Annotated in this window: 52 protein-coding genes and 1 tRNA gene (2 of these 53 running past the window's edge); 24 read left to right on the forward strand and 29 right to left on the reverse strand. The window is 67.8% G+C overall.

Translation table 11 applies throughout. The features are described 5' to 3' along the window. Positions 1-914, reverse strand: the 5' portion of a protein-coding gene (locus tag LZ686_RS03335; RefSeq protein WP_127898899.1) for an inorganic phosphate transporter. Its footprint begins 571 nt before the window's first position; only the first 914 of its 1,485 coding nucleotides appear in the window; the start codon lies at positions 912-914; the stop codon falls past the left edge of the window. A 187-nt stretch (positions 915-1,101) separates the two neighbouring features. On the opposite strand from LZ686_RS03335, the gene LZ686_RS03340 reads away from it, so the two are divergent. After that, positions 1,102-1,953 carry a sugar phosphate isomerase/epimerase family protein gene (locus tag LZ686_RS03340; protein WP_349546976.1) on the forward strand — a complete coding sequence of 284 codons (852 nt, stop codon included), beginning with the start codon at positions 1,102-1,104 and terminating at the stop codon, positions 1,951-1,953. A 115-nt stretch (positions 1,954-2,068) separates the two neighbouring features. On the opposite strand, the gene LZ686_RS03345 is transcribed toward LZ686_RS03340, so the two are convergent. From LZ686_RS03345 to LZ686_RS03385, 9 genes are all read right to left on the reverse strand, one after another. Beyond that, positions 2,069-2,827 carry a 3-keto-disaccharide hydrolase gene (locus LZ686_RS03345; RefSeq protein ID WP_045998790.1) on the reverse strand — a complete coding sequence of 253 codons (759 nt, stop codon included), beginning with the start codon at positions 2,825-2,827 and terminating at the stop codon, positions 2,069-2,071. Between the two features lie 56 nt (positions 2,828-2,883). Further along, the gene (locus tag LZ686_RS03350; RefSeq protein WP_304614876.1) at positions 2,884-3,528 is read right to left on the reverse strand and encodes a gluconate 2-dehydrogenase subunit 3 family protein; all 645 of its coding nucleotides are present in this window, start codon (positions 3,526-3,528) and stop codon (positions 2,884-2,886) included. Further along, positions 3,528-5,216, reverse strand: coding sequence for a GMC oxidoreductase (locus tag LZ686_RS03355; RefSeq protein WP_045983176.1), 1,689 nt, complete (start codon positions 5,214-5,216; stop codon positions 3,528-3,530). The genes LZ686_RS03350 and LZ686_RS03355 overlap by 1 nt, the downstream gene beginning before the upstream one ends. Before the next feature lie 33 nt (positions 5,217-5,249). Further along, positions 5,250-6,152: a hydroxypyruvate isomerase family protein gene (locus tag LZ686_RS03360; RefSeq protein ID WP_349546977.1), complete on the reverse strand. Its 903-nt coding sequence runs from the start codon at positions 6,150-6,152 to the stop codon at positions 5,250-5,252. A 134-nt stretch (positions 6,153-6,286) separates the two neighbouring features. Further along, positions 6,287-7,222, reverse strand: coding sequence for an ABC transporter substrate-binding protein (locus tag LZ686_RS03365; RefSeq protein ID WP_139598464.1), 936 nt, complete (start codon positions 7,220-7,222; stop codon positions 6,287-6,289). A 27-nt stretch (positions 7,223-7,249) separates the two neighbouring features. Next, positions 7,250-8,245 (reverse strand): ABC transporter permease, encoded by a 996-nt coding sequence (locus LZ686_RS03370; RefSeq protein WP_045983178.1) that lies wholly within the window; start codon positions 8,243-8,245, stop codon positions 7,250-7,252. Then, complete coding sequence (locus tag LZ686_RS03375) at positions 8,242-9,759, reverse strand: sugar ABC transporter ATP-binding protein (protein WP_349546978.1); 1,518 nt, start codon at positions 9,757-9,759, stop codon at positions 8,242-8,244. Before LZ686_RS03375 ends, LZ686_RS03370 begins: the two co-directional genes overlap by 4 nt. Then, positions 9,756-10,862: a Gfo/Idh/MocA family protein gene (locus LZ686_RS03380; RefSeq protein WP_349546979.1), complete on the reverse strand. Its 1,107-nt coding sequence runs from the start codon at positions 10,860-10,862 to the stop codon at positions 9,756-9,758. The genes LZ686_RS03375 and LZ686_RS03380 overlap by 4 nt, the downstream gene beginning before the upstream one ends. Then, positions 10,859-11,911, reverse strand: coding sequence for a sugar phosphate isomerase/epimerase family protein (locus tag LZ686_RS03385; RefSeq protein ID WP_349546980.1), 1,053 nt, complete (start codon positions 11,909-11,911; stop codon positions 10,859-10,861). The genes LZ686_RS03380 and LZ686_RS03385 overlap by 4 nt, the downstream gene beginning before the upstream one ends. Positions 11,912-12,058: 147 nt before the next feature. Between LZ686_RS03385 and LZ686_RS03390 the strand changes: the two genes are divergently transcribed. From LZ686_RS03390 to LZ686_RS03400, 3 genes are all read left to right on the forward strand, one after another. Then, complete coding sequence (locus tag LZ686_RS03390) at positions 12,059-13,084, forward strand: LacI family DNA-binding transcriptional regulator (protein WP_349546981.1); 1,026 nt, start codon at positions 12,059-12,061, stop codon at positions 13,082-13,084. Between the two features lie 73 nt (positions 13,085-13,157). Beyond that, the gene (locus tag LZ686_RS03395; RefSeq protein WP_349546982.1) at positions 13,158-13,697 is read left to right on the forward strand and encodes a PAS domain-containing protein; all 540 of its coding nucleotides are present in this window, start codon (positions 13,158-13,160) and stop codon (positions 13,695-13,697) included. After that, positions 13,690-17,091, forward strand: coding sequence for a chemotaxis protein CheB (locus tag LZ686_RS03400; RefSeq protein ID WP_349546983.1), 3,402 nt, complete (start codon positions 13,690-13,692; stop codon positions 17,089-17,091). The genes LZ686_RS03395 and LZ686_RS03400 overlap by 8 nt, the downstream gene beginning before the upstream one ends. Here LZ686_RS03400 and LZ686_RS03405 read toward each other — a convergent pair. Then, positions 17,088-17,669, reverse strand: a complete 582-nt coding sequence (locus LZ686_RS03405; protein ID WP_349546984.1) for a TetR/AcrR family transcriptional regulator — start codon at positions 17,667-17,669, stop codon at positions 17,088-17,090. The genes LZ686_RS03400 and LZ686_RS03405 overlap by 4 nt on opposite strands. A 108-nt stretch (positions 17,670-17,777) precedes the next feature. On the opposite strand from LZ686_RS03405, the gene LZ686_RS03410 reads away from it, so the two are divergent. The 3 genes from LZ686_RS03410 to LZ686_RS03420 are packed head-to-tail and all read left to right on the forward strand — an operon-like array spanning position 17,778 to position 23,584. Beyond that, positions 17,778-19,079, forward strand: coding sequence for an efflux RND transporter periplasmic adaptor subunit (locus LZ686_RS03410; RefSeq protein ID WP_349546985.1), 1,302 nt, complete (start codon positions 17,778-17,780; stop codon positions 19,077-19,079). Positions 19,080-19,085: 6 nt separating this feature from the next. After that, positions 19,086-22,202: an efflux RND transporter permease subunit gene (locus LZ686_RS03415; protein ID WP_349546986.1), complete on the forward strand. Its 3,117-nt coding sequence runs from the start codon at positions 19,086-19,088 to the stop codon at positions 22,200-22,202. After that, positions 22,199-23,584, forward strand: coding sequence for an efflux transporter outer membrane subunit (locus tag LZ686_RS03420; RefSeq protein WP_273743531.1), 1,386 nt, complete (start codon positions 22,199-22,201; stop codon positions 23,582-23,584). Before LZ686_RS03415 ends, LZ686_RS03420 begins: the two co-directional genes overlap by 4 nt. Here LZ686_RS03420 and eutC read toward each other — a convergent pair. The 3 genes from eutC to LZ686_RS03435 all read right to left on the reverse strand — a co-directional run bounded on the left by eutC (position 23,581) and on the right by LZ686_RS03435 (position 25,839). Next, the gene (gene eutC / locus LZ686_RS03425) at positions 23,581-24,309 is read right to left on the reverse strand and encodes an ethanolamine ammonia-lyase subunit EutC (protein WP_349546987.1); all 729 of its coding nucleotides are present in this window, start codon (positions 24,307-24,309) and stop codon (positions 23,581-23,583) included. The genes LZ686_RS03420 and eutC overlap by 4 nt on opposite strands. Beyond that, positions 24,306-25,679, reverse strand: a complete 1,374-nt coding sequence (locus LZ686_RS03430) for an ethanolamine ammonia-lyase subunit EutB (protein WP_349546988.1) — start codon at positions 25,677-25,679, stop codon at positions 24,306-24,308. Before LZ686_RS03430 ends, eutC begins: the two co-directional genes overlap by 4 nt. Before the next feature lie 73 nt (positions 25,680-25,752). Then, positions 25,753-25,839 (reverse strand) — tRNA-Leu (locus LZ686_RS03435). A gap of 107 nt (positions 25,840-25,946) precedes the next feature. Between LZ686_RS03435 and lipB the strand changes: the two genes are divergently transcribed. The 4 genes from lipB to LZ686_RS03455 all read left to right on the forward strand — a co-directional run bounded on the left by lipB (position 25,947) and on the right by LZ686_RS03455 (position 29,509). Continuing rightward, complete coding sequence (gene lipB / locus LZ686_RS03440; RefSeq protein ID WP_046000972.1) at positions 25,947-26,591, forward strand: lipoyl(octanoyl) transferase LipB; 645 nt, start codon at positions 25,947-25,949, stop codon at positions 26,589-26,591. Between the two features lie 116 nt (positions 26,592-26,707). Continuing rightward, positions 26,708-27,148, forward strand: coding sequence for a c-type cytochrome (locus LZ686_RS03445; RefSeq protein WP_045981595.1), 441 nt, complete (start codon positions 26,708-26,710; stop codon positions 27,146-27,148). A gap of 176 nt (positions 27,149-27,324) precedes the next feature. Continuing rightward, positions 27,325-29,001 (forward strand): cytochrome c oxidase subunit I, encoded by a 1,677-nt coding sequence (locus tag LZ686_RS03450; protein WP_045981596.1) that lies wholly within the window; start codon positions 27,325-27,327, stop codon positions 28,999-29,001. A 112-nt stretch (positions 29,002-29,113) separates the two neighbouring features. After that, entirely contained in the window at positions 29,114-29,509 is a 396-nt protein-coding gene (locus LZ686_RS03455; RefSeq protein WP_347917135.1) for a DUF2244 domain-containing protein, read from the forward strand. Here LZ686_RS03455 and LZ686_RS03460 read toward each other — a convergent pair. Then, positions 29,506-29,694 carry a DUF3008 family protein gene (locus LZ686_RS03460; RefSeq protein WP_347917136.1) on the reverse strand — a complete coding sequence of 63 codons (189 nt, stop codon included), beginning with the start codon at positions 29,692-29,694 and terminating at the stop codon, positions 29,506-29,508. The genes LZ686_RS03455 and LZ686_RS03460 overlap by 4 nt on opposite strands. A gap of 45 nt (positions 29,695-29,739) precedes the next feature. After that, positions 29,740-30,201 (reverse strand): GatB/YqeY domain-containing protein, encoded by a 462-nt coding sequence (locus tag LZ686_RS03465; RefSeq protein WP_046001160.1) that lies wholly within the window; start codon positions 30,199-30,201, stop codon positions 29,740-29,742. A 154-nt stretch (positions 30,202-30,355) separates the two neighbouring features. Here LZ686_RS03465 and carA point away from each other — a divergent pair, with 154 nt between their 5' ends. Then, positions 30,356-31,504 (forward strand): glutamine-hydrolyzing carbamoyl-phosphate synthase small subunit, encoded by a 1,149-nt coding sequence (gene carA, locus LZ686_RS03470; protein WP_349546990.1) that lies wholly within the window; start codon positions 30,356-30,358, stop codon positions 31,502-31,504. A 107-nt stretch (positions 31,505-31,611) separates the two neighbouring features. Next, entirely contained in the window at positions 31,612-33,762 is a 2,151-nt protein-coding gene (locus LZ686_RS03475; RefSeq protein WP_349546991.1) for a glycosyltransferase, read from the forward strand. Here LZ686_RS03475 and LZ686_RS03480 read toward each other — a convergent pair. After that, positions 33,759-36,560 (reverse strand): bifunctional [glutamine synthetase] adenylyltransferase/[glutamine synthetase]-adenylyl-L-tyrosine phosphorylase, encoded by a 2,802-nt coding sequence (locus LZ686_RS03480; protein WP_349546993.1) that lies wholly within the window; start codon positions 36,558-36,560, stop codon positions 33,759-33,761. The two genes, LZ686_RS03475 and LZ686_RS03480, sit on opposite strands and share 4 nt — an antisense overlap. Before the next feature lie 207 nt (positions 36,561-36,767). Between LZ686_RS03480 and LZ686_RS03485 the strand changes: the two genes are divergently transcribed. The 3 genes from LZ686_RS03485 to ilvN all read left to right on the forward strand — a co-directional run bounded on the left by LZ686_RS03485 (position 36,768) and on the right by ilvN (position 40,108). Further along, positions 36,768-37,607, forward strand: coding sequence for an arginyltransferase (locus LZ686_RS03485; protein WP_045981651.1), 840 nt, complete (start codon positions 36,768-36,770; stop codon positions 37,605-37,607). 160 nt (positions 37,608-37,767) lie between these two features. After that, the gene (locus LZ686_RS03490) at positions 37,768-39,522 is read left to right on the forward strand and encodes an acetolactate synthase 3 large subunit (RefSeq protein WP_349546994.1); all 1,755 of its coding nucleotides are present in this window, start codon (positions 37,768-37,770) and stop codon (positions 39,520-39,522) included. A gap of 25 nt (positions 39,523-39,547) precedes the next feature. Next, entirely contained in the window at positions 39,548-40,108 is a 561-nt protein-coding gene (gene ilvN / locus LZ686_RS03495) for an acetolactate synthase small subunit (RefSeq protein ID WP_045981603.1), read from the forward strand. 8 nt (positions 40,109-40,116) lie between these two features. Here ilvN and LZ686_RS03500 read toward each other — a convergent pair whose 3' ends face one another. After that, positions 40,117-40,494, reverse strand: coding sequence for a hypothetical protein (locus LZ686_RS03500; protein WP_205963149.1), 378 nt, complete (start codon positions 40,492-40,494; stop codon positions 40,117-40,119). 186 nt (positions 40,495-40,680) lie between these two features. Continuing rightward, a complete protein-coding gene (locus LZ686_RS03505) occupies positions 40,681-41,451 on the reverse strand; it encodes a M48 family metalloprotease (RefSeq protein ID WP_349546995.1) in 771 nt (256 codons plus the stop codon). Positions 41,452-41,592: 141 nt separating this feature from the next. Between LZ686_RS03505 and LZ686_RS03510 the strand changes: the two genes are divergently transcribed. The 3 genes from LZ686_RS03510 to LZ686_RS03520 are packed head-to-tail and all read left to right on the forward strand — an operon-like array spanning position 41,593 to position 43,180. Then, a complete protein-coding gene (locus LZ686_RS03510) occupies positions 41,593-41,838 on the forward strand; it encodes a DUF8831 family protein (RefSeq protein ID WP_042246064.1) in 246 nt (81 codons plus the stop codon). A gap of 56 nt (positions 41,839-41,894) precedes the next feature. Next, positions 41,895-42,467: a nitroreductase family protein gene (locus tag LZ686_RS03515; RefSeq protein WP_349546996.1), complete on the forward strand. Its 573-nt coding sequence runs from the start codon at positions 41,895-41,897 to the stop codon at positions 42,465-42,467. Next, the gene (locus LZ686_RS03520; RefSeq protein ID WP_232303353.1) at positions 42,464-43,180 is read left to right on the forward strand and encodes an EI24 domain-containing protein; all 717 of its coding nucleotides are present in this window, start codon (positions 42,464-42,466) and stop codon (positions 43,178-43,180) included. The genes LZ686_RS03515 and LZ686_RS03520 overlap by 4 nt, the downstream gene beginning before the upstream one ends. Here LZ686_RS03520 and LZ686_RS03525 read toward each other — a convergent pair. Together LZ686_RS03525 and mce are read right to left on the reverse strand one after the other, a co-directional pair. Continuing rightward, a complete protein-coding gene (locus LZ686_RS03525) occupies positions 43,137-43,406 on the reverse strand; it encodes a DUF1467 family protein (protein WP_045981605.1) in 270 nt (89 codons plus the stop codon). The genes LZ686_RS03520 and LZ686_RS03525 overlap by 44 nt on opposite strands. Next, positions 43,406-43,810, reverse strand: coding sequence for a methylmalonyl-CoA epimerase (gene mce / locus LZ686_RS03530; RefSeq protein WP_042246072.1), 405 nt, complete (start codon positions 43,808-43,810; stop codon positions 43,406-43,408). Before mce ends, LZ686_RS03525 begins: the two co-directional genes overlap by 1 nt. Before the next feature lie 129 nt (positions 43,811-43,939). Between mce and LZ686_RS03535 the strand changes: the two genes are divergently transcribed. Continuing rightward, positions 43,940-44,674 carry a response regulator gene (locus LZ686_RS03535; protein ID WP_081994695.1) on the forward strand — a complete coding sequence of 245 codons (735 nt, stop codon included), beginning with the start codon at positions 43,940-43,942 and terminating at the stop codon, positions 44,672-44,674. Positions 44,675-44,676: 2 nt separating this feature from the next. Here the strand turns inward: LZ686_RS03535 and LZ686_RS03540 are convergent, their stop codons facing one another. The 6 genes from LZ686_RS03540 to LZ686_RS03565 form a co-directional block, all read right to left on the reverse strand. After that, positions 44,677-45,852: a DUF1501 domain-containing protein gene (locus LZ686_RS03540; RefSeq protein ID WP_349546997.1), complete on the reverse strand. Its 1,176-nt coding sequence runs from the start codon at positions 45,850-45,852 to the stop codon at positions 44,677-44,679. A gap of 4 nt (positions 45,853-45,856) precedes the next feature. Beyond that, positions 45,857-47,224 carry a DUF1800 domain-containing protein gene (locus LZ686_RS03545; RefSeq protein ID WP_349546998.1) on the reverse strand — a complete coding sequence of 456 codons (1,368 nt, stop codon included), beginning with the start codon at positions 47,222-47,224 and terminating at the stop codon, positions 45,857-45,859. Positions 47,225-47,289: 65 nt separating this feature from the next. Further along, positions 47,290-49,065 carry an aspartate--tRNA ligase gene (gene aspS, locus LZ686_RS03550; protein WP_127898926.1) on the reverse strand — a complete coding sequence of 592 codons (1,776 nt, stop codon included), beginning with the start codon at positions 49,063-49,065 and terminating at the stop codon, positions 47,290-47,292. Between the two features lie 75 nt (positions 49,066-49,140). Beyond that, positions 49,141-49,803: a CPBP family intramembrane glutamic endopeptidase gene (locus LZ686_RS03555; RefSeq protein WP_349546999.1), complete on the reverse strand. Its 663-nt coding sequence runs from the start codon at positions 49,801-49,803 to the stop codon at positions 49,141-49,143. Beyond that, a complete protein-coding gene (locus tag LZ686_RS03560) occupies positions 49,776-50,582 on the reverse strand; it encodes a glycoside hydrolase family 25 protein (protein ID WP_139598450.1) in 807 nt (268 codons plus the stop codon). Before LZ686_RS03560 ends, LZ686_RS03555 begins: the two co-directional genes overlap by 28 nt. Positions 50,583-50,757: 175 nt before the next feature. Beyond that, complete coding sequence (locus tag LZ686_RS03565) at positions 50,758-51,066, reverse strand: tripartite tricarboxylate transporter TctB family protein (RefSeq protein WP_148912037.1); 309 nt, start codon at positions 51,064-51,066, stop codon at positions 50,758-50,760. A 127-nt stretch (positions 51,067-51,193) separates the two neighbouring features. On the opposite strand from LZ686_RS03565, the gene LZ686_RS03570 reads away from it, so the two are divergent. Together LZ686_RS03570 and LZ686_RS03575 are read left to right on the forward strand one after the other, a co-directional pair. Next, a complete protein-coding gene (locus LZ686_RS03570; RefSeq protein WP_295170953.1) occupies positions 51,194-52,042 on the forward strand; it encodes a glycosyl transferase in 849 nt (282 codons plus the stop codon). Then, positions 52,042-52,854: an NAD-dependent epimerase/dehydratase family protein gene (locus LZ686_RS03575; protein ID WP_349547000.1), complete on the forward strand. Its 813-nt coding sequence runs from the start codon at positions 52,042-52,044 to the stop codon at positions 52,852-52,854. The genes LZ686_RS03570 and LZ686_RS03575 overlap by 1 nt, the downstream gene beginning before the upstream one ends. A gap of 65 nt (positions 52,855-52,919) precedes the next feature. Here the strand turns inward: LZ686_RS03575 and cobT are convergent, their stop codons facing one another. After that, entirely contained in the window at positions 52,920-54,788 is a 1,869-nt protein-coding gene (gene cobT / locus LZ686_RS03580) for a cobaltochelatase subunit CobT (RefSeq protein WP_148912034.1), read from the reverse strand. Between the two features lie 30 nt (positions 54,789-54,818). Further along, entirely contained in the window at positions 54,819-55,790 is a 972-nt protein-coding gene (gene cobS / locus LZ686_RS03585; RefSeq protein WP_349547001.1) for a cobaltochelatase subunit CobS, read from the reverse strand. A gap of 154 nt (positions 55,791-55,944) precedes the next feature. Here cobS and LZ686_RS03590 point away from each other — a divergent pair, with 154 nt between their 5' ends. After that, entirely contained in the window at positions 55,945-56,499 is a 555-nt protein-coding gene (locus tag LZ686_RS03590) for a sigma-70 family RNA polymerase sigma factor (protein WP_045981615.1), read from the forward strand. Next, positions 56,496-56,555, forward strand: partial view of an anti-sigma factor gene (locus tag LZ686_RS03595; RefSeq protein ID WP_349547002.1) — the beginning only. It continues 645 nt past the right edge of the window; the window shows 60 of its 705 coding nt (coding positions 1-60); the start codon lies at positions 56,496-56,498; its stop codon lies off the right edge, out of view. Before LZ686_RS03590 ends, LZ686_RS03595 begins: the two co-directional genes overlap by 4 nt.

The raw sequence follows: 56,555 nt of genomic DNA on the forward strand, positions 1-56,555 counted from the left end.
AACAGCACCTTGAGCGACTTGTTGCGGTTCTCCAGCCCGCGCGACTGGCGGCGGATCACCGGGATCATGACGACCCAGCAGACCAGGCCCAGCACCGCGCCGATCATCAGCGCCCCGGAGAAGGTCACGTCGACGATGCGGCTTAGACCCTTCAGCGCCAGATAGGCCGCGAACGCACCCGCCATGATGCCGATCAGGACCGGCACCCAGACGCGCGCGGCCGCGATCTTGTCGTCGCGATAGATGATGCGCGCCTTGATGAACCACAGGAAGGCCGCGGCGATCAGCCCGCCCAGCACCGGAGAGATCACCCAGCTGGCCGCAATGGTCGCCATCGTGGGCCAGTTGACCGCGCCGAACCCGGCCGCGGCGATGCCCGCGCCCATCACGCCGCCGACGATAGAATGGGTGGTGGAGACCGGCGCGCCGATCCAGGTCGCCAGGTTCACCCACAGCGCCGATGACAGCAGCGCCGCCATCATCGCCCAGACGAAGATGCCGTCGGTCCCGATCGTCTGCGGATCGATGATCCCGCGAGAGATGGTGCTGACCACGTCGCCGCCCGCGATCAGGGCGCCCGCGGTCTCGAACACGGCGGCGATGGCGATGGCGCCCCCCATGGTCAGCGCATTCGCGCCGACCGCCGGGCCCATGTTGTTGGCCACGTCGTTGGCGCCGATGTTCAGCGCCATGTAGGCGCCGAAGATCGCCGCGACCACGACGATCAGCGTGTTGTCGGTCTGTCCGAAGGCGACCATCGCCCCCAGCCCGGCCAGCAGCACGAAGGCCAGCGCGACGCCCGGCGCGACCAGCGGGCGCGCGACATAGGCGGTGGCGTTTTCCAGCGCCGAGAACCGCCCCAGGTCGCGGTCCAGCGTATCGAGATGTCGGGCTTCCAGGTCGTTTTGGGCCATGATGTCCTCTGGTTGGCGCAGCGGGGGCCTAGGGCGAAACGGCGCTCAGCGCAAGCATTGCGGCGGCAGGGTGCCGATCCGGGCAGCAAAAAGCCGGGCCTGTGTGAATGTAATCCTTTTCAGACGGAATGAAATCCATTACATCTGTGGACAACCCCCGGAGGAGCGGGGACCAGAGGAGAAGATCATGACATTTGCAAGAACCGCCTTGATCGGTGGACTGGCCACGCTGGTGGCACCGATGGCGATGGCCCAGGATGCGGCCACGTCCGACCTGCCCATCGCGGTCCAGATGTATACGCTGCGCGACCACGGCACGCTGGATGAACAGCTGGCCGCCGTCCAGGCGGCGGGCGTGACCGCGGTGGAGACCGTCGGCATGCAGGACAGCACCGCCGAGGACCTGTCGGCCAAGCTGCAGGAGTACGGGATCGAGGCGATCTCGACCCATGCCCAGCTGGCCGATCTGCGCGCCGACGCGCAGGCGGTGATCGATTTCAACAAGGCGATCGGCAACGACGTCATCACCGTCCCCTATCTGGCCGAGGAGGACCGCCCTGCGGATGCCGCCGGCTGGACCGCCCTGGGCGAGGAGCTGGCCGCGCTCAGCGAGACGCTGGAGGCGGCGGACATGACGCTGGCCTATCACAACCACGATTTCGAGATGGTCGAGTTCGACGGCCGCACCGCGCTGGAGATCATGATGGAGGCCGCGGGCGAGGACGTCATGGCCGAGCTGGACCTGGCATGGGTCGCGCGCGGCGGGTTGGACCCGGTCGAGTATCTGGGCCGTTTCGACGACCGCGTCTTTGCGATCCACGCCAAGGACAACGCCCCCGAGGGCGAGGCCGAGGACGAGCGGGGCTTCAAGGCGCTTGGCGAAGGCACGCTGGACTGGGCTGCGATCCTGCCCGCCGCCGAGGAGGCCGGCGCGCAGTGGTACATCATCGAGCATGACCAGCCCTTGGACGCCGCCGAGGTCGTGATAACCGGTGCCACCTTCCTGACGGAAAACCTGCCGGACAGCGCCACGCGCTGAACCCTCCCTGCCGGACAGGTTGACTGGGGCCGCGACATCGTCGCGGCCCCTTTTTCCGTGTCGCGATGCCGGGTGGCGATGCCGGGGCCCGCCGCAGGGGGCGGACCCGGCCGGATCACATCGGGCGGACCCAGATGTTGCGGAAGCTGACATCCGCGTCATGGTCCTGCAGCTGGATCGGCGCGCAGTCATGCGCCTCGTAGGCCGGATAGCCGATCCATTCGGTCACACCCTGGATCTGGGCGTGGTTCTGCACCACAACGCCGTTGTGCAGGACGGTGATATGGGCCGGACGGCGCAGCGCGCCTTCGTCCGAAAAGATCGGCGCCTGGAAGATGATGTCGTAGGTCTGCCATTCTTCGGGTGCGCGCGAGGCGTTCACCAGCGGCAGATGCTGCTTGTAGATCGACCCCGCCTGCCCGTTCGCATAGGTCGGGTTCTCGAAGCTGTCCAGGACCTGCACCTCGTAACGGCTCTGCAGGAAGATGCCGCTGTTGCCGCGGTCCTGGCTGTCATGCCCCTCGTTGTTCGGCGGAGAGCGCCATTCGACATGCAGCTGAACGTCGCAGAAGCTCTCCGTGGTGCGGATGTCGCCCGATCCGCGCGCGACGCGCATCGCGCCATCCTCGACAACCCACTCGGCGGCGCCGCCGTTCACGGATTCCCACCCGTCCAGGTTCGTCCCGTCGAACAGCACGACGGCGTCCGACGGCGGCTCGCCCTCGGGGGTCTGGACCAGCCGCGGCTCGGGGCCCGCGATCTCGGTCACGCGGGACTGGGCCTGGCGTTCCTCGCGCGTCGGCTCGGGGGCGTCCTGGGCCAAGGTGGGGGCGGCCAACGCCAGCAGCGCGGCCATCGATGTCATCAGTTTCATGGCAATGTCCTTTGCAAAAGAATGCGGCCCCGGACATGCCGGGGCCGTTGGCGGGATCAGGTGGCCCAGGCCGGGCCGCCGTCGTATTCCAGATCGCCGATGTACTCGCCCGGCACCGGCTCATAGCGCAGCACCTGCGTCGCACCGACTTCGGAGGTGAAGAATCCGAACAGCGTCAGCTGCTGGATCGGCGTGAACCAGTGCAGCGCCGGCAGGTCCGCCTCGGTCTGGGCCTGCGCGGTGGCGGCGGTGTCGGCGGACTGCTGCTGGTCGCGGGCCTGGATGCGCATCTCCTCCTTGGCCTGGGCCACGACGGCGGCCTGGGCGCTGGCGGCGACCATGGCCTCCTGCAGCATCTGCTGGCGCTCCTCGGCGGTCAGGTCCTCGAACGGCTTGCCGAACTGTGCCTGGGCCTCGGATTTCAGCGTGTCGATACTGTCGCGGAACGCCGCCTGCTCCTCGGCGTCATAGCAGTCGCTGACGAACTGGGTCATGAAGGCGCCGACGCCCGCGTCCTTGGCGCCCGGCGTGTCGGTGGCGGGAATGATCGTCTCGGCCACCTCGTCCAGGAAGGCCGCATCCTGGGGGGTGAAGAGGTTCTCTCCGGTCTCGGTCGGGACATAGGCCATTACCCGGCCCGCACCCAGCATGGCCGTCCCGGTGACGGCGGCGATCATCGTCAGAAGGTCGCGACGGTTCATCACAGATCTCCGTTCTTGAGGGCTTTGACGGCGTGATCCGCCGCACGCGCGGTCAGCGCCATGTAGGTCAGCGAAGGGTTCACGCAGCTGGCCGAGGTCATGCAGGCCCCGTCCGTCACATAGACGTTCGGCGCATCCCACACCTGGTTGTTGCCGTTCAGGACCGAGGTCTTCGGATCGCGGCCCATGCGTGCCGTGCCCATTTCGTGGATGCCCATGCCGGGGGCATAGTCGCGGTCGACCGGCTTGACGTCCTTGACCCCGGCGGCCTCCAGGATGTCGACGGCGTCCTGCTTCATGTCCTCACGCATGCGCATCTCGTTCTCGCGCAGGTCGACGCTGACGGACAGGACCGGCAGGCCCCACTTGTCCGTCGTGCCCCGGTCAAGCGAGATGGCGTTGTCGTGATAGGGCAGCATCTCGCCAAACCCGGTCATGCCGATGGTCCAGTTGCCCGGCGTCGACAGGGCCTGCTTCAGGTCCGCACCGATGTTCAGTTCGGCGATGTCGCGCTGCCATCCCTGGCGGCTGGCCGATCCCTGATAGCCGAAACCGCGGGTATAGGGCCGCTCCTCTCCGTCGATATTGCGGAAACGCGGGATGTAGAAGCCCGCCGGACGGCGCCCGAAGTAGTACTTGTCGTCGAACCCCTCGACCCGGCCCTCGGCGCCGACGCGGAAATGGTGGTCCATGACGTTGTGGCCCAGCTCGCCCGACGACGACCCCAGACCGCCTTCCCAGACATCGGTGGCCGAGTTCATCAGCACCCAGGTCGAATTGAAGCTGGAGGCGTTCAGGAACACCACGTCTGCGGTGTATTCATAGGTCATGTTCGTCTCGGCATCGATGATCTCGACCCCGGTCGCGCGCTTGCGGTCCTTGTCGTACAGGACCTCCTTGACGATCGAGAACGGCCGCAGCGTCAGGTTGCCCGTGGCCATCGCGGCGGGCAGCGTCGCGGACTGGGTGCTGAAATAGGCGCCATAGGGGCAGCCCAGCCAGCACTTGTTGCGATACTGACAGGCGACGCGGTTCTGGTCGGGCAGTGCCTCGGTGATGTTGGCCACGCGGCTGTTGATCAGGTACCGCTTGCCGCCAAAGGCGTTGCGCAGGCGTGCGGCCACGTCCTTTTCGACGATGTTCAGCGGGATGGGCGGCAGGAACTGCCCGTCGGGCAGGATGTCCAGCCCCTCGTTCGTCCCCGAGATGCCGGCAAAGCGTTCGGCATGGTCGTACCAAGGCGCGATGTCCGCATAGCGGATCGGCCAGTCGGTCGCGATCCCCTCGCGTTCGTTGGCGGTGAAGTCGGTGTCCGAGAAGCGATAGGACTGGCGACCCCACATCAGGCTGCGCCCGCCGACGTGATAGCCCCGGAACCAGTCAAAGCGCTTGGCCTCGACATAGGGGTTTTCCTGCTCGTTGGCCCACATGCCGAAGGTCTGCTCGTTCAGGGGATAGTCGCGCGACAGGACGGGATAGTTGTCCTTCATCTCCATGGTCGCGGTGCCGCGGTGGGGATAGTCCCAGGCCTCCTTGTCGGCGTTCACATAGTCGGTCAGATGCTCGATGTTACGGCCACGCTCCAGCATCAGGACCTTCAGGCCCTTCTCCGTCAGCTCCTTGGCGGCCCACCCGCCGCTGATGCCCGATCCGACGACGATCGCGTCGTAATGCATGTTGTCTGCCATCTGGCGTTCCTTTCTAGAAATTGCTTGAGGCGTTCAGACGTCGCAGGTCAGCACCGCGTCGCGCAGCGATGCGGCGGCGGCCTGCGGGGAGGGGTCGCGCGGGATGAACTCCTGCGCCACCCAACCCTGATAGCCCGTGTCCCGGATCGCCCTGCAGATCGCGGGATAGTTCAGTTCCTGACTGTCGTCGGGGTCGTTGCGGCCGGGATTGCCGGCGGTGTGGTAATGCCCGAACCAGCGATGGTCGCGCATGATTGTGCGGATCACGTCGCCCTCCATGATCTGCATGTGGTAGATGTCATAGAGCAGCTTGAACTGCGGGCTTTGCAGCCGTTCGCACAGCGCCACGCCCCATGCGCTGCGGTCGCACATGTAATCGGGATGATTGACGCGGCTGTTCAGCAGCTCCATCTGCAGCACGACCCCGGCATCGCGAGCGGCGGGCAGGATGCGCGACAGGCCCTCGGCGCAATGGCGCAGGCCGTCTTCGTCGGACATGCCCCGGCGGTTGCCGCTGAAGCAGATCAGGTTCACATGCCCCGCCTCCGCGACCAGCGGGATGTGACGCAGATAACGTTCGGTCAGTTCGTCGTGGTTGGCGGGGTCCGCCCAGCCATCCTCCAAGCTGATCTCGGCGCCGTTGCACATCGAACTGGCCAGCCCGTGTTCGGCCAGCACCGGCCAGTCGTCCGGACCGCACAGGTCGATCGCGCCCAGGCCGGTCTGGCGGGCCAGCTGGCACAGGTCGGCCAGCGGCAGGTCGCCAAAGGTCCAGCGCGCCACGGAATGGTTGATGTTGCCCTGCAGCCCCGCAGGCTGCGCATCCTGGGCCATCAGGGGCACGGCCCCCAGCCCCGCCCCAAGCGCCGCAAGGCCGCTGGCGCCGTGAAACAGTCCGCGCCGGGTCATAGTCGCGCGGTCCGACAGATCGGTCATGGTTATCCTCCCTTTGATGCAGGCCCCGGTCACGCCCTCGGGCGAAATATGAAACCGTTTACATTTCGGGGCGGAACGACCCCCTCCTCCGGGGTCGGAATGCGGCGCGGGTCACATCCCGCGCCGCGTCGTCGTCAGTACGGGCTGTCTTCGAAATAGAAGCTCTCGGCGTTCTCCGGGGTGATCAGCTCGGAGGCGATGATGAATTCGCCCGACATGGGCGCACCGGAGGTCAGACCCAAGGCGGTCATCTCGATCGCGGTCGAGATCATCGCCGGCGGATAGGTCACGTTCACCGGAACCGTCGGATCGCCGTCCTGGATGCGCTGGACCATTTCCTTCATCCCGGCGCCGCCGACGACGAACATCTCCTCGGTGCGGCCGGCCTGGTCGATGGCCGCCAGCGCGCCAACGGCCATGTCGTCATCCGCCGCCCAGACCGCATCGATCTCGGGGAAGCGCGACAGCCAGTCCTGCATCAGGTTGAAGGCCGTGTCGCGGTTCCAATTGCCGTGATCCATCGCCAGCACCTCGATGCCCGACCCTTCCAGCGCAGCCTCGAAACCCGCCACGCGCTCGTTGTCGACGGTGGAGGCGATGCCGCGCATCACGACGACCTTGGCGCCCTCGTCCAGGGTATCGGCGAAATAGGTTCCTGCGGTGCGGCCGAAGCTGTCGTTGTCGCCTGCGACATACAGGTTCTCGATGCCCTCCTGGGCCAGGCCGCGGTCGACGACGGTGACCCAGACGCCGCTGTCGGCGATGCGCTGGATCGGGCCGGTCAGGGGCTCGGATTCGAAAGGCAGGACGACCAGTGCGTCGATGCCGCGGGTGGCCACCATGTCCTCGAGGTCCGACACCTGCTGCCCGGGATCGGAGGTCGTGGTCAGCACGAATTCCAGATCGGGGTTCGCCTCGGACAGCCGCGCGACGGTGCGTTCGGCGTGAAAGTTCAGCGCCCCCGCCCAGCCATGCGTCGCCGCCGGGATCGAGATGCCGATGGTTTCCGACAGCGCCGGGACAGCGGTCAGGCCCATCAGGGCGGTCGTGGCAATCAGGGTCTTTCTCATGGTGGTTACTCCTCCCACAGGTGAAAATCAGCGTGCGGCGCCGGTGTTTCGCTGCAGCACGACGGCAAGGATGATGACGACGCCCTGGATGGCACCGTTCAGATAGGGGCTGACGAAGTCGGTCAGGTTCAGCAGGTTGCCGATCAGCGACAGGATCAGGACCCCCACGACCGTGCCCCAGACCCGGCCGAAGCCGCCCTTCAGCAGGGTGCCGCCGATGATCACCGCGGCGATCGCCTCCAGCTCCCACAGCAGGCCCGTGGTGGCGGATGCCGATCCAAGGCGCGGCACGTACATCACGACCGCGATGCCGACCAGCGTGCCCAGCAGGACATAGGTCATCAACCGCACCCGCAGCACCGCGACCGAGGAGTAGCGCGCGACCTTCTCGTTCGAACCGATGGCGGCGCAGTGGCGACCGAAGGCGGTGTGGCGCATGGTGATCTCTCCCAGGATCGCCAGCACGGCAAAGACGATGATGGGCCAGCTGATCCCCAGGATGCCGTCGTAATAGACGGGGCGGTACAGCTCGCGCATCTCATAGCCCAGCGAAAGCGTGCCGCCGTCGGCCAGCCAGGTCACCAGGCTGCGATAGATGCCCATCGTGCCCAGGGTCAGGATGAACGCCTCGATGCCGGCGCGGGTGATCAGGATGCCGTTGATGAAGCCCGCGGCCAGTCCCGTGAACAGCGCCAGCGCAATGCCGATCAGGATGACGGGCAGCCCGCCGCCCATGCTTTCGGTCAGCATGTTCATCACCAGGATCATCAGCCCGGCGACGAACGCCGCCATCGACCCGACGGACAGGTCCAGCCCGCCCGCGGTGATGACGAAGGTCATGCCGATGGCGATGATGCCGATGAAGGCGGACCGCGCCAGGACGTTCGTGATGTTGGCAAAGCTGAGGAAGTTCGGGTTCAGCGCCATGCCGATCAGGACCAGCACGATCAGCGCCACGATGGGCGCGACGACGGCCAGATTGACCCTGGGACGCCGGGTCGGGGCGGTGGTTGCCATGCTCATGCGGCGCTGTCCTTTTCATGTCCGCCCTGGGAATGGTCCATCCCCATGGCCAGACGCACGATATTGCCCTCGGTCACGGCCGCGTCGGCCAGTTCGCCCACGATGCGACCAGCGTGCATGACAACCACGCGGCTGGCCAGACCGATCAGTTCGGGCATTTCCGAGGAGATGACGATGATGCTGCGGCCTTCGGCGGCCAACCGCGCGATCAGGGTATAGATCTGCTGCTTGGTGCCGATGTCGATGCCGCGGGTGGGTTCGTCGATGATGATCACCTGGGGGTCCGACAGCAGGGTCTTGGCCAACAGCAGCTTCTGCTGGTTGCCGCCTGACAGATCGCCCACCGCCATGCCGCGTTCGGGCGCGCGGATCGCGAAGTCGCCGATGGCCGTGTCCAGCGCGGCCTCCTCGCGCTTGCGGTCGATCAGGGGGCTGCCGAACCGGTCCAGCTGGCCCAGGGTCAGGTTCTCGCGAAGCGTCTTGTCCAGCAACAGACCCGCGCCCTTGCGGTCCTCGGTCAGATAGACCAGCCCGGCCCGCATCGCCTGCGCGACGTGGTTGACGGGCAGGTCCTGCCCCTTCAGGCGCACGGTGCCGCTGCGCGGGCGCAGGCCCGCGATGGCCTCGGCCAGTTCGGTGCGCCCCGATCCGACCAGGCCGCCGATGCCCAGCACCTCGCCCCGGTGCAGCACCAGGGACGCGTCATGGACCACACCGGGGACGCTGACGCCCTGCGCCTCCAGGATCGGCTCGGCCCCGTGGGCGGCCTTGGGCGGGAACAGGTCCGACAGCTCGCGCCCGACCATGGCGGTGGCCATGTCGTCTTCGGTGACGTCGGCGGTCAGGTCCGACCGCACCATCGTGCCGTCGCGCAGGACGGTCACGCGGTCGGCGATGCGCTTGACCTCGCCAAGCTTGTGCGAGGTGTACAGGATCGCCACCCCTTCCGCCCGCAGGCGGTCGATCTGGGCGAACAGCACCTCGGTCTCGCGCTCGGTCAGCACGGCGGTCGGTTCGTCCATGATCAAGACGCGCGCCTTGCGCGACAGGGCCTTGGCGATCTCGACCATCTGCTTATCGGGGACCGAGATGCGGTTGACCGGCGTGCCCGGATCGACCCGGCATTGCAGCTGACCCAGCAGATCGGCCGTCTGCGCCCGCATCGCCTTGTGATCCAGCAGCAGCCCGCGCCGCAGTTCGCGGCCCAGAAAGACGTTCTGATCGACCGACAGGTGTTCGGCCAGGTTGAACTCCTGATGGATCATGATGATGCCCAGATCCTCGGCCTCGTCCGACCCGGCAAAGGTGATGGGCTTGCCCTGCCACGTCACCTGCCCGCCCGTGGGGTCCAGGTATCCGGCCAATATCTTCATCGTCGTGGACTTGCCTGCGCCGTTCTCGCCGATCAGGGCGTGGACCTCTCCGGGATGCAGGGCGAAATCGACGCCGTGCAGGATCTCGATGGGACCAAAGGACTTGGTGACGCCGTTCAGCGCCAGGATGGGATCGGTCATGGCGTCACCTGGACCCAGGCCGCATCCGCCGCGTTCGACCGGATGCAGGCGTCAATGAACTGCAACCCCTCCAGCCCGTCGCGGATGCCGGGAAGGGTGTCGGGCATGGTGCCGCTGCGGATCGCCTGCGCGGCCTCGGCATAAAGGTTCGCGAACCCCTCCAGGTATCCTTCCGGATGACCGGGGGGCACGCGGCTGCCGTCCTGGGTGCTGCCCGGCCCGGCGCGGCGCAAGATCTGCGCCGGCTTGCCGAAGGGGGTGTATCTGAGCGTCTCGGGCGTGTCGTGCTGCCATTCCAGGCCGCCCTTGTCGCCATAGACCCGCAGCCGCAGGCCGTTCTCCGTTCCCGGCGCCACCTGCGAGGCCCACAGCATCCCCTTGGCCCCCGACGCATAGCGCAGTAGGATATGCGCGTTGTCGTCCAGCCTGCGGCCGGGGACAAAGCTGGTCAGGTCTGCGGCCAGCCGGTTGGGCAATTCGCCAGTAACGAACCGCGCCAACTGGAACGCGTGCGTGCCGATGTCGCCGATCGCGCCGCCGGCACCCGCGCGTTCCGGGTCACCGCGCCATGCGGCCTGCTTGCTGTCCGTGTCCTGGGTCAGCCAATCCTGGGCGTATTCGACCTGGACCAGCCGCAGCGTGCCCAGATCGCCGCGCGCGATCATTGCCCGGGCCTGCCGGATCTGGGGATAGGCGGAATAGTTGTGCGTCAGGATGAACAGCGCATCGGACCGCCCGGCCAGGTCGGCCAAGGCCTGCGCCTGGTCCAGCGTCGCGGTCATCGGCTTGTCGCAGATGACATGGATGCCCTGTTCCAGAAAGGCGCGCGACACGGGTTCATGCAGGTGGTTCGGGGTGCAGACCGACACGGCCTCGATCCCGTCGGGACGGGCAGCCTCGTCACGTGCCATCTGGCGGAAATCGCCATAGCTGCGGGTGATGCCCAAGGCACGCGCACTCTCGGCCGCGCGCGTCTCGTCCGAGGACAGGGCGCCGGCGATCAGGTCGAACCGGCCGTCCAGCCGCGCGGCGATGCGATGGACGTTGCCGATCATCGCCCCCTCGCCGCCCCCGACCATGCCCAGACGGATCGGGCGGTTCATCGGGACAGCCCCAGCATGCGGCGGTTGGCTTCCATGTCGGCACCCCCATCGGCGAAATCGTCAAAAGCGCGGTCGGTGACGCGGATGATGTGGTCGCGCACGAAGGCCGCCCCTTCTCGGGCGCCGTCCTCGGGGTGCTTGATCGCGCATTCCCATTCGACCACGGCCCAGCCGTCGAACCCCATCACCGCCAGCTTGGAAAAGATCGCGTCGAAATCGACCTGACCGTCGCCCAGGCTGCGGAAGCGGCCGGCGCGCTGCGCCCAAGGCTGAAATCCGCCATAGACGCCCTGCCGACCAGTCGGGTTGAATTCGGCGTCCTTGACATGGACCATGCCGATCCTGTCGGCATAGATGTCCAGGTTCTCAAGATAATCAAGCTGCTGCAGCAGGTAGTGCGACGGATCATACAGCATCTTGGCCCGCGGATGCTGGTCCAGACGGTCCAGGAACATCTCGAAGGTGACGCCGTCGTGCAGGTCTTCTCCGGGATGGATCTCGAAGCAGATGTCGACACCGCGGCTGTCGGCATGGTCCAGGATCGGACGCCAGCGGGCGGCCAGTTCATCGAATGCCGCCTCGACCAGGCCCGCGGGGCGCTGCGGCCAAGGATAGAAGTATGGCCAGGCCAGCGCGCCCGAGAACGCCGCCATCCGGTCAAGGCCAAGGTTGGCCGACGCATCGATGGTCTTGCGCATCTGGTCCACCGCCCACGCTTGACGGGCCGTCGGATTGCCCCGCAGCGTGGCCGGCGCGAACCCGTCGAACGCCTCGTCAAAGGCCGGATGGACGGCGACCAGCTGACCCTGGATATGGGCCGACAGTTCGGTGATGGCCAAACCGTTGGCCTGCCCCTTCAGATCGTCGCAATACGTGGTCGAGATCGCGGCCAGATCCAGGTCGATCAGTGCCTCCGCCCCCGACGGCACCTGCACGCCCAGATAGCCGCAATCGGCAGCCCATGCCGTGATCGCGCCAAAGCTGTCGAACGGTGCCTGCGGGCCCACGAATTGGGCCAGGAAAAGGCCGGGGCCCTTGATCGTCTTCATACATCCTCCCGGAACTTCCCCTCCGAAGTTCCCCTTGCCCGATTCCGCGTCATGTAATCGGTTTCATCTGACGTTCTCACAGGATGAAAAGGTTTACAACATCAATTTTTCCGCTAAGCCTGATGCTGTCCCGAACAAAGGTTTCTTGTGTCAGATCAATCGCGTCCACCCCGAATCCATGATGTCGCCAAGCTGGCGGGGGTGTCCGTGGCGACGGTCAGCCGGGCCATCTCGAACCCGTCGATCGTGTCGGAAACCACGCGCAAGGCGGTCGAGGCGGCGATCGCGCAGACCGGCTACACGCTGAACTTCACTGCCCGGAACCTGCGTCAGCAGCAGGTGGGCGGCGTGCTGGCGCTGGTGCCGAACCTGGCCAATCCGTTCTTCTCGCAGATCCTGTCGGGCATCTCCGAGGTGCTGCGCCGCCACAACCTCAGCCTTTTGGTGATGGACACGACCGCGGTGCCTGACCAGCCGGCGATGAAGGTGCTGGGCCCCTATCTGACGCGGTCGCGCTCGGACGGGGTGATCGTGCTGGACGGGCAGATGGAGCCGGGCCTGTTCGCCCGTCCCGGCTGTCCGCCCCTGGTGCAGGCCTGCGAATGGATCGACGGCCTGTCCGCCCCCCGCGTGCTGGCCGACAATGTCGAAGGGGGCCGCCTGGCCGCCCGGCATCTGACCGACCTGGGGCACCGCCGCATCCTGCACCTGACCGGGCCGCAGGGCAGTTCGCTGACCCTGTCGCGCCGCCAGGGCTTCCTGCAGGGTCTGGCGCAGGCGGGGCTGCCCGATCCCGACCCCGGGGACAGCATCACCGGTGATTTCACCGCCCGGTTCGGCCAGCAGATGGCCGCGCAGGTGCTGGCCATGCCCGACCGTCCCACCGCGGTCTTCTGCGACAACGACGAAATGGCGATCGGCCTGATGCACGGGCTGATCGTGGCCGGGCTGCGGGTGCCGCAGGACATCTCGGTCATGGGGTTCGACAACATCGAGATGGCGGCCTACAGCAGCCCCGGCCTGACCACGATCCGCCAGCACCGCGCCCGCCTTGGCCGGCGCGCCGCCGAAGTCCTGCTGGCCCGCATGCAGGGCCAGCAGGTCACCGACAGCATCACCCTCGGCGTCGATCTGGTGGTCCGTGCCAGCACCGGACAGGCGGCAAAAACGTGACTTGTTCCAGGGGGCGGGGATTAATATTGTAGGGTTGAACGTCGGGGACATGGCCCGCCGCAACAGGATGACGATGCCCGACCCCACGCTGCCCGAAGCCCTGCGCGCCCAGATCGCGCGGTCGCGGATCGCCATTTCCCTGGCGGCGGCGATGCCCGACATGCCGCTGTGCATGGTCAACGACGCCTTCTGCCGGCTGACCGGCTTTGACGCCGATGACAGCCTGGGCCGCAACTGCCGCTTTCTGCAATCCTCCGCAACGCCGCGGGACCAGATCGGCGCGATGTCGCGGTTCCTGGCCGACGATGCACAGGACGACGGGCGGTTCCCGGTTATGAACCGCACCCGCGACGGGCGGTCGTTCACGAACCTGGTGTTCATGTCCAAGCTGCGCGGCGGCGACGGCACGCTGCGTTTCGTGATCGGGTCGCAGTTCGACGTGACCGCATCCGATGCGGCAGGAACGATCGCGCGCGATGATGTGGCACTTAGCCGCAACATGGCGGACTTGCGCCGGGCCGCGGGACAGTTCGGACTGATCATGTCGGATTCCACGGGGCTGATCGCCCGTTCGATCAGCACGCTTGCAAGGATCACGTTGCGCGATGAATGACGCCTCGCCCGCACGCGCCACCACGCGTCCGCCCTTCGCCGTCGTCGGCATCGGCGCCTCGGCCGGGGGGCTCGAGGCGCTGCACGACCTGCTGCGTGACGTCCGGCGCGAGGATCCGGCTGCCTATGTCGTCATCCAGCACCTGGACCCGACGCATGACAGCGTTCTGGCCGAACTGCTGGATCGGCGCACCGCGCTCAGCGTGCAGCAGGCGACCGACGGCACGGTGCTGCAGCCGGGTCATGTCTATACCATTCCCCCCGGTGCGCGGATGCTGATCAGCGACGGACGCCTGCATCTGACCGATTTCGACCAGCCGCGCGGGCTGCGCCGCCCGATCGACGACTTTTTCGAAAGCCTGGCGCATGACCGCGGCCCGGCCGCTGCCTGCGTGATCCTGTCGGGCACGGGGGCGGACGGCACGTTGGGGCTGCGCGCGGTCAAGGAACATGGCGGCATCTGCGTCATCCAGGAACCGCGTACCGCCCGGTATGACGGAATGCCCCTCTCAGCGCAGTCGACCGGGCTGGTGGACTATGTTCTGCCGCCGGAACGGATCGTGCCCGCCATCCTGCAGTTCTTCGACTCCAGCGAAACGCAGCAGGCCGACGACGCGATGCTGGCCGATGCGCGGCTGATCTGCCAACACCTGCTGGACCGGTGCGGGCACGATTTCTCGGGCTACAAGATGACGACGCTGGTGCGGCGCATCCGCCGCCGGCTGCAGGTCCTCAACATTGCCGGCACGCGCGACTATCTGCGCCACCTGCAGCGCCATCCCGACGAATGCGAGGCGCTGCTGAACGAGTTCCTGATCAACGTGACACGGTTCTTCCGCGACCCCGAGATGTTCCAGGCCCTGCGCGAACAGGCGATCCGCCCGATGGTCACGGCCGCCGACGGAGAGGAGCTGCGCGTCTGGGTCGCCGGCTGCTCATCCGGCGAGGAGGCCTACTCCGTCGCGATGCTGATCGATACGGAAATGCGCGCCGCCGGATTGCGGCCCCGCTTCACCGTGTTCGCCAGCGACATCGACAAGAAGATGATCGAGATCGCCCGCGCCGGCACCTATCCGATCAGCGCCCTGGCCGACATCCCCGAGGAGATGCGCGCGGCCTATACCACGCATCGCGACGCGCTGATGCAGATCACGCCGCAGCTGCGCGACCGGGTGCGTTTCTCGCTGCATTCGGTGCTGCGCGATCCGCCCTTTGCGCGGGTCGACCTGATCTCCTGCCGCAACCTGCTGATCTATCTGGACGAAGATCTGCAGTCGCAGGTGCTGCCGCTGTTCCACTATGCCCTGCGCCCCGGCGGCTACCTGTTCCTGGGCCCGTCCGAAGGGGTGCGTCGCGAATCCATGCACTTCACCGAGCTGGACCGCCCCGCGCGGCTGTTCCAGCGTGACGCGACGCCCGCGCGCCTGCCGCTGGACATGCCGTTCCTGCGGTCCGAGGGCGACCGCCCTGCCCCCGGCCCCCGCAGCCGCAAGGCCGAGGACGGCGCGGCCCGCGACGGGGCCCTTGCCGCACAGCGCCGGGTCCTGGACCGGTTCGCGCCCGCCTCGCTGCAGGTGTCCCCTGCGGGAGAGGTCCTGTGGACGGCAGGCAGGCTGGGCCGTTTCCTGGCCGTCGATCCGACCGCCAGAAAGCCGATCCTGGCACCGCAGATCGTGCATCCGGGCCTCAAAGAGGCGGTGACCGCCGCGCTGGACCAGGTGGCCGGAACGGGCCGCGCGGCGATCCTGCGCAACCTGCTGGCGCGGTCCGACCTGGGGGCGCAGCCAGTGACCCTGTTCGCAGAGCCCCTGCCCGACCGAAGCGTCCTGCTGGTATTTCACGACGCGGGCGCACAGGCCCTGCCCGACACGCTGGACGAGACGGATGAGCTGAGCGTTACCGAATCCCGGTCTGACCTGCTGGAGGAGCAGCTGCGTCTGACGCGGATCGAGCTGCACGGCGCCGTCCAGGAGCTTGAGACCGCGAACGAGGAGCTGAAGAGCTCGAACGAAGAAATGATGTCGATGAACGAGGAGCTTCAGTCCACGAACGAGGAGCTGAGCACAGTCAACGACGAGCTGAAGTCCAAGATCGACGATCTGACGGCCGCCAACAGCGACCTGCAGAACTTCTTTTCCGCGACCAAGATCCCCCTGCTGGTGGTCGACCGCGACGTGCGGGTGCGCAACTTCACCGCCGCGGCGCTGCAGATATTTCCGCTGCGCCGGTCCGATCACGGCCGCCCCCTGGCCGACGTGTCCAACGTCTTTGCCAGCGACGTCCTGCTGTCGATGGCGGCCGAGGTGGCCCGCCAGGGCGAGGCGCAGGGAACCGAGCTGGTCGAGTCCGGCGGAACCCGTGTCTGGCGCGTCGATGCCAAGCCCTATCGCGGCCCCGAGGGGCATCTGGACGGCGCCATGCTGGTCTTTGAGGACGTCACCGCGCTGCGCGACCTGCGCGTCGAGGTCGAGCGGCAGGAGGAGCGGCTGAACGCGGTGCGGTCCATGGCGCGGATCGCGGTCTGGCATTACGACGCCGCATCGCGGATGCTGACCATCGACGACAGCTCGGACCTGCTGGGCCTGGGCCAGACGGCGCAGTTGCCGCTGTCGGCCTTCGCGGCCCTGATCGCGCCCGCCGACCGTGACGGGCTGCTGGCCGACCTGCAGGCCTGCGCCGCGGGCACGGCCTTTCGGCGCGTGGTGTCGCCTTCGTCCGACGCACGCTCCGCCGTGCGATTGGAGACGGCGGCCGCGCGGTTCGGGAGCGACGACGGCGATTGCCGCGTGCTGGGGGTCATGCTGGACGTGACCGCCGCGCAATCGGCCGCCACGCTGCGCGAAGCGGTGATTTCCGAGATGGACCACCGGGTCAAGAACCTGTTCACCCAAATCTCGGCGATGCTGCGGATGGCAGCCCGCGAGACCGACGACGCCCAGACCGTGGTCGAGGAGGTTTCCGGCCGGATCAATGCGCTGGCGAACTCTCACGGACTAACCACGGCGCGGGGCACCAAGTCGCAGCTGCCGCTGGCCGACCTGATCGCGACCACGCTGGCGCCCTATGATGGGGCGCGGATCGACCGCGGCGGTGACGACCTGACCATTCCGGCCCGGCTGGTGGTCCCGATGTCGCTGATCCTGCACGAACTGGCCACGAACGCGTTCAAGTACGGCGTCCTGGGGCCGGTCGACGGTGCGCTGCAGATCACGTGGCGACGCGATGGCGACGGGGCGGTGCTGGACTGGACCGAACGCTATGACGCGCCGCGGGCGCAGGACGAACCCGATGCGGGCTTCGGCTCGATCCTGCTGGAGGGGGCGACATCGCAGATCGACGGCACGTTGCAGGTGACGCTGGACGCGGACAGCCGCCGCACCCGCCTGACCTTCTAGGTCAACAACGCGCCGACCTGCCGCATCTGCTGGCGCAGCATGTCGGGAATGTCGGATTCGGTCATCGTCTCGTCCCCCGCCCAGGTGCGCACGGCATGCGACAGCGCGTGGGTCGCCAGTTCTGCGATCAGCATCGCCTCGGCCTGGCGGTCGGGGCCCAGGCGGGCGTGCAGCAGCCCGCCGATCGTCAGGGCGATGTTGTCCATCGAATTGCGGAACACGGCCATCAGCTCGGGGGTGGTGTCCCAGACCTGTTCGATCATGCGGACGACCTGGCGGTCCAGGTCCTTCAGCTCCAGCATCCGGCCCAGCAACAGCGCCAGATCGTCGATCAGCGCCCCCTTGGACGTCACGATCCAATCGGCCGTGCAGGGTTCCAGCTGCGGCGGCATGCCCAGGACCGCAGCCTGCTTGTTGGCGTAATAGTTGAAGAAGGTGCGCGGACTGATCCCTGCCTCGGCGGCGATGGAATCGGTGGTGACCGCCGCATAGCCCAACCGGATGCTCAGCCGCAGCGCGGCCAGCTGGATCTCTCGGGCGGTCTGCTGGCGGCGGCGGTCGCGCAGGTTGCTGGTCATTTTCGGGGCAGTCTCCTCGTGCAGTCGAAGCAAACATTGCATAGTCCGCAAAAACATGCAATCAGCGCGCAACAGTGACGCCCCGTCGGGTGCTTATCCAGGACAAAGATGATGCCGAAACACAGCCTTGCGACCGGCGCCGCCATGGTCGCCGCGATTCTGTCCACCTCCGCGGCCTGGGCACAGGCGCCCGAAGGGATGCCGCCCAAGCAGGTGGGCGTCATGCAGGTGGCGGTTCAGGACGTTCCGCGAATCGTGACCCTGCCCGGTCGCGCGGTCGCGGTGTCGGAGACCGCCATCCGCCCCCGCGTCGGCGGCATCGTGACCGAGATCCTGTACGATCCCGGCGCCGCGATCGAGGCGGGCACTCCGATGTTCCGCATCGAGGACACCACCTATCAGGCGAACCTGGCCAGTGCCGAGGCGCAGGTCGCCTCTGCCCGCGCCCAGGTGACGCAGTCGCAGTCGTCGTTTGACCGTACCCAACAGCTGCTGGGGTCTGGGACGACCCAGGCCCAGGTCGAACAGGCCCAGGCCGCGCTGGACCAAGCGACCGCCGCGCTGCAATCGGCCGAGGCCGACCTGACGCTGGCACAGGCCGAACTGGGCTGGACCACGGTCACCAGCCCCCTGTCGGGCATCGCCAGCGTGTCGGCGGCATCGGTGGGCGATCTGGTGACCGCCGGACAGGCCGACGCCATGGCTACCGTCACCCAGCTGGACCCGATCGAGGTCGACATGTACGAACCTTCGTCGCGCTTCCTCAGCGTGCTGGACGACATCAACGACGGCAACCTGCGCCTGAACGACGAACTGGCCGCGACCCTGACGCTGGAGAACGGCCGTGAATACCAGGCGGTTGGCCAGCTGGTCGCGCCCGGCGTGACCGTGTCGACCTCGACCGGGTCGATCGACACGCGGTTCCGGTTCGACAATCCCGACAACCTGCTGCTGCCGGGCATGTTCCTGCGCGGGCAGGTCGATCTGGGCGTGACCTCGGCGATCCTGGTGTCGCAGTCGTCGGCCACGCGTGACAAGGTCGGCACCCTGACGGCTTGGGTCGTCGAAGACGGCAAAGTCAGCCAGCGGCAGCTGACCGAGGACGGCACCTACAAGCACCAGTGGATCGTCACCGACGGCATCGAGGATGGCGAGACCCTGGTCGTCGACGGTCTGACCGGGCTGGCCGAGGGCATGGAGGTCGTCACCGTCCCCGTGACCATCGACGAAACCGGCGTCGTGCGCGAACAGGCCCCCGCCGATGCGGCCCCTGCCGATGCAGCGCCCGCCGATGCCACCCCCGCCGACACAGCCCCTGACGCAGCCGCGGCCGACGCGGCAACCGACACCGGCCCCGCCGACGCAGCCCCCGCGGAGGCGGATGCCGCCCCCGCCGGCGCGACGGAGTAATCGCGCATGGCACGTTTCTTCATTCACCGGCCCGTCTTTGCATGGGTGATCGCCCTGATCACCATGCTGGTCGGCGCGCTTGGCCTGAACAGCCTGGCCATCGAACAGTATCCCCAGATCGCGCCCACGACGGTGCAGGTCCGGGCCACCTATAACGGCGCCTCGGCCGAGATCGTCGAATCCTCGGTCACCACGGTGATCGAGGACGCGATGACCGGCATCGACGGCCTGACCTACATGACGTCGAATTCGACGCCCGGGTCGGCATCGGTCGCACTGACCTTCGACGACACCGTCGACCCCGAGATCGCCCAGGTCCAGGTGCAGAACAAGCTGCAGCTGGTCACGTCGCAGCTGCCCGACGTAGTGCAGCAGCAGGGCGTGCAGGTAGAGCGCTCGACCAGCTCGATCCTGCTGGTGGCGGCGCTGACGGCGGAAGAGGGCACTTATACCACCGTCCAGCTGGGCGACCTGATCTCGCAGTTCATCGAGGATCCGGTCAAGCGCACGCCGGGCGTCGGGTCGATCAACACCTTCGGCTCGGGCTATGCGATGCGGGTCTGGATGGACCCGATGAAGATGGTCCAGTACAGCGTCACGCCTGCTGACGTCACCGCGGCCGTGGCCGCACAGAACACCAACGTCACCGTGGGCGACCTGGGCGCGCAGCCCGCCGCCGAGGGCCAGAGGCTGACCGTGTCGGTCACCGCGCAGTCGCAGCTGTCCACGGTCGAGGAGTTCGAGAGCATCCTGCTGCGCGTCGATCCCGACGGATCGACGGTCTTTCTGGGCGACGTCGCCCGGATCGAGATCGGTCAGGAAAGCTATGGCGGCAGCTCGCGCTACAACGGCAACCCGGCCGCGGCCGTCGCCGTGAACCTGGCGACCGGCGCGAACGCCGTGTCGACCGCCGCCGCCGTGCGCGACACCATCGACAGCCTTGCCGGCGCCCTGCCCGCCGGGGTCGAGATCACCTATCCCTATGACACCTCCCCGTTCGTGGAAAAGTCGATCAGCCAAGTCTACAAGACCCTGGCCGAGGCCGTGCTGCTGGTGTTCCTGGTGATCCTGGTCTTCCTGCAAAGCTGGCGGGCGACGATCATCCCGGTGGTGGCGATCCCCGTCGTGCTACTGGGCACCTTCGCCGTGCTGGCGGTCGCGGGCTTCTCGATCAACACGTTGACGATGTTCGCGCTGGTGCTGGCCATCGGCCTTCTGGTCGACGACGCCATCGTGGTCGTGGAGAACGTCGAGCGGGTGATGGAGGAAGAGGGCCTGGGTCCCGTCGAGGCCACCGAAAAGAGCATGGACGAGATCACCTCGGCGCTGGTCGGCATCGTGCTGGTCCTGTCGGCCGTGTTCCTGCCGATGGCGTTCCAGACCGGCGCCACCGGGGTCATCTATCGCCAGTTCTCGATCACCATCATCACCGCGATGATCCTGTCCCTGGGCGTGGCCGTGATCCTGACCCCTGCCATGTGCGCAAGCCTGCTCAAGGCGCGCAAGCATGGCCAGGGCGGCATCGCCCCCGCCCGCTGGTTCAACCGCAACCTGGACCGGACCACGACCGGCTATGTCGGCATCGTCACGCGGCTGGTGAAGCGCCCGCTGCGGATGCTGATCGTCCTGGTCGCGATCGGGTTCGGCGTGATGACGCTGTTCGACCGCCTGCCCGGGTCGTTCCTGCCCGACGAGGATCAGGGCGTGGCCCTGGCCATCATCCAGGGCCCGGACGGATCGACCACCCAGCAGACGCAGGCCCTGGTCGAAAAGGTCGAACAGTACCTGCTGACCCAGGAAACCGACACGGTGGAATCGGTCTTTGCCGCGCTTGGCTTCAGCTTCGGCGGGACCGGGCAAAGCAACGCGCTGGTCTTCATCAAGCTGCGCGACTATGCCGAACGCGACGGGTTCGACATCGCGTCGCTGGTGAACCGGGCGAACGGCTATTTCTTCACCACCAACCGCCAGGGCCAGATCTTTGCCCTGCAGCCGCCCGCGATCCAGGGCCTGGGCACGTCCTCCGGCTTTACCATGTATCTGGTGGACCAGACGGGTCAGGGCCAGGACGCGCTGGCCGCCACCGCCAACCAGCTTGTCGCCGATGCGCAGGCGGGTGGCCAGGTCACCAACCTGCGCGGCAACGAGACCGCGAACACCCAGACCGCCCTGCGCCTGGACATCGATCAGCAGAAGGCCGCGGCCTTTGGCCTGAACATCGGTGACGTGAACGCGATGCTGTCGGTGATCTTTGCCGGGCGCGACGTGAACGACTTTGCGCTTGGCAACGACCTGCGGCCCGTGGTGGTCCAGGGCGAGGCCGCAAGCCGCAGTCAGCCCGAGGACATCGAACGCTGGTATGCCCGCAACAGCCAAGGGGAAATGGTGTCCTTCGGCGCCTTCGCCGACCAAAGCTGGCAGCAGGAACCGCAATCGCTGGCGCGTTTCGGCGGCACGCGGGCGCTGGAGCTCAGCGGGGCGGCCGTTCCCGGCCTGTCCTCGGGCGAGGCGATGGACGTGATGGAACAGATGGTCGCGGACATGGACGGCGGCTATGGCACCGCATGGACCGGGCTGTCGTTCCAGGAACGTCTGTCGGGCAACCAGGCGCCACTTCTGTTCGCGCTGTCGGCGCTGGTCGTGTTCCTGTCGCTGGCCGCGCTGTACGAAAGCTGGTCCGTGCCGCTGGCGGTCATGCTGACCGTTCCGGTGGGCATCCTGGGCGCCCTGGCGGCCGCGCTGTTCTTCGGACAGTCGAACGACGTGTACTTCAAGGTGGGTCTGCTGACGACCATCGGGCTTGCCGCCCGAAACGCCATCCTGATCGTCGAATTCGCCGAGGCGCAGGTCAAGGAGGGCAAGACCGTGGTCGAGGCCGCCCTGATCGCATCGCGCCAGCGTCTGCGCCCGATCCTGATGACCACGTTCGCGTTCATGCTGGGCGTGCTGCCGCTGGCCATCGCGTCGGGCGCTGGTGCGGGGGCGCAGAACTCGATCGGCATCGGCGTTCTGGGCGGCATGGCTTCCTCTGCCGTCATCGGGATCTTCCTGGTGCCGGTCTTCTATGTGGCCGTGCTCAAGATCCGGTCGCTGCTGTCGCGCAAGAAGGAAAAGACCTCGTGACGTTTCCCCGTATGACCCGCGCGACACTGTCGCTGACGGCGCTGTTGATGATCTCCGCCTGCGCGGCGGTGGGGCCCGACCCCACCGCCCTGCCCGACACCCGCGTCCAGGGCGCCTTCGCCGAGGGCGGCGGCGGCCCCGTGGGCCAGGTCGGCACCACGGCCTTCTGGTCGGGCTATCAGGACCGCACCCTGTCGCGGCTGATCGCGGGCGGGCTGGACACCAGCCTGGACATCATCACCGCCAACGAACGCATCCGTGCCGCGGCGGCCGACCTTCAGGCGACCCAGCCCCTGGCGGCCCAGATCAGCGGAGAGCCCGCATCGGCCAGCCGCGTGCGGTCGGGCGGCGACGGTCAGGCGACCGGCTATACCAGCAGTGCCAACCTGTCGGCGGGCTTCGTGTTCGATCTGTTCGGGGGCGCGCGCCGTGCCCGCGAAGGGGCCGCTGCGGGCGTCGCATCGGCCGAGGCGCAGGCGCAGGTCACCCGGCTGGCATGGCTGGCCGAGGTCATCAGCGCCTATTCCGACGCACGCTACAACCAGCAGGCGCTGGCTCTGACCCGCGACACGATCGAGGCGCGCCAGGCCACCCTGCGCGTCACCCGCGACAGCCAGGCCCTGGGCCTTGCCACCGATTTCGACATCGCCCAGACCGAGGCTCTGCTGCAGACCGCGCAGGCCGACCTTCCCGCCTTCGAGGCGCAATTCAACGCGCAGGTCTATCGCCTGTCGACGCTGCTGAACCAGCAGGCCGGGCCGCTGATGTCGCAGATGCAGGGCGGATCGGGCGCGCTGCGCATCCCGCCCGGCCCCGGCACCGGGGTACCGGCCGAACTGCTGCGCAACCGTCCAGACGTGCGCGCGGCTCAGCAGGATCTGGTGCAGGCACTGGCGGCGGTGGGGGTCGCGACGGCGGACATGCTGCCCTCGCTGTCGCTGACGGGCACGGTCAGCGACACGGGCGGTGCGACGGGCTGGGGCTTTGGCCCGCGCATCAGCCTGCCGGTGGCCAACCAGGGCATCCTGGGCGCGACCCGCACCCGCCGCGTGTCCGAGGCGCGCCAGGCCGATCTGGCATGGCGCAGCCAAGTCGCGGCCTCGGTCGAGGATGTGCAGACCAGCCAGTCGAACCTGCGCCGCCTGCGCCAGCGCGTCGATGCGCTGGACCGCGCGGCGGCCAGCTATGACCGGGCCTATGCCCTAGCGCGCACGAACTTCGAGGCGGGCGCCCTGCCGCTGGTCGATCTGCTGGACGCCGACCGCCAGCGTGCGGCGGCACGCCTGCAGGCCGCATCGGCCCGCAACGACGCCGCCAAGGAATGGGCCGCGCTGCAGATCGCGACCGGCGCCGGTGCCGCCGTGGCGCGGATCGCCGACTAAGCCTGTGGCGGCAGCAGGTCGCTGCCGCCGCTTTCGTCCTTCAGCGCGATGCCCGTCGCGCCGATCCGACGCCCCTGCATCACCAGCCAGGCCAGCCGTTCGGCGGCGGCTTGATGGGACAGCCCCCCGTTCGGATGAATGTTCGAAACGCAGTTGCGCGCATTGTCGCGTAGCCCGATCCGGGGCGCATGGGTCAGATAGGCGCCAAGGCTGTCGGCCACCGACAGTCCGGGCCGTTCGCCGATCAGCATCAGCACCATGCCCGCCCCCGTGGCCGCCCCGATCGCATCGCCCAAGGCCACCCGCGCACCCTGCGCCAGGATCACCGGACGCCCCGCCAGTTCCGGCAGGCAGGCGAGCAGCCCCCGCACCACGCCCGCGGCCTGCGCCATGACCGCGGGCGCGGACAACCCGTCCCCGATCACCAGCTGCAGCGGCGCGTCCAGCCGGGCCAGGTCATGGGGCGCCAGCTGCCGCCCCAGGTCGGGGCGGCGCAGATAGGTGGCGCGGTCGGTCGCCATGCTGTCCACCCGCAGCACCGGCAGCGGGCCAAGGTCCCGCGCCAGCGCGTCCCAATCCACCTGCCCGTGGATCGCATCGCGCGCCGCCGCGTGGTCCTGCTGAAACCGCAGCAGGTCCGGCAGGGCGGTCGGCCCGGCCCCCGCCTGCAGCCGCACCCGCGCCGGTGTCAGGGCGGACAGGCGGCGCAGGTCCGGCGCGCTCATGCGGACAGCCCAAGGCGGCGGGCCATCGCGCCGGTATCGGGCAAGGCCCCGTCCGCAAGGCCGAACGCATCCAGCCAAGCCGCGAATTCGGGTGCCGGGGTCAGGCCGCTGGTTTCGCGCAGATAGGCGATGTCCTCGAATGCCAGGCTTTGATAGCCCAGCATCACGTCGTCGGCGCCCGGCACGGCGATCACGAAAGTGACCCCCGCCTGCGCCAGCAGCGTCGACAGCGTGTCCATGTCGTCCTGGTCGGCCTCGACATGGTTGGTATAGCAGACATCGACCCCCATCGGCAGGCCCAGCAGCTTGCCGCAGAAATGATCCTCCAGCCCCGCACGGATGATCTGCTTGCCGTCGAACAGGTATTCCGGCCCGATGAAGCCCACGACGGTATTGACCAGCAGCGGCGCATAGGCGCGGGCGACGCCCTGGGCGCGGGCCTCCATCGTCTGCTGATCGACACCGTGATGGGCGTCGGCCGACAGGGCGGACCCCTGCCCCGTCTCGAAATACATCACGTTCTGGCCGACCGTGCCCCGCCCCGCCGCCAGCCCCGCCTGATGGGCCTCCTCCAGCATCGACAGGGTGATGCCGAAACCTTCGTTGGCGGCCTGGCTGCCCGCGACCGACTGGAAGATCAGGTCCACCGGAGCACCCCGCTCCAGCAGGGTCAGGGCGTTGGTCACATGGGTCAGCACGCAGGTCTGCGTGGGGATGTCCAGCGCCTGGCGCATCTCGTCCAGGGCGGTCAGCAGGGCGTGGCAGTTGGCAAGGTTGTCCGACGCCGGGTTGATCCCGATCACCGCGTCGCCCACCCCCTGCAACAGCCCGTCCAGCACCGCGACCGCAATGCCGCGCGGGTCATCCGCCGGATGGTTGGGCTGCAGCCGCGAGGCAAGCACCCCCGCCCCGCCGATGGTGTTCCGGAATGCCGTGACGACCCGCACCTTGCGCGCCACGCGGATCAGATCCTGGTTGCGCATCAGCTTGCTGACCGCGGCCACCATCTCCGGCGTCAGGCCGGGGGCGACGGTGGCCAGCGCCGCACCGTCCGTGGCGGGTGACAGCAGCCAGTCGCGCAGATCGCCCACGGTCATCGACGCGACCGGCGCAAAGGCCGCGCGGTCGTGGCCATCGATGATCAGGCGTGTGACCTCGTCATCCTCATAGGCAATCAGTGCATCGGACAGGAAGGTGGTCAGCGGCAGGTCCATCAGCACGCGCCGCGCCGCCACGCGTTCCAGCGCGCTGCCCGCCGCGATCCCGGCCAGCTGATCGCCCGACCGTTCCGGCGAGGCCGCGGCCATCACCGCAGCCAGGCTGTCAAAGCGAAATCTGTGGTCGCGCGCTGTGGCGGCATACGTGGCCATGACCATCCCCGGTTGTCGGGGGACAGAATGACCCGAACGGCATCGGGGTCAAGGCATCGATGAAAGGGGGGGTTGGTGCGGCCGAGAAGACTCGAACTTCCACTCCGGTTAAGGAACAGCGACCTCAACGCTGCGCGTCTACCAATTCCGCCACGGCCGCATCCGGGCAGTGCGCGCCTGATAGCCGAGGCCGATTGCAAAGAAAAGCGGTTTCTGCGGATGCCGACGGATGTTGACGGGGAAGGACGAAGAGGCCACATCGCAACCATGGTTGAATGGATCATCAGCAGCGGCCTGACCGCGCATGCCGACGCCGTGGCCCTGATGGAGGATCGCGTGGCGCAGATCCATGCAGGCCAGGCCCCCGAGGCCGTCTGGCTGGTCGAGCACCCGCCCTTGTACACGGCCGGGACCAGCGCCCGCCCCCAGGACCTGCTGGACGCGCGCTTTCCGGTGCACCAGACCGGGCGGGGCGGTCAGTACACCTATCACGGGCCGGGCCAGCGCGTGGCCTATGTCATGCTGGACCTGAACCGGCGTGGCCGCGACGTGCGCGCCTTTGTCGGACAGCTGGAGGGGTGGGTGATCGACGCGCTTGCCAGCTTCGGCGTGTCAGGCCAGATCCGCGAGGGGCGCGTGGGCGTCTGGGTGCCGCGTCCCGACAAGCCCCCTCTGCCCGATGGCCAGATGCGCGAGGACAAGATCGCCGCCATCGGCGTCAAGCTGCGCCGATGGGTCAGTTTTCACGGCATCGCCGTTAACGTGGACCCCGACTTGTCTCATTACGGCGGGATCGTGCCCTGCGGGATCAGCGGGCACGGCGTGACCTCGCTGGTCGATCTGGGGCTGCCGGTGGGGATGGCCGATCTGGACGTGGCGCTGCGCCAGGGTTTTGCGCGCACATTCGGCTAGGCCGGCGATCAATTCTTTCCATGCGACCTTTCGATGGCTGGATTTCCGGGGCGCGTTGGTCCTACGGTGCCCTTCGGGAGACCACGGCCCCTCCAGGGCCCAGCGAGGAACTACGCATGAAATCAGCCATTGTCGGCGCCCTATTGGGCGCGACCCTAGCCATCCCCGCCGTCGCGCAGGAAGCGGGCGACGCCGCCGCGGGCGAGGGCGAATTCCGCAAATGCCGCGCCTGCCACATGATCCAGGACGACAGCGGGACCGACATCGTCAAGGGCGGGGCCACCGGTCCCAACCTGTGGAACATCGTCGGCGCGCCCATCGCCCACATGGAAGGCTTCAACTATGGCGACGGCCTGCTGGCCGCCAAGGAAGCCAACCCGGACATGGTCTGGACCGAGGAGGAGCTGGTCGCCTACGTGACCGATCCGACGGCTTGGGTGAAGGAAAAGTCTGGCGACGATTCGGCCCGCAGCAAGATGACTTTCAAGCTGAACCGCAACCAGGCGGACGTCGCGGCCTATCTGGCCTCGGTTTCGCCGGACGCGCCCGCCGAATGATCCTCTGACGCGGCCCCGTGCCGCCTTGGCGCCCCGGCCGGGTTTTTCGGACCCGGCCGGGGCGTTTGCCTCCGGGGCCACTGTGACGCATTGCCCGGTGCCCGCAGGTGGTCTAAAGAATGCGTGATAATGACGGTCGACAGGCCGGATCGACGACATCTTGAGGGAGTTCGGGTATGGCAGACGCAGCCGCACACGGCCACGACGACCATCATGACACACGCGGGTTCTTCACCCGCTGGTTCATGTCCACCAATCACAAAGACATTGGTATTCTTTACCTTTTCACCGCCGGCCTGGCGGGCCTGATCTCGGTCAGCTTCACCGTCTACATGCGGATGGAACTGCACGAGCCGGGTGTGCAGTACATGTGCATGGAAGGCGCGCGATTCTTCGCGAATGCCGCGGCCGAATGCACCCCCAACGGTCACCTGTGGAACGTCATGATCACGTATCATGGCGTGCTGATGATGTTCTTCGTCGTCATTCCGGCGCTGTTCGGCGGTTTTGGCAACTACTTCATGCCGCTGCAGATCGGTGCACCGGACATGAGCTTCCCGCGGATGAACAACCTGAGCTACTGGCTCTATGTCGCGGGCCTGCTGCTGGGCATCGCCTCGCTGTTGGCACCAGGCGGCAACCAGCAGCCCGGTTCGGGCATCGGCTGGGTGCTGTACCCGCCGCTGTCGACGACCGAGGGCGGCTATTCGACCGACCTCGCGATCTTCGCGGTTCACGTCTCGGGCGCCTCGTCGATCGTCGGTGCGATCAACATCATCACCACCTTCCTGAACATGCGCGCCCCCGGCATGACGCTGTTCAAGGTGCCGCTGTTCGCCTGGTCGGTGTTCATCACCGCCTGGCTGATCCTGCTGGCCCTGCCCGTCCTGGCCGGCGCCATCACCATGCTGCTCATGGACCGCAACTTCGGCACGAACTTCTTCAACCCGGCCGGCGGCGGTGACCCGGTGCTGTACCAGCACATCCTGTGGTTCTTCGGCCACCCGGAAGTGTACATCATCATCCTGCCCGGCTTCGGCATCATCAGCCACGTCATCGCGACCTTCTCGCGCAAGCCGATCTTCGGCTACCTGCCGATGGTCCTGGCGATGGCCGCGATCGGGATCCTAGGCTTCGTCGTCTGGGCGCACCACATGTACACCGTCGGCATGTCGCTGACCCAGCAAAGCTACTTCATGCTGGCCACGATGACGATCGCTGTGCCCACGGGCATCAAGGTCTTCTCGTGGATCGCGACGATGTGGGGCGGCTCGGTCGAGTTCAAGACGCCGATGCTCTGGGCCTTCGGCTTCTTGTTCCTGTTCACCGTCGGCGGCGTGACCGGCGTGGTGCTGAGCCAAGCGCCGCTGGACCGCGTGTATCACGACACCTACTATGTCGTGGCGCACTTCCACTACGTGATGTCGCTCGGCGCGGTCTTCGCGATCTTTGCGGGCATCTACTACTGGATCGGCAAGATGTCGGGTCGCCAGTACCCGGAATGGGCCGGCAAGCTGCACTTCTGGGCGATGTTCATCGGTGCGAACCTGACCTTCTTCCCCCAGCACTTCCTGGGCCGTCAGGGCATGCCCCGCCGCTATATCGACTATCCGGTGGAATACGCCTTCTGGAACGCGATCAGCTCGTGGGGCGCCTATCTGTCCTTCGCGTCGTTCATCTTCTTCATCGGCGTGATGTTCTACACCCTGTTCGCCGGCAAGCGCGTCACCCAGAACAACTACTGGAACGAGTACGCCGACACGCTGGAATGGACCCTGCCCTCGCCCCCGCCCGAGCACACGTTCGAGCAGCTGCCCAAGCGCGAGGACTGGGACCGCAGCCCGGCCCACTGAGGCACATCCCTCGATGCCCTATCGTTGGACAGAAACGGCCCCGGACACGTCCGGGGCCTTTTTGCAAACCGTGACCCTGTGGCCGCACCGATCGCTGCCCAAACGGGGCTTTGTGTGGTTCATCGGAACGACGGCCACGCTGCTGCTGCTGCCGATTCTGGCGGTTCTGGGGACGCAGGTGCTGTGGGGGCTGCTGCCCTTCATGATGCTGACGGTGGGGGGGGTCTGGATCGCCCTGCGCCAGACCTATCGCACCGGACAGACGCGCGAGGAGTTGATCATGGACCGCAGCCGCCTGCAGATCCGGCGCAACGACCCGGGACGCCCGGAGCGCCTGTGGCAGACCAACAGCTATTGGGTGCGCCCGGGCCTGCGCAATGGTCCGGTCGAGGCCTATCTGACCCTGTCCGACGGCCAGCGCGAGATCGAGCTGGGCGCGTTCCTGACCCCCGATGAACGCCGCGACCTGTGCGACGAGCTGATGCGGCGGCTGGCGCGGCTGCGCTAGTCGTCGTCGGCGCGGTCCGGCAGGTTATCGTGGTCGGTCTTGGCAAAGTCTTCCAGCTCTGCCTCGGTCATGCTGTGATACATGTCCTTGGACGCGCCCTGCAGGTCGCCGACCTTCGTCTCGCCGCGCTTGGCGGACAGGGCGGCGCCTGCGGCGCGTTGCTGGGCTTTGGATCGTGCGGGCATGGGGTCACCTCCTGCCCGCACAACGCGTGATGCGACGCGCGGGTTTCAGGCCAGCAGGCGCGCCTTGACGGCCGGACCCACGGCGCCGAAATCCATCTGCCCGGCATGGCGTTCCTTCAGTGCGGCCATCACGCGACCCATGTCGCGGATGCCCTCGGCACCCAGATCGGCGATGGCCGCGTCGATCGCGGCGGTCGTCTCGACGCTGTTCATCTGGCGCGGCAGGAACTCCTGGATCACGCCGATCTCGTCCTCCTCCTTGGCGGCCAGCTCCAGACGGCCGCCCTCCTCATAGGCCTTGGCCGATTCCTGGCGCTGCTTGACCATGCGCGACAGGATCATGACCAGGTCGCCCTCGGTCAGGGTGCCGTCGGTGTCCCCGCTGCGCGCGGCGATCTCGCGGTCCTTGACGGCGGCGGCGATCAGGCGCAGCGTCGACAGCCGGGCGCTGTCGCGGGCCTTCATCGCCTCTTTGGTGGCGGCTTGCAGCTTGGCGCGCAGATCCATCTTCGTCTCCAACCCAAGGCGCGGGATGCGCCCGAAAGAACCGCATCTAGCCCCCCGGCGCCTGCGTTTCAAGCGCGGCTCCCGGGCCGCTGCGGGTTGACCTTGGGGCGTCCGCCCCCTATTCACCGGCTGATTTCATTCCAGAGGTGCCGACATGGCTGCTAAACCGACCGCCTGCCTGGCGCTTGCCGACGGGACCGTCTTCTATGGCATGGGCTTTGGCGCCCCCGGCGAGGTCGTCGCCGAGCTGGTCTTCAACACCGCGATGACCGGCTATCAGGAGATCATGACCGATCCCTCCTATGCCAGCCAGGTCGTGACCTTCACCTTTCCCCATATTGGCAATACCGGCGTCACGCCGGAGGATGACGAGGCGCCCGATCCGGTCGCCAGCGGCATCGTCGTGCGGTGGGACCCGACCGAGCCGTCGAACTGGCGCAGCACGTCCGAACTGACCGACTGGATGGCCCGCCGCGGCCGCATCGGCATCGGCGGCGTGGACACCCGCCGACTGACCCGCGCGATCCGTCAGCAGGGTGCACCCCACGTCGTCCTGGCGCATGATCCCGACGGCAATTTCGACATCGAGGCGATGATCGCCCGCGCCCGCGACTGGCAGGGGCTGGTCGGCCTGGATCTGGCCCGCGGCGTCAGCTGCGCGCAAAGCTATCGGTGGGATGAGGGGTCGTGGGAATGGGGCGCAGGCTTCGGCACCGCACCCGGCGACAAGCCGTTCAAGGTCGTGGCGCTGGATTACGGTGCGAAACGCAACATTCTGCGCTCTCTGGTGGCCCATGGCGCCGATGTCACCGTCCTGCCCGCCACCGCCACCGCCGAGGAGGTGATGGCGCACGAGCCCGAGGGCGTGTTCCTGTCGAACGGCCCCGGCGATCCGGCGGCCACGGGCGAATATGCCGTCCCGATGATCAAGGACCTGCTGGGCCGCGACATGCCGATCTTCGGCATCTGCCTGGGTCACCAGATGCTGGCGCTGGCGCTCGGGGCCAAGACGGTCAAGATGGGCCATGGCCATCACGGCGCAAACCACCCCGTGCGCGACGTCGAGACCGGCAAGGTCGAGATCACCTCGATGAACCACGGTTTCGCCGTCGATTCGCAAAGCCTGCCGGTCGGCGTGATCGAGACCCATGTCAGCCTGTTCGACGGCAGCAACTGCGGCATCCGCATGCAGGACAAGCCGGTCTTTTCCGTTCAGCACCACCCGGAGGCCTCGCCCGGTCCCCAGGACAGCCTGTACCTGTTCAAGAGGTTCACCGATTCGATGCGCGCGCGCCGCGCCTGATGACGAATTCATCCCGTGCGACCGCTTTTTGCCGGTCGCGCGGGATCGCTTAATCTTCTGTTAACGCATCACGTGCCAAGACGGGTCGATCCTGATGGGAAACGACCATGGCGCAGCCTGCCCCCCTGCCCCGGCCTGCCAACCTGCCTGATCCGGCCACCGCCGGCAGCGCGGTCCTGTGCGGGCCGACGCTGGCACCGCGCGACCGCCGGTCGCTTGGGCAGATCCTGCTGGAAGATGGGGCGGTCGATGCGGGGGACCTGCTCAAGGCGACGGTGATCCAGCAAAAGCTGCGCCTGCGGCTGGACCAGGTGTTGCTGGCCCAGGGGATGGCCCAGCCCGCCGCCCTGGCCCGCGCGCTGTCGCGGCAGTGGCGCACCACCGCCATCGACCCCGACGTGACGCCCGCCGACCCGCGGCTGATCGACGACGCGGGGGCCGGGTTCTGCCTAACGCACGGGCTGCTACCCTGGCGGCGAATCGGCGGGGTCACCTGGATCGCGACGGCGCGGCCCGATGATTTCGCGGCCGTGCTGCCCCTGCTGCCGCGCCAGTTCGGCCAGGTCCGCATGTTGCTGTGCAGCGCGGACCAGGCCCAGGGCGGGGTGCTGAACTCCCGCCGGACCCGCCTGATCCGCGAGGCGGAGACGCGCGTCCCCGCCATCGAAAGCTGTCGCACGCAGGATCAGGCCCGGACGGCACGCCTGGCGATCGCGGCGCTGGCCCTGACCGCGGCCGGCCTGATCCTGGTCCCGACGTTGATCGTGGGGCTGCTGACGTTCTGGGCGGTGCTGACCCTGCTGACGCAGAGCGGGCTGAAGCTGGCGTCGTTCCTGGCGGCGCGGCGGGCGCTGCGCGAGCAGGATGCCCATGCGCTGGCCATTCGACAGGGTCATCCCGTCCCCCCGCTGATGGAGGCTGCGCTGCCGCTGATCTCGGTCATGGTGCCGCTGTTTCACGAAAAGGACGTCGCGGGCAAGCTGGTCGCACGGCTGGCGCGGCTGGACTATCCGCGGGAACTGACCGACATCCTGTTGGTGATCGAGGCCAGCGACGAGATCACCGAGGGCGCGCTGGACGGCGTGCGCCTGCCGCATTGGATCCGCGTCGTGCGGGTGCCCAACGGGCCGATCAAGACCAAGCCCCGGGCGCTGAATTATGCGCTGAACTTCTGCCGCGGCCAGATCGTGGGCATCTGGGACGCCGAGGACCGACCCGATCCCGATCAACTGCACAAGGTTGCGCGCCGCTTTCATGTCGCGCCTGCGGACGTCGCATGCCTGCAGGGCGCGCTGGATTACTATAACCCGCGCACCAACTGGCTGGCGCGGTGCTTTACCATCGAATACGCAAGCTGGTTCCGCATCCTGCTGCCGGGGGTCGCGCGGCTTGGGCTGATCGTGCCCCTGGGCGGCACCACCCTGTTCTTTCGCCGCCACCTGCTGGAACAGGTCGGCGCATGGGATGCATGGAACGTGACTGAGGACGCCGATCTGGGCGTCCGCCTGGCCCGGCGCGGATACCGGACAGAGATCATCGAGACCACGACCGATGAGGAGGCGAATTGCCGCGCCCTGCCCTGGGTCAAGCAGCGGTCGCGCTGGCTCAAGGGATACGCGATGACCTGGGCCGTGCACATGCGCGATCCTGCGGCGCTTTACCGCGATCTGGGGGCGTGGCGCTTCTGGGGCTTTCAGGTCCAGTTCCTGGGGGCGCTGTCGCAATACCTGCTGGCACCGATCCTGTGGAGCTTCTGGCTGCTGACCTTCGGCCTGCCGCATCCGCTGCGCGCACCGCTGGAAACCGGGGTAGGCTCTTGGGCGATCGTCGGCCTGTTCGGATTGTTCGTCGCGTCCGAGGCGCTGAGCATCTTCGTCGGCATGCGTGCGGTCAGCGGGGCAAAGCACCGCCATCTGATGCCTTGGGTGCCGACGCTGCATCTCTATTTCCCGCTTGGATGCCTGGCCGGGTGGAAGGCCATCTACGAGGTCGTGGCCAAGCCCTTCTACTGGGACAAGACCGCCCACGGCCTGTTCGTCGAGGCGGCGGATGCCCCCGTCATCCCCCTGGCACCGGGCATGGTCTCGATCCCGGTCCTGGGCCAGATCGGCGGCAGGTCCCTGGCAGAGGTCGCGGCGGACCTGCAGAGCAGCGCCGGACAGGCCACCGCGGGACAGCCCAACCTGGTCCAGATCGATGTGCCGGCAGTCGAACCGGATGCCATGCGCTATTCTCAGGACCGCGCCGCCAGCGGCTAGTCGGGCGGACTTTCGTCCGACAGATGTCCCTGGACGAGGGCCTGCACCGTGGCGAAATCGTCGGACAGCCGATCACGCAGGGTATCGGGGCTGTCGGCCTCGACCTCGCGCAGCAGGAAATCCTGGCCTCCGCGCCCGATCACGTCCATGTCCAGCGGCCTGTCCGTCAACAGGCGGGCGGCGGCATGCACGCGCCACAATCCCCGCCAGATCGACGACAGGCGGTCCGCCTGTTCCGCCGTCAGCAGCCCCGCCCGGCGACCCGCCCGCAACTGCGCCGGCGTCGACCGCGCCGGATCGCCCGCCCGCAAGGCGCAGCTCTGCGCCAGCAGGTCGATGTCCTGCAGCCGCCCGGCCCCCTGTCGCACGTCGAAGGCCCCGCCAGGCGGCTTCGCGGCGAACAGGCGGTCACGCATCTGGCCCGTGTCGGGCAGAACACGCGGATCGGTGCCGCGTTCGGCCAGCACTTTCAGGCGCAGGGTCTCGATCTGCTGGCACAGCATATCCGCATCGGGTCCGATCTGCGCGACGCAGCGCGCGCGGGTCAGGGCCAGATGCTCCCATGTCCAGGCCTCGGTCATCTGGTAGGTGCCGAAGCTGTCGATCGAGGTCGCCACCGGCCCCTGCCGCCCTGACGGGCGCAGCCGCATGTCGACCTCGTACAGCCGGCCTTCGGCCGTGGGCGCGGACAGGGCGGTGACCATCGCCTGCGTCAGCCGGGCGTAATAGGGGCGCGCGGCCAGCGGGCGCGGCCCGTCCGAGGCATCGACCCCGTCGGCGTCATAGATCACGATCAGGTCCAGGTCCGACCCCGCGTTCAGCACCCGTGCGCCCAGGGAACCCATGCCCATCACGACCGCGCCGCGGCCAGGCGGCGGGCCATGGCGGCGCGCGAAATCGGCGGCGGTCACCGGCAGCAGCGCCGCCACGCAGGCGCCCGCAAGGTCCGCGTATTGCACCGCCGCCTCGTCCGCGCCGATCAGGCCGCGCAGGTGATGGACGCCGATGCGGAACTGCCATTCATGCGCCCACCGCCGCGCCGCATCCAGCGCCCGTTCATAGCCACCGCCAGGTTGGCTCAGGGCCCGTTGCAGGACCGCGTCAAGTTCCTGGACCAACCCGGCCTCCCGCGGCCAGGGTGCGAAGAAGCTGCCTGCCAGCACGCCGTCCAGAACGGACGGATGGCGCGCCAGATAGGCGGCCAGCGCGGGCGCCGTCCCGCAGATGTCGACGATCAGATCGATCAACTGGGGATTGGCCTCGAACAGCGAGAACAGCTGGACCCCCGCCGGCAGGCCTGACAGGAAACTGTCGAAGCGGGCCAGCGCCTCGGCCGGGTGGCCCGCGCGGGCCATGCGCGACAAGAGCGGCGCCTCGATCCGGCGAAAGATCTGGCGCGCCCGGTCGGACCGCAGCGCGGGATAGGTCTGCCAGCGCTGGATCACCGCCCGCGATTCGTCCGACAAGTCGGGCAGGCTTTCGGTCGGTTCGGTCGGGGCGAAGAACCGTTCGGTCAGCGCATGCACGCGTTCCAGCCGCGATTTCAGCCGGGCGCACCAGGCTTGGACATCGCCCTCGCCCATCAGGGCGGCGATCGTGGCCAACCCCTGATCGTCCTTGGGCAGGCTGTGGGTCTGGGCGTCGTTCACCATCTGGATGCGGTGTTCGATGTCGCGATGGTCGCGGTAATGCGCCGTCAGTTCCTCCGCGACGTCCCGGGGGATCCAGTTCTTGGCGGCCAGCGCCGCCAGCCCGCCAACCGTGTCGCGGCATTGCAGGTCGCGGTCGCGCCCGCCCGCGATCAGCTGGCGGGTCTGGGTGAAGAACTCGATTTCGCGGATGCCGCCGCGGCCCAGTTTCAGGTTGTGGCCCGCCACCTCCAGCCGCCCGCCCAGACCCTTGTGGTCGCGGATGCGCAGCCGCATGTCATGGGCGTCCTGGATGGCCGCGAAATCCAGGTGCTTGCGCCAGACGAACGGCCGCAATTCGCGCAGCAGCCGTTCGCCCGCGGCGGTGTCGCCCGCCGCCGCGCGCGCCTTGATGAAGGCGGCGCGTTCCCAGGTCCGCCCCTCGGCCTCGTAATAGGCCAGCGCCGCGGCGGTCGAGATGCAGACCGGCGTCACCGCCGCGTCGGGCCGCAGCCGCAGGTCGGTGCGAAAGACATAGCCGTGGTCGGTCACGTCGGACAGGGTCGCGGCCATCCGCCGCGTGGCCCGGATCAGGGCGGCACGCGCCTCCATCTGGTCGGCCTCGGCATAGGCGGTCTCGTCGAACAGGACGATCAGGTCGATGTCCGAGCTGTAGTTCAGTTCGCGCGCGCCGCCCTTGCCCATCGCCAGCGCGAAGATGCCACCCGCATCGGCGTCCGTGGCGGGCAGCTTGCCGCGACGGATCTCGGTCGCGACATGGGCGCGCAGGGCCAGATCGACGGCGCGGTCGGCCAGGTCGGACAGCGCGCCGGTCACCTGCTCCAGCGTCCAGACGCCGCCCAGATCGGCCAACGCCGCCAGCAGCGCCACCCGACGCTTGGCGCGGCGCAGCGCCACACCCAGGGCATCCGCGTCCAGCGATTGCAGGCCCGCCGTCTCGCGCGCGACGACGTCGTCATGGTCCAGCGCATCGGGCAGCCAGTCGGCCTCAGACCGCAGCAGGCCAGCCAGATAGGGGCTGCTGCCCGCGGCGCCGGCGATCAGGTCGCGCATCCGGTCGGACAGGGTCGGGAACAGCGCCGCCGCATCCGCCCCGCGGGCGGCGTCGACAGGCAGCGGAAGGCGGGTGATGCGGGTCTGAAAGCTCATGCGCGCCACCTTGCCGGGGTCGCCCCGGCCCGTCAACGCAACGCGCGGTAAACCATGTTGCGCGGAACCGGCGGGCCCGATGCTTTCCACGCTTGGCCTGCCGGGAAATCGTTGCTAGGCTTTCGCGCACACCAACCCGCGATACGGAACCTTCTGCGCCCGCATGATCAGTCGCGACCTGACCAGATGCTGCAAGGGGCGCACCTGATGCGCCATACGCTGCCCCATGCGCCGCAGTTCTATGTGACCGCGCCACAGCCCTGCCCGTACCTGCACGGGCGCGCCGAACGCAAGCTGTTCACCGCGCTGCAGGGCGACAATGCGGCGGAACTGAACAACGCGCTGTCGCGGCAAGGATTCCGCCGGTCGCAGAACGTGCTTTACCGACCCAGCTGCGAAAGCTGCGTGGCCTGCATGTCGGCGCGCATCCGGGTGGCCGATTTCCGCGCCTCCAAGACGCAGCGCCGCATCACCACCCGCAACGCCGCCCTGCGCCGCCTGGCCACCAGTGCCTGGGCGACCGAGGATCAGTTCGAACTGTTCCGCCGTTATCTGGACAGCCGCCATGCGGATGGTGGCATGGCGGACATGGACATCTTTGAATTCGCCGCGATGATCGAAGAGACGCCGGTCAAGACCCGCGTCATCGAATACCGGTGCAGCGACGATGCGATGCCGGCGCTGGCGCAGGGCGACGATCACCTGGCCGGTGTGTGCCTGACCGACGTGCTGGATGACGGGCTGAGCCTTGTCTACAGCTTCTACGATCCGCTGCTGCGGCCGGCCAGCATGGGCACTTACATCATCCTGGACCATATCGAGATCGCGCGGGCCGCGGGCCTGCCCTATGTCTATCTGGGCTATTGGGTGCCGGGCAGCCGCAAGATGGACTACAAGGCCCGCTTCAGCGCGCTGGAGATTTACAAGGGCGGCGTCTGGCAGGATATCGGCAACCCCGAGGATCATTCGAACGAAGCGCATCCCCTGTCCGTAGATCCGATCGTCGAACAGGTCGCCCGTATCGCGCTGCCGCAATTCGACCGATAGCGTCCTTCAAACCGCGAAATAAAGTTTCAATTTCCGGCGTGCCTGCGTCACTTTCTCCGCCAAATGCCATTGACCCTGTCCGAACCTGACCCTAGGTTGCGCCGACGCGGGGCCGCGACGGGTGCGCTTTGCGGGTGTTTTTGATGGATGGAGCAAGACGATGTCCCGAACAATGACGGGTGCGAGAATGGTGGTCGAGGCGCTGCGCGATCAGGGCGTCGATACCGTATTCGGCTATCCGGGCGGGGCCGTCCTACCCATCTATGACGAGATCTTTCAGCAGAATGACATCACCCATGTCCTGGTGCGCCACGAACAGGGCGCCGTCCACATGGCCGAGGGCTATGCCCGCGCGACCGGGAAACCGGGCGTCGTTCTGGTCACGTCGGGCCCCGGCGCCACGAACGCGGTCACCGGCCTGACCGACGCGCTGCTGGATTCGATCCCGCTGGTCGTGCTATCGGGCCAGGTCCCGACCTTCATGATTGGCACCGACGGCTTCCAGGAGGCCGACACGGTCGGCATCACCCGCCCCTGCACCAAGCACAACTGGCTGGTCAAGGACACGGACAAGCTGGCCGCGACCATCCACAAGGGTTTCCACGTCGCCACCTCGGGCCGTCCCGGTCCGGTGCTGATTGACATCCCCAAGGACGTGCAGTTCGCGACCGGCACCTATGTCGGGCCCAAGCAGGTCGACACCGGCCGCTATCAGCCGACGAAGAAGGGCGATCTGGGCGCGATCACCCGCCTGGTCGAACTGATCGAGCAGGCCGAGCGTCCGATCCTCTATACCGGCGGCGGTGTCATCAATTCGGGTCCCGGCGCCAGCCAACTGCTGCGCGAGCTGGCCGAAGCGACGGGCTTTCCGGTGACCTCGACGCTGATGGGGCTGGGCTGCTATCCGGCATCGGGCGACAAGTGGCTGGGCATGCTGGGGATGCACGGCACCTACGAGGCGAACCTGGCCATGCACGGCTGCGACATGATGATCAACATCGGCGCGCGCTTCGACGACCGGATCACCGGGCGGATCGCGGATTTCAGCCCCGGATCGGTCAAGGCGCATATCGACATCGACCCGTCGTCCATCAACAAGGTCGTGCGCGTCGACGTGCCGATCGTCGGGGACGTGGGCCATGTGCTGGAGGATCTGCTGAAGGTCTGGAAATCGCGCGGCCGCAAGACGAACAGCGCCGCGGTCCAGCAATGGTGGGGCCAGATCGAGCAATGGCGGGCCCGAAAATGCCTGGCCTATCGCCCTAGCGACACGATCATCAAGCCGCAGCACGCGCTGGAACGGCTGGAGGCGCTGACCAAAGGCCACGACCGCTACATCACCACCGAGGTCGGCCAGCACCAGATGTGGGCGGCACAGTACCTGGGCTTTGAAGGGCCGAACCGCTGGATGACCTCGGGCGGTCTGGGCACGATGGGCTATGGCCTGCCTGCATCCATCGGCGTGCAGATGGCCCACCCCGAGGCACTGGTGATCAACGTCGCGGGTGATGCTAGCTGGCTGATGAACATGCAGGAGATGGGCACGGCCGTGCAGTTCCGCCTGCCGGTCAAGCAGTTCATCCTGAACAACGAGCGCCTTGGCATGGTGCGGCAGTGGCAGCAGCTGCTGCACGGCGAACGCTACAGCCAGTCCTGGTCGGACAGCCTGCCCGATTTCGTCAAGCTGGCCGAGGCCTTCGGCTGCGCCGGCGCGCAGGTGCGCGACCCCAAGGATCTGGACGCCGCCATCCAGCAGATGATCGATTACGACGGCCCCTTCATCCTGGATGTGCTGGTCGAGAAGCACGAGAACTGCTTCCCGATGATCCCTTCTGGCAAGCCGCATAACGAGATGCTGCTGGGCGAGGCCGAGACACAGGGCGTGATCGAATCCGAAGGCGCGGTGCTGGTCTGAGACCGGCTGGAAAGAGAGCAGAACCATGAACGCTTTGAACATCCAGAAGGGCATGTCCAGCCATTCGGCCTATGACCTGCGCGATCCGCACGCCCCGCGCGAGGAGAGCCATACCCTGGCCGTCCTTGTCGAGAATGAGCCAGGCGTCTTGGCCCGCGTGATCGGCCTGTTCGCAGGGCGCGGCTACAATATCGACAGCCTGACCGTGGCCGAGGTCGACCACAGCGGCCACCGCTCGCGCATCACGGTGGTCACGCGCGGCACCCCCGAGGTGATCGAGCAGATCAAGGCGCAGTTGGGCCGCATCGTGGTCGTCCACGAGGTCCACGACCTGACGGTCGAGGGGCCGGTGGTGGAACGCGAACTGGGCCTGTTCAAGGTGCGCGGCACCGGCGACAAGCGCGTCGAGGCGTTGCGCATCGCCGAGATCTTTCGCGCGAACGTGGTCGATTCGACGTTGGAGAGCTTTGTCTTCGAACTGGTTGGCACGCCGTCCAAGCTGGAGGCCTTTGCCGATCTGATGCGTCCTCTGGGTCTGACCGACCTGGCGCGCACCGGGGTTGCCGCACTGTCACGCGGCGCCTGATCGCCCCCTTAGCGCGCGGCCCCGCTGCGGGGTCGCGCATAGGTCGTCGCCGGGCGCCGGGTGGACGACGCCACGGATCCGCTTGGCACGGCATCCTGATGCGCCACGACGCGCAGGGCTGGCCGCGACGGCTGCTGTTGCTGCGAATCGGCCAGGATTCGCGGCAGCTGCAGACAGCTTTTCTCCGACAGCATGGTCACGTTCAGGGCATGGCGCAGATTGCCGACGGTCCGGGTTTCCAGTTCGACCAGATCACCGGGCTGGGGCCATTCGCCGGGCCCGACGAAATTCGCGGTTCCCTGCAGATAGGCCAGCGTTGCTTGATCTTCGCACCAGATGATCGCCTTTTCACGCGACCCGCTGCTCCATACGACAACCCCGATCATGGGCGCCCCTTCATAGAAAAGGCGCCGAAGCGCCGGATGGTATCGATTCAAGGATCTGTCTTGTGCAAACCTTTGCCGACTAAAGCAGAAAACCGCCGGTATGCCAGCTTTTTCCTTTCACCACGTGAATTTTATTGCAGCCGGAGGTTGTCGCGTTGCGGCGCAGGCACAACCCCACCACCAGCCCTAGCGGATGCGCCCCGCCTGCACGTCGGCGACCGCGCGGCGGACCTGCGCCAGGCGTTGCGCGCGTGCCGGGTGGGTGCCCAGGACGTGGTTTCCGGGATCGGGGATTCGCTGGAACAGGCCCGAACCAGAGATCGGATCATAGCCTGCGTTCAGCGTGATGATCGCGCCAAGATAGTCCGCCTCCAGCTCCCATTCCTTGGAATAGTAGCGTGCGCCGACCGATGCACCGATCTCCTGCGCGCGGGCGATGGCGCCGGTGTCGCCGCCATAGGCGGAGGCCAGGCTGCCAAGGACGACGGCCGCGGCGGTGGCCGCCCCGGACTTGCGATCCAGGTGGTTCAGGATGTGGTGCGCGGCCTCGTGCCCCACGACAAAGGCGATTTCGTCCGGGTTCTGGGTCTGCGCGATCAGCGACAGGGTAAAGCCCACGACCGGGCGCCCGTTGCGGTCGACGGTCTGGAACGCGTTCGGCTCCAGCCCCGGCCGGTCGTCGACGACGAACAGGAAATCGCAGCTGATCGGCGCGGTGCGGCGGTTCAGGCAGTCCTGGCGGACGGCGGGCTCCATCCGGCGCATCACCTGGACAAAGCTGCGCGCGGCGCCGTCCGGCGTTGCCGCGTGCGGGGCCGACGGGGCCGGCAGGACCGGGACCTGCGGGACGGGCGAGGGCATGGGGGCCGTGCCGGGCGCGGGCAGCGGCGCACAGCCCGCGACGGCCACTGCCGCGATCAACCCTGCCAGCCAGCTGCGCGCCATCATCTGTCCCATCGTCCCTGCCCTGTTGCGCCGCCCCGGCGTCGGCGCGATCCTGTCGGCGCAGAATACCCCCTGCCCGTCCGGCGTAAACCCCGACCGCTTGCCGCAGCCCCCCTTTCACGCGATTGTCGGGCCTTTCCCAAGGAGATTCGGATGTTCACCATCGAACACGACTTCGACGCGACCGTGATCACCCTGATCGACGAGGCCGAGGCCCAGACACGCCCGCTGAACGAGGACGTCGTCATCCTGGGCTTTGACGACCGGGTGATTCTGGAACAGATGAGCGATGACGGCGAAGAGGTCGTGCGCATCACCCTGTCCATGCATCAGCTGACCGAACTGCGCCTTGCGCTGAACCTGCCCGAGGGCAATTACCGCATCGAGAAGGAAGGCTGACCGCCCGCCTGCGGCCAGCCTCTCGGCCACCGCCCCTGATCTTACAGGAGATCCGCATGGACCACCGCAACGACGCCGCCCTGCAGTTTCTGGCCACCCGCCGGTCCCACCCGCCCAAGATGATGACCGGCCCGGGCCCGGACCCTGACCAGCTGGCCGATCTGCTGACCCTGGCGGCCCGCGTTCCCGATCATGGCAAGCTGGAGCCGTGGCGCTTTGTCGTGCTGGGCCGCCAAACCCTGGATGCGATGGCGCCGCGGCTGCGCGACGCGGTCCTGGCCGCGGGGCAGGATCAGGCGGCGGCGGACAAGGCGGCCTCGGCCATGGCGTCGCCGGTGATCGTGGCGGTTGTCTTCTCCCCGGTCGACAGTCCCAAGGTTCCCGAATGGGAGCAGGTCCTGTCGACGGGCGCGCTGTGCCTGGGGCTGGTCAACGCGGCGCTGGCATCCGGTTGGGGCGCCGCCTGGCTGACGGGCTTTGCGGCGCTGGACCAATCCTTTGCGCGGGCGCATCTGGGCATCGCGGCGCATGAGCGCGTCGCGGGGCTGATCCATATCGGCACCCGCGGCGCGCAGCCCCCGGAACGCCCGCGTCCCGACATCGCCGCCAAGACCGAGTGGCGTCCATGATGCCCCTTCGTGCCCTGCTGCGGGGTTGGGCCGACCTGCTGCGCCCATCGGTGCTGCGGCTGGTGCTGCTGGGCATCGGGCTGACGCTGGTGCTGTTCGTGGCCCTGCAGGCGGCGATCTTCTGGGCGCTGCGGCTGTGGCTGCCGGGCGGGGTCACGCTGCCCTGGCTGGGCCAGATCGAGTTCGGTCAGGTGCTGTCCTGGGGATCGCTGGCGCTGTTTCCGGTGATGGGGATCTTCCTGATGGCCCCGGTCGCCGCCGGTTTTGCGGGCCTCTTCGCGGAAACCGTTGCCGAAAAGGTCGAGGCGATCCATTACCCGGACCGCCGCGGCACGTCGCTGGACTTCTTCGACGGGCTGCTGGAATCCGTGGCGGTCGTGCTGGCGGTCCTGGGGGTGCTGGTGATCAGCCTGATCCTGACGCCCTTCATCGGCCCCTTTGCGCCCCTGCTGTTCCTGGGCGCGAACGGCTGGCTGCTGGGGCGCGAGTTCTTTCAGATGGCCGCCCGTCGCCACCTGGACGAAGGCCCGGCCAGCGACCTGCGCCGCGCCCATTCGGCGCGCGTGACCCTGACGGGCGTGCTGGTCGCGGTGGGCCTGGTCATCCCCGTGGTCAACATTGCCGTGCCGCTGCTGGCGGCGGCGGCCTTCACCCACCTGTTCCAGATGATCAGCGGATCCACTGGTCCAGGTTCGAGATATCCGCGCGCGTGATCACGCCGCCCAGGATGATCCACGCCAGCACGGCCCAGATGGCGCTGGTGATGGCCGTGGTCCAGATCAGCTTGCGCCGCCAGTTCACGCCCGACGGCGCGCCCGCATGGGTGCCGGGAATGACCTCCCCGGCATCGGCCTGACTGCGCTGCCCGATGGGCATGACGCAGAACAGGGTCAGGAACCACAGCGAGGCGAACAGAACGATACCGCCGGTCAGGTTCATCAGATTTGCTCCAGTTCGATCAGGCAGCCGTTGAAATCCTTGGGGTGCAGGAACAGCACGGGCTTGCCATGGGCGCCGATCTTCGGCTCTCCGGTGCCCAGGACGCGGGCGCCTTGTGTCTTCATGTGGTCGCGCGCGGCGATGATGTCATCCACCTCGAAGCACATGTGATGGATGCCGCCCGACGGGTTCTTGTCCAGGAACCCGCGGATCGGGCTGTCGTCGCCCAGGGGGTACAAAAGCTCGATCTTGGTGTTCGGCAGTTCGATGAACACCACGGTCACGCCGTGGTCGGGTTCGTCCTGGGGCGGGCCGACAGTGGCCCCCAGGGTGGTCTGGTACTGTGCCGCCGCCGCCTGCAGGTCGGGGACGGCAATGGCGACATGGTTCAGGCGACCGATCATCGTCACATCCTCCGTTTCAGGCGGTTCTAAGCCCTGGGCGCGCCGCGGGAAAGGAAAAGCATCGCCGTTAACCGGTTCTTAGCGAATCGGGGCTTAACTGGGCGTGAAGACGTGGATGGGGACACAGACATGCTGACGGATATCACGGCCGACACGCCCAAGCCCTTGCCGCAATGGCGTTTGTCGCTGCCCAACAGACCGCTGACAGGCCTGACGGTGCTGGTGATCGAGGATTCGCGCTTTGCCAGCGAGGCGGTGCGGCTGCTGTGTCTCAAGTCCGGTGCGCGGATTCGCCGCGCGGATTGCCTGCGGTCCGCGGCGCGTCATCTGCGCAGCTATCGTCCGGCGGTGGTGGTGATCGACCTGGGCCTGCCCGATGGCGACGGGGTCGCGCTGATCGCCGAACTGCATGCCGCCGAACTGCGGGTGCCGGTGATCCTTGCGATGTCCGGCGATCCCGACCGCGCGTCCGAGGCGCTGGCGGCGGGTGCGGACGGGTTCCTGCCCAAGCCGGTCGAGAGCCTGGCGGTGTTCCAGCAGGCGATCCTGCGGGTGCTGCCCGCCGATACCGGGGCGATGACTCTGCGGGCGCTGCCCGACGACGTGATCCAGCCCGACCCCTCGGGCCTGCGCGACGATCTGGCCCACGTGGCCGAGGTGCTGTCCAGCGCCCATGACACGACCGAGATCGACTATATCGCCCGCTTCCTGGCCGGCGTCGCCCGCTCGGCGCACGACCCCGCGCTGGAGGCTGCGGCCACCGCACTTGCGCGCGACTACAACGCGGGCCACGCGCTTGCGACGGATCTGGCCCGCATCAGCGGCATGGTCCAGGACCGCCTGTCCCGCGTGGCCGAGATGTAGGATCAGGCGGTCATCCGCGGATCGGACCCCATGTCCAGTCCAGGAAAGACAGACCCCTCCAGGGTGGCACAATCGATGCCGAACTTGGCGTGCATCGCCCAGGCCGCGTAGGCGCGAATGTCGCGCAGCGGCATCAGGTCGCGCCCGTCGTACAGGTCGCCCTCGGCCAGACCCGGCCAATCGCCCATCATCCGCCCGCCGCGCACGGCGCCCCCCGCCACCAGCAGCGTGCCCCCGGTGCCGTGATCGGTCCCCGCCGATCCGTTCTCGCGGACGGTGCGTCCGAACTCGGTCATCGCCATGACGGTGGTGCGGTCCCAGTTCGCGCCCAGATCCGCCTTCAGCGTCAGGATCGTGTCGGCCAGCCGCCCCAGCATCCGCGGCAGCGACCCCGCCTGCCCCGAATGGGTGTCCCACCCGCCGATGGAAAAGCTGGCGATCCGCGTCTGGCCGTTCAGGCGGTCCGCGGCAAAACGCGCGATCTCCAGGTGGTCCTGTCCCGGCTTGCCTGTGGCAAGGTCCGGCGACAGGCTGGCCACGATCTCCATCGCCTGCGCACTTGCGTCGCGGAACAGCGGGTCATCGTGATAGATGCGCGTCAGCAGCTGCTCGGCCTGCGGGCTGAGGTCCATCTGCGCCTTGGGGGTCCAGCTTTTGGCCGGGGCCTGCCCCTGCAGGATGCGCATCTGCGAGACCCCTACAGAATAGGCGGTCTCCGACGCCTGCCCCGGCATCGCCTGCAGCAGCCGGTTCAGCCAGCCGTCCTGCTGGGCATCCAGGTCCAGGTCGGTGCCAGTGCCGGCCTCCAGCATGGTCTGGCCGTCGAAATGGCTGCGCTTGTCGCGATAGGGCGTCGAGACGGCGGGCGCGAAGGCCAGTTGCCCGGCCTGCCACAGCGGCAACAGGTCCGACAGGCCCGGATGCAACGCAAAGAACCCGTCCAGATCGGTGGCGCCGTGATCGGGTCCAAGCGACAGGGTCTGGCGCAGCCCCCGAAGTGCGGGGTCGCCATAGGGCTGGAACGCGTCCAGCCCGTCCATCGCGCCGCGCAGGATGATGACGACCAGGCGATTGTCGCCCGGCGCCGCCGCGAAGGTCGCCGACGACAGCAGCGGATGCGCGGCGGCCGAGCAGCCGATCAGCGCCGTCGATTTCAGGAACAGCCGCCGAGACAGCATCGCGTCACCTCCGGTTGAAATCGGCCGAGGCCAGGATCAGGGCCACGCCCTCGGCCTGGCTTTCGGCGCGCGGGACCGCCCAGGACAGCGCCTCGGACGCGGTGTCGCCCAAGGCCGCATGCAGCAGTTGCCGCGCGTCGGGCAGCCGGTCGGTCAGCCGCGACGGCGCGCTCAGCGCCCAGGTGATGCGCATCGCCAGACCCTGGGGGCTGGCCCAGGCCGCCTGATCCTCGGGCCAGCCATCGGGCCCCAGGGGGCTGCCCCAGGCCTGCCCCATCGCAGTCATCGGTTGCAGCAACAGACGCTGCAGCTGGCCCGGCTTCATGTCGCGGACCTGCCGCCCGTCTACGCCAAGGCCGCGCAGGGCGGCCACCAGAAAGTCGAAGGGCTGCCGCATCTTCTGGCGGAACTGCTGCTGCAGCTCCGGCGCCTCTGCCAGCGCCAGGTTCATCGCGCCCAGATCGCCACCGGTATCGGCGAACACGGCCGCCAGCCGGTCGACCAGCGGCTGCGGCGGTTCGTCCGCGACGAAATGCACAGCCATCTTGCGGGCGATATGCCGGGCGGTCGCCGGATGGTGGGCCAGGTCGGCGATGACCCCGCGAATGTCGTCCAGACTGGCGCGCCCCCCGCCATAGCGGGCGCCCAGAACCGTCTCGGCCCCCGGTTCGGCCTGGCCGGGACGGAAGATGCCCGTCTGCCGGGGGTGATAGGCCAGTCCGGTCAGCAGTTCGGCCAGCTGCGTCACGTCCTGCTGAGAATAATCGGCCCCCACGCCAAGGCTGTGCAGTTCGATCATCTCGCGTGCCAGGTTCTCGTTCAGTCCCAACGGCTTGTCGGGATTCCTGCGCGCGCGGGCCGAATTGGGGCCAACCGACCGGTCCTGATCCAGATAGCGCACCATCGCCGGATGGGTTTCGGCCGCCAGCATCATGTCGGCGAACCGACCCGTCAGATGCGGACGGATCGCATCCTGGACAAAGGCGTCGGTCATCAGGTTCCAATAGACCGTGCCACCGGTGACGGTGAAATGATCGGCCCAGAACCAGACCAGCCGTTCCCCGAAGCCGGAAGGGTCATCGACTGCCCGCGCGAAACGGTTCTGGATCGCCGCACGATAGATGCCGCCCAGCCTGCGCCGATAGGCGACATCGCGATCGCGGGCGGCAGGATCGCCAGCGCGGGCGGCGGCGCCAAGGTCAAGGCCCTTGTCCTGCCAGGCGCGGACCTTGTCCAGCGTCACGGCCTGCGGGCCGAACCGCGTGGCCGCCGCAACCGATGCCGCCATTCCCGCCGGGTCGGCCGGCGGTGTCAGGCGCGGCGACAGGCCAAAGCCAAGGCGGATCGCGGCGATTTCAGCATAGGACGGCATCGGGCGACAGGCTCCGGCTGGTGCTGCTGTGCAGCATCATGCCATGCCCGCCGCCCGGGGTCAGGTCACTCTTTCGGCAACGCGCGCAGACGCAGGTCACGCATCTGCTCGTTGGTGGGCTCTGACGGGGCGCCCATCATCAGGTCCTCGGCGCGCTGGTTCATCGGGAACATGATGACCTCGCGGATGTTCTGCTCGTCGGCCAGCAGCATCACGATGCGGTCGATGCCCGCGGCACAACCCCCGTGCGGCGGTGCGCCATAGCGGAACGCCTTGACCATGCCGCCGAACCGCTTTTCGACCTCGGATGCCGGATAGCCGGCCAGCTCGAACGCCTTGAACATGATCTCGGGCTTGTGGTTCCGGATCGCACCGCTGATCAGCTCATAGCCGTTGCAAGCCAGGTCGTACTGGTATCCCAACACCTCCAGCGGGTCGCCGTTCAGCGCCTCCATCCCGCCCTGCGGCATGGAGAAGGGGTTGTGGCTGAAGTCGATCTTGCCGTCGTCGGTCTTCTCGTACATCGGGAAATCGACGATCCAGGCGAACTTGAACTGGTTTTCGTCGATCAGGCCCAATTCACGGCCGATTTCCGTGCGGGCGCGGCCCGCGACGGCCTCGAACTGGTCGGGACGGCCGCCCAGGAAGAAGGCCGCATCACCCTCGGCCAAGCCCAGCTGCGTGCGGATCGCCTCGGTCTTCTCGACGCCAAGCGCCTTGGCGATGGGGCCGGCGGCCTCGGTCGAACCGTCCTCGGCGCGGCGCCAGATGATGTAGCCCATGCCGGGCAGCCCCTGCCCTTGCGCAAAAGCGTTCATGCGGTCGGCGAACTTGCGGCTGCCGCCGGTAGGCGCGGGAATGGCGCGGACCTGCGTGCCTTCCTGTTCCAGCAGCTTGGCGAAGATGCCGAAGCCCGACCCGCGGAAGTGATCGCTGACGATCTGCATCTCGATGGGGTTCCTGAGGTCGGGCTTGTCGGTGCCGTATTTCAGCAGGCTGTCGGCATAGGGGATCAGCGGCCAGTCGGCGTCCACGCGGCGGCCGCCACCGAACTCCTCGAACAGGCCCTGGATGACCGGCTGGACGGTGGCGAAGACGTCCTCCTGGCGGACAAAGGACATCTCCATGTCCAGCTGATAGAAATCGGTCGGGCTGCGGTCGGCGCGCGGGTCCTCGTCGCGGAAGCAGGGGGCGATCTGGAAATACTTGTCGAAACCCGCGACCATGATCAGCTGCTTGAACTGCTGGGGCGCCTGCGGCAGGGCATAGAACTTGCCCGGATGCAGCCGCGACGGCACCAGGAAGTCGCGCGCGCCCTCGGGGCTGCTGGCCGTGATGATCGGCGTCTGGAATTCGGTGAAGTTCTGGTCCCACATGCGGTTGCGGATCGACCGGATGACCTTGGACCGCAGCATGATGTTGTTGTGCAGGCTGTCGCGGCGCAGGTCCAGAAAGCGATAGGCCAGCCGCGTCTCCTCGGGATAGTCCTGGTCGCCGAAGACCGGCAGGGGCAGTTCGTCCGCGGGTCCCAGCACCTCGATTTCGGTGGCATAGACCTCGATCTCGCCGGTGGGCAGCTTGGCGTTGACCAGCGACGCGTCACGCATCTTGACCCGGCCGTCGATGCGGATGACGGTCTCTGCCCGCAGCTTGTCCATCGCGGCAAAGGCCGGGCTGTCGCTGTCGGCCAGCACCTGCGTCATGCCGTAATGGTCGCGCAGGTCGACGAACAGCACGCCCCCGTGGTCGCGGACCCGGTGGACCCAGCCCGACAGGCGGACGGTGGTTCCGGCATCGGCGGCCTTCAGGTCGCCGCAGGTATGGCTGCGATAGGCGTGCATGAGCGTTTTCCCCAGTTTTTCAGCCCCCGCACAAAGCGCGGGCCGGGCGGGAAGTCAACCTCTTAGAGCGGGCCTTCAGAACGGCCGCACCACGTTGCCGCTGTAGAAATAGACGCCCATGCCGACGGCGAACAGCACGTTCCCGGCCACCGCGTGCAGCGCCCAGGCCGCCGGAAAGCCGTGCCGCAGATAGGCGCGCGCAAAGAACCAGCCGCCCACGAAGGTCATGATCGCCACGATCCAGGACCAGTACATCAGATGCGCGAACGAAAAGATGGCCGCGTTCAGCGCGATGGCCGCCCGCCCCTGGGGCAGGATCGCGCCGTAGCGGTGAAAGAACAGCGGGCGGAAGATCAGCTCCTGCGGCAGCGCCGACAGGATCGGATAGAAGGTCCAGATGACCAGCAGGAATTCGGGCCGGTTGCGGGGGATCGAGAACAGCGCCTCGGGGCGCATCCAGGCTAGGATCAGCCAGCCCGCCGCCAGCGTCGCCAGCGCGATGCCCGCCAGCTCCTGCCACGGCATCCGCCGCCAGCCCCGCACCAGCACGCGCCAGCGGAACCCGCCGGTGATCCACAGCAGCGCCATCCCGGCCAGGCTGAACACCGCCAGCGCGGTGAACAGCTGATCGGGCGGCAGGAACAATGCGATGGCCAGCGGCGCCCCGACATAGAGCGCCGCGAACTCGACCTGCAGCCAGCGCCGCGGGGCTAGCGAACCAGACGCGCCTGCAGCCATCGCGCCCAATCCGCAGCCGAGCCCGCAAAGGCGTTGATGTCCGTGTCACCGCGGATGCCCGGAACGATGCCCGTGCCGGTATACTGCCAGAACGTCCAGCGCTGGCCCGGGTAGGTGACACTGGGATGATCCGCGACCGATCGCAGCCAGAACTCGGCGTTCATGCGGCCCATCTGGTTCTCGCGATAGAAATCGACGGTGGTGTAGATGATCGGGCGCTGGCCGTAATGGCGGCCGACGATCTGCATGAACACCTCGGCCTCGCGCAGAACCTCGGCGGCCGGGGGGCGGCGGGGGCAGTTGCGCGAATTGGTCCATTCCATGTCCAGGACGGGCGGCAGCGACCCGGCCTCGCGCGGGACGTTCTGGATGTACCAATAGGCGTTCTCGGCGCCCGAGCGGCAGAAATAGTAGAAATGATAGGCGCCCCGCGGGATCCGGGCCTGCGCGGCCTCGTACCAGTAGCGGCGGAAGTTCGGGTCGGCGTGATCGCCCCCTTCGGTCGCCTTGATGAAGGCGAAGCTGATGCCCGCGCCGCGCACCCGGTTCCAGTCGATGTCCCCCTGCCAGCGCGAGATGTCGATGCCGTGCACCGCATGCCCATAGGGCGCGCCGTTGCGCCACTGGTGCGGCGCGCGGTCGCCCAGCTGCGGGTTCGCCCCGGGTCCGGGCGCGACCTGATAGCCGCCGGGCGCCTGCCCCCGCGGCGGCGTCCGTCCGCAGGAGACGGCGAATGTCACCACCGCCAACCCCAGCAACAGCTTTGTCAGAAATTTCATGCCTGCCCCTTCTTCTGTCCGAAGATACCGCCCGCAGCGCTTTGCGCGCCATTCTGTGGCCGTTATCTCAAACCCGTGAGGCAATGTCATCGGCCCAAGCCGGTCACGGTTGCGTCAGAAGAACGCCCGGACCGTTTCGGGTCCGGGCGCAGGAAACGTGGAATGTAGGCGCGGCTCAGTTCGCGGGGGCGGGGGCGTCGTCGCCTGCGGGCCGGTCGGCGGTGCCGGTGGGGGCGGTGGTGCCATCGGCCGGGGTATCCGCGCCGGGCGTGGTGGGTTCGCCGACATCCTCGCCCAGACCCTCGGCATCGCTGATCGGCGTGTCGGCGGGCGGGGCGGTCGTGGCGATGCCGTCTTCCTGTTCGTCCACGCCAGGCGTGAAGACGAAGAACACCAGTGCCGCCACGACCAGCGCGACGATGATGGCGATGATCGCGGGCTTGTGGTTGCGCGCGGCTTTTTCCGGCTCGTGGTTGTGGGACATGGGATCACTTTCCTGTTGGACTCGCAAGGAAACGTGGCCGGGGGTGGGCGGTTCCGCAACAGCTTGGCAAACCCCGCGCCCGTCTGCCATGAAGGCCCGACACCCGCCCCGATCAGGACCCGTGCCGATGACCGATCCCACGCTGCCCCCCGGACTAGTCGCGGACGGCCCTGCGACAGCACGCCGCGCCTTCGTCACCCTGGTCAGCAATGCCGCCTACCTGCCAGGCGCCGAGGCGCTTCTGCGTTCCCTCAGGCTGACCGGGACCTCCGCCGATCTGGCGGTGATGCATCGCGGCCTTGATGCGGATGCGCTGGCGCGCCTGTCCGCGCTTGGCGCCCGGCTGATCCGGGCGGACCTGCTGCCCACGTCGGACGCCTTCGACCAGGCCCACGCCCGCGACGCGCTGCATGCACGGGCCGCATTCCTCAAGGGCGGAAAGCCGGATTTCCATACCCCCTTGGACAATTTCATCAAGCTACGGCTGTGGCAGCTGGACTACGACGCCTGCGTCTTCATCGACGCCGACGCGATCGTGCTGCGCCCGGTCGACAAGCTGTTCGATTTCCCGGAATTCTGCGCCGCGCCTAATGTCTATGACGGGCTGGACGGGTTCGGCCGGATGAATTCGGGCGTCTTCACCGCACGCCCCGATCCCGCGACGTTTGCCGCGATGATGGCCCGTCTGGACCGGCCGGGCGCCTTCTGGCGGCGCACGGATCAGACCTTCCTGCAAGAGTACTTTCCCGACTGGCAGGGGCTGTCGATCCACCACAACCTGCTGCAATATGTCTGGACGCACATGCCGCAGCTTTGGGACTGGACCCAGATCCGCATCCTGCATTTCCAGTACGAAAAGCCTTGGCAGGATCACCCCAAGGCCGACAGTCTGCGCCCGCTGATCGACCTCTGGCGCCAGATCGCGGCAGGCGGACCCCTACCCGACCTGAACGCCCTGCCCGGCCCGCCCGTCTGATGCGCGTGGCCCTGACCGGCGCGTCCGGGATCGTCGGTCGCTATGCCGCGCGCGCCCTTGGCCGGGCGGGCCACGACGTCACGCCCCTGGACCGGGCCCATGGCTGGGCGTTGGGCGACCCTGCGCCGCTGCAGGGCCATGACGCCCTGATCCACTGTGCCTTCGCCCACGCGCCGGGCCGCTATCGCGGCGGAGAGGGTGATGACCCCGCGGCCTTCATCGCTGCCAACCTGGACGGCACGCGTGCCCTGTTCGATCAGGCCGTGCGGCAGGGGGTCGGGCGGGTGCTGTTCCTGTCCTCGCGCGCGGTGCATGACGGTCATCCGCCGGGGATGCGCCTGCCCGACGACCTGCCCGCCGCGCCGACCACACTCTACGGCCAGGTCAAGGCCGGGGCAGAGGCGCATCTGACATCGCTGCCGCTGGCGGGCTGCGCGATCCGTGCGACCGGCGTCTATGGTCCTGGCCCGGCGCATAAATGGCGGACGTTGTTCGCCGATTACCTGTCCGGTCGCCCCATCGCCCCGCGCATCGCGACCGAGGTCCACGCCGCCGACCTCGCCCGGGCGCTGGTCCTGCTTCTGTCGACGGGGGTGCTGCCATCCACCGTCAACTGCAGTGATCTTGTGCTGGATCACCACGACCTACTGGCGATCGTCCGCGACGCCACCGGCAGCCGTCACCCGTTGCCCCCGCGTGCCGATGCATCACGCCTGCGCGTCCCGGACTGCACCGCACTGATCGGTGCCGGATGGCAACCCGGGGGTGATCGCCTGCTGCGCCACACGATCCGTCGATTGCTGCGGGACTAGGTCACGGATCAGCGATGCCTTCGGGGGGTCCGGGGGGCGGCGCCCCCCGGCGTCGCGGGACGCAATCAGCCTCGCCGGATCGACGCCATGCCCAGCACCCGCGCCCGCTTGCGCGGATCGCTGTCGAACAGCGCCGCCAGCTGCTCGGTGATCGCCCCGGCCAACTGCTCCGCATCGGTGATCGTCACGGCCCGCTGGTAATAGCGGGTGACGTCATGGCCTATGCCGATCGCCAGCAACTCGACGGCGCGGCGCTTCTCGACCATCGCGATCACGTCACGCAGGTGGCGTTCCAGGAAGTTGGCAGGGTTGACCGACAGGGTGCTGTCATCGACCGGCGCGCCGTCCGAGATCACCATCAGGATCTTGCGTGCCTCGGGGCGGCGGGTCAGGCGCTTGTGCGCCCATTCCAGCGCCTCGCCGTCGATGTTCTCCTTCAGCAGCCCCTCCTTCATCATCAGCCCCAGATTGGGACGGACGCGGCGCCAGGGCGCATCGGCGGACTTGTAGACGATGTGGCGCAGGTCGTTCAGGCGCCCGGGCTGGGCCGGACGGCCCGCGGCCAGCCACGCCTCGCGCGACTGCCCGCCCTTCCAGGCGCGCGTGGTAAAGCCCAGGATCTCGACCTTGACGTTGCACCGCTCCAGCGTGCGGGCCAGCACGTCGGCGCAGATCGCCGCGATGCTGATCGGACGCCCGCGCATCGACCCGGAATTGTCGATCAGCAGCGTCACGACCGTATCGCGGAACTCGGTGTCCTTCTCGATCTTGAAGGACAGCGGCATGGTCGGGTTCGCCACCACACGGGCCAGGCGGCCGGCGTCCAGGACGCCCTCCTCCTTGTCGAACTCCCAGCTGCGGTTCTGCTGGGCCTGCAGGCGGCGCTGCAGCTTGTTGGCCAGGCGGCTGACGGCCCCGCGCAGGGGCTCCAGCTGCTTGTCCAGATAGGCGCGCAGGCGCTCCAGCTCGGCGATGTCGGCCAGATCCTCGGCGCGGATCTCCTCGTCCCAGGTCTGGGCGAAGACGCGGTAATCGGGGCTGGCCTCGCTGACGGGGGGCGGCAGGTCGGGCGGGCTGTCCTGATCGGGCATCTCCGCCTCGTCCGCCATCTCGTCCTCGGCGGTGTCGTCCATGCCGACCTGGGCCTGGCGCTCGTCCTGGGTCTGCTCCTGGCTGCGCTCGGGGCTGGCGTCGCTCTCCTCGCTGTCGTCCTGATCCTGCGATTCGCTGTCGCCGGATTCCTCGTCCTGCTCGGCGTTCTCGTCGCTGTCGTCATCCTCGGGCTGGTCCGGATCCTCGCCCAGCTGGTCGCCATAGCCCAGGTCGGTGATGATCCGCCGCGACAGCCGAGAGAACGCGGCCTGATCCGCCAGCGCGTCGTTCACGTCCGCCAGCGCCCCCGAGGCCTGGCTCTCGACAAAGGGCCGCCACAGGTCGGCGACATGCTGCGCGCCCGCGGGCAGCGCACGCCCGGTCGCCGCCTGGCGCAGGATGTAACCCGCCGCCACCGACAGCGGCGCATCGGCCGGGGCCTTGATCTGGGCATAGCCCTTCTTGTCGGCCTCGGCGCCGATCTTGGCGTCGATGTTGGACAGCGCCCCCGGCATGTCGCGCGCGCCAAGCGCCTCGCAGCGCGCGGTCTCCAGCGCCTCGTACAGCTCGCGGGCCATGGGGCCCGCGGGGGAATAGCGGGCATGGGTGCCCGCATCGTGGTGGCGCATCCGCATGGCCAGCGCGTCGGCCGTGCCGCGCGCCAACAGCACCTCGTCGCGGCCCATGCGGCGGCTGATCTGCGGCAGGCGCATCGTGTCGCCCGCAACCCCGGCCGGGTCCGCGCTGAAGGTCACGTTCAGTTCGTGTTCGCCCGCCAGCGCGCGCGTCGCCTCGGTCAGGGCCTTCTTGAACGGGTCGGCGGGGTTGTCGGATTTCTTCATCTGCGGATGGCCCCCTTGGCCGCGCGGGCCTCAGCCCGCCTTGGCGGCTGCGCTTTCCGACAATTCCTCGTCGAACAGGCGCTGATAGAACTCTGCCACGGTCTGGCGCTCCAGCTCGTCGCATTTGTTCAGGAAGGTCAGGCGGAACGCGTATCCCACGTTGTCAAAGATGCGCGCGTTCTGCGCCCAGGAAATGACCGTGCGCGGGCTCATGACGGTGGACAGGTCGCCCTGCATGAAGGCAGTCCGCGTCAGATCGGCCAGCGTCACCATCTGGTTGATGGTCTTGCGGCCCTTCTCGGTGTTGTAATGCGGCACCTTGGCCAGCACGATCGCGGCTTCGGCGTCGTGACGCAGATAGTTCAGCGTCGCGACCAGCGACCAGCGGTCCATCTGGCCCTGGTTGATCTGCTGGGTGCCATGGTAGAGGCCGGTCGTGTCGCCCAGGCCCACCGTGTTGGCGGTGGCGAACAGGCGGAAATAGGGGTTCGGCGTGATGACCTCGTTCTGGTCCAGAAGCGTCAGCTTGCCGTCGGCCTCCAGCACGCGCTGGATCACGAACATCACGTCCGCGCGGCCCGCGTCGTATTCGTCAAAGACGATCGCGGTCGGGTTCCTCAGCGCCCAGGGCAGGATGCCCTCGTGGAACACGGTGACCTGCTTGCCGTCGACCAGCTTGATCGCGTCCTTGCCGATCAGGTCGATCCGGCTGACATGGCTGTCCAGGTTCACGCGCACGCAGGGCCAGTTCAGGCGCGCCGCGATCTGTTCGATATGGGTGGACTTGCCCGTCCCGTGATAGCCCTGGACCATGACGCGGCGGTTGTAGGCAAAGCCTGCCAGGATCGCCATCGTCGTGTCGGGATCGAACTTGTAGGTGCTGTCGATCTCGGGGACGCGATCCGTGCGGTCGGCAAAGCCCTTGACCTTCATGTCGCTGTCCAGACCGAACACCTCGCGCAGGTCGATCTCTTCGGTGGGTTTCGCGTTCATGTCCAGCATCGGCCCTAGCCCTTTCCATCACATCGGCGCATTGATCGCGCATTCGGGCAACGGGTGCAAGGCACGGCGCGGGCGGCCGCCACCCCGTGCGCGCGTTGACGCGCGAGGGTGTGCTTCATAAGGTGCCCACAACCCTTGGAAGGATGCCCCGGTTTTGACAGACGCACGCCGTTCCGAACTGGAAACCCTGATCGCCCGTACCGCTATGGGTGATCGCGACGCCTTTGACCGCCTGTACGACGCGACATCGGCCAAGCTGCACGCCGTGTGCCTGTCGGTCCTCAAGGACCGCCCCGAGGCCGAGGAGACCTTGCAGGAGGTCTATATCCGCGTGTGGCAAAGCGCCGCGCGCTATGCCTCGAACGGGCTGTCGCCGATGACCTGGCTGATCACCATCGCCCGCAACCGATCCATCGACAGGCTGCGTGCCCGCGGATCACGACCGGTGACCGCGCCCGAAGATGCCGCGGCCTTCGTCGCCTGCAGCGCGCCGGGTCCCGAATCGGCGACGATCATGGCCCAGGAACGCCGCATGCTGGACGACTGCCTGGCCAGGCTGGCCGAGGCGCAGGCGGGCGCCGTGCGTGCCGTCTACCTCGAGGGGGTCAGCTATGCCGACCTGGCCGCGCGTGAGGGGCTTCCCATCAACACCGTGCGCAGCTGGCTGCGCCGCAGCCTGCTGCGACTGAAGGATTGCGTAAGCCAATGACCGACGACGCCCCGCTGACCCCGTCCCAGGAAGACCAGGCGCTGGCGGCCGAGCTG

Source organism: Paracoccus sp. NFXS7, assembly GCF_040148865.1.
Taxonomy (GTDB): domain Bacteria; phylum Pseudomonadota; class Alphaproteobacteria; order Rhodobacterales; family Rhodobacteraceae; genus Paracoccus; species Paracoccus marcusii.

Coding starts and splice junctions, on each gene's coding strand:
- LZ686_RS03365 (WP_139598464.1), bottom strand. CDS start 7,222: ATGAGAAAGACCCTGATTGCCACGACCGCCCTGATGGGCCTGACCGCT.
- LZ686_RS03475 (WP_349546991.1), top strand. CDS start 31,612: ATGGCGCAGCCTGCCCCCCTGCCCCGGCCTGCCAACCTGCCTGATCCG.
- LZ686_RS03570 (WP_295170953.1), top strand. CDS start 51,194: ATGACCGATCCCACGCTGCCCCCCGGACTAGTCGCGGACGGCCCTGCG.
- LZ686_RS03415 (WP_349546986.1), top strand. CDS start 19,086: ATGGCACGTTTCTTCATTCACCGGCCCGTCTTTGCATGGGTGATCGCC.
- LZ686_RS03500 (WP_205963149.1), bottom strand. CDS start 40,494: ATGATCGGGGTTGTCGTATGGAGCAGCGGGTCGCGTGAAAAGGCGATC.
- LZ686_RS03545 (WP_349546998.1), bottom strand. CDS start 47,224: ATGCCGTCCTATGCTGAAATCGCCGCGATCCGCCTTGGCTTTGGCCTG.
- LZ686_RS03350 (WP_304614876.1), bottom strand. CDS start 3,528: ATGAACCGTCGCGACCTTCTGACGATGATCGCCGCCGTCACCGGGACG.
- LZ686_RS03345 (WP_045998790.1), bottom strand. CDS start 2,827: ATGAAACTGATGACATCGATGGCCGCGCTGCTGGCGTTGGCCGCCCCC.
- LZ686_RS03560 (WP_139598450.1), bottom strand. CDS start 50,582: ATGAAATTTCTGACAAAGCTGTTGCTGGGGTTGGCGGTGGTGACATTC.
- LZ686_RS03405 (WP_349546984.1), bottom strand. CDS start 17,669: ATGACCAGCAACCTGCGCGACCGCCGCCGCCAGCAGACCGCCCGAGAG.
- LZ686_RS03565 (WP_148912037.1), bottom strand. CDS start 51,066: ATGTCCCACAACCACGAGCCGGAAAAAGCCGCGCGCAACCACAAGCCC.
- LZ686_RS03355 (WP_045983176.1), bottom strand. CDS start 5,216: ATGGCAGACAACATGCATTACGACGCGATCGTCGTCGGATCGGGCATC.
- LZ686_RS03400 (WP_349546983.1), top strand. CDS start 13,690: ATGAATGACGCCTCGCCCGCACGCGCCACCACGCGTCCGCCCTTCGCC.
- LZ686_RS03555 (WP_349546999.1), bottom strand. CDS start 49,803: ATGGCTGCAGGCGCGTCTGGTTCGCTAGCCCCGCGGCGCTGGCTGCAG.
- carA (WP_349546990.1), top strand. CDS start 30,356: ATGGCTGCTAAACCGACCGCCTGCCTGGCGCTTGCCGACGGGACCGTC.
- cobT (WP_148912034.1), bottom strand. CDS start 54,788: ATGAAGAAATCCGACAACCCCGCCGACCCGTTCAAGAAGGCCCTGACC.
- LZ686_RS03525 (WP_045981605.1), bottom strand. CDS start 43,406: ATGAACCTGACCGGCGGTATCGTTCTGTTCGCCTCGCTGTGGTTCCTG.
- LZ686_RS03510 (WP_042246064.1), top strand. CDS start 41,593: ATGTTCACCATCGAACACGACTTCGACGCGACCGTGATCACCCTGATC.
- LZ686_RS03340 (WP_349546976.1), top strand. CDS start 1,102: ATGACATTTGCAAGAACCGCCTTGATCGGTGGACTGGCCACGCTGGTG.
- eutC (WP_349546987.1), bottom strand. CDS start 24,309: ATGAGCGCGCCGGACCTGCGCCGCCTGTCCGCCCTGACACCGGCGCGG.
- LZ686_RS03485 (WP_045981651.1), top strand. CDS start 36,768: ATGCGCCATACGCTGCCCCATGCGCCGCAGTTCTATGTGACCGCGCCA.
- LZ686_RS03395 (WP_349546982.1), top strand. CDS start 13,158: ATGCCCGACCCCACGCTGCCCGAAGCCCTGCGCGCCCAGATCGCGCGG.
- LZ686_RS03380 (WP_349546979.1), bottom strand. CDS start 10,862: ATGAACCGCCCGATCCGTCTGGGCATGGTCGGGGGCGGCGAGGGGGCG.
- LZ686_RS03520 (WP_232303353.1), top strand. CDS start 42,464: ATGATGCCCCTTCGTGCCCTGCTGCGGGGTTGGGCCGACCTGCTGCGC.
- LZ686_RS03515 (WP_349546996.1), top strand. CDS start 41,895: ATGGACCACCGCAACGACGCCGCCCTGCAGTTTCTGGCCACCCGCCGG.
- mce (WP_042246072.1), bottom strand. CDS start 43,810: ATGATCGGTCGCCTGAACCATGTCGCCATTGCCGTCCCCGACCTGCAG.
- LZ686_RS03480 (WP_349546993.1), bottom strand. CDS start 36,560: ATGAGCTTTCAGACCCGCATCACCCGCCTTCCGCTGCCTGTCGACGCC.
- LZ686_RS03445 (WP_045981595.1), top strand. CDS start 26,708: ATGAAATCAGCCATTGTCGGCGCCCTATTGGGCGCGACCCTAGCCATC.
- aspS (WP_127898926.1), bottom strand. CDS start 49,065: ATGCACGCCTATCGCAGCCATACCTGCGGCGACCTGAAGGCCGCCGAT.
- LZ686_RS03535 (WP_081994695.1), top strand. CDS start 43,940: ATGCTGACGGATATCACGGCCGACACGCCCAAGCCCTTGCCGCAATGG.
- LZ686_RS03370 (WP_045983178.1), bottom strand. CDS start 8,245: ATGAGCATGGCAACCACCGCCCCGACCCGGCGTCCCAGGGTCAATCTG.
- LZ686_RS03465 (WP_046001160.1), bottom strand. CDS start 30,201: ATGGATCTGCGCGCCAAGCTGCAAGCCGCCACCAAAGAGGCGATGAAG.
- cobS (WP_349547001.1), bottom strand. CDS start 55,790: ATGCTGGACATGAACGCGAAACCCACCGAAGAGATCGACCTGCGCGAG.
- LZ686_RS03360 (WP_349546977.1), bottom strand. CDS start 6,152: ATGACCGATCTGTCGGACCGCGCGACTATGACCCGGCGCGGACTGTTT.
- LZ686_RS03375 (WP_349546978.1), bottom strand. CDS start 9,759: ATGACCGATCCCATCCTGGCGCTGAACGGCGTCACCAAGTCCTTTGGT.
- LZ686_RS03385 (WP_349546980.1), bottom strand. CDS start 11,911: ATGAAGACGATCAAGGGCCCCGGCCTTTTCCTGGCCCAATTCGTGGGC.
- LZ686_RS03430 (WP_349546988.1), bottom strand. CDS start 25,679: ATGGCCACGTATGCCGCCACAGCGCGCGACCACAGATTTCGCTTTGAC.
- LZ686_RS03450 (WP_045981596.1), top strand. CDS start 27,325: ATGGCAGACGCAGCCGCACACGGCCACGACGACCATCATGACACACGC.
- LZ686_RS03540 (WP_349546997.1), bottom strand. CDS start 45,852: ATGCTGTCTCGGCGGCTGTTCCTGAAATCGACGGCGCTGATCGGCTGC.
- LZ686_RS03460 (WP_347917136.1), bottom strand. CDS start 29,694: ATGCCCGCACGATCCAAAGCCCAGCAACGCGCCGCAGGCGCCGCCCTG.
- LZ686_RS03505 (WP_349546995.1), bottom strand. CDS start 41,451: ATGGGACAGATGATGGCGCGCAGCTGGCTGGCAGGGTTGATCGCGGCA.
- LZ686_RS03410 (WP_349546985.1), top strand. CDS start 17,778: ATGATGCCGAAACACAGCCTTGCGACCGGCGCCGCCATGGTCGCCGCG.
- LZ686_RS03490 (WP_349546994.1), top strand. CDS start 37,768: ATGTCCCGAACAATGACGGGTGCGAGAATGGTGGTCGAGGCGCTGCGC.
- LZ686_RS03575 (WP_349547000.1), top strand. CDS start 52,042: ATGCGCGTGGCCCTGACCGGCGCGTCCGGGATCGTCGGTCGCTATGCC.
- lipB (WP_046000972.1), top strand. CDS start 25,947: ATGGTTGAATGGATCATCAGCAGCGGCCTGACCGCGCATGCCGACGCC.
- ilvN (WP_045981603.1), top strand. CDS start 39,548: ATGAACGCTTTGAACATCCAGAAGGGCATGTCCAGCCATTCGGCCTAT.